This is a genomic window from Ponticaulis sp., from assembly GCF_029210165.1.
In the GTDB taxonomy this organism is placed as follows: Bacteria; Pseudomonadota; Alphaproteobacteria; order Caulobacterales; family Hyphomonadaceae; genus Ponticaulis.
On the sequence record NZ_JARGNT010000002.1, the window covers coordinates 178,812 to 236,482 of the forward strand.

At 53.3% G+C, this 57,671-nt stretch carries 53 protein-coding genes and 1 tRNA gene (2 of these 54 cut by a window edge); 29 read left to right on the forward strand and 25 right to left on the reverse strand.

What is annotated here, in order from left to right; translation table 11 throughout:
- Positions 1-247 carry the 3' portion of a transcription-repair coupling factor gene (gene mfd / locus P1U45_RS12865; protein ID WP_301059427.1) on the forward strand. It extends 3,191 nt beyond the left edge of the window, so only the last 247 of its 3,438 coding nucleotides appear in the window; its start codon lies beyond the left edge, outside the window; the stop codon is at positions 245-247.
- On the opposite strand, the gene P1U45_RS12870 is transcribed toward mfd, so the two are convergent.
- Positions 229-1,467 (reverse strand): hypothetical protein, encoded by a 1,239-nt coding sequence (locus P1U45_RS12870; protein ID WP_301059428.1) that lies wholly within the window; start codon positions 1,465-1,467, stop codon positions 229-231. The two genes, mfd and P1U45_RS12870, sit on opposite strands and share 19 nt — an antisense overlap.
- A 163-nt stretch (positions 1,468-1,630) precedes the next feature.
- On the opposite strand from P1U45_RS12870, the gene P1U45_RS12875 reads away from it, so the two are divergent.
- The 5 genes from P1U45_RS12875 to P1U45_RS12895 all read left to right on the forward strand — a co-directional run bounded on the left by P1U45_RS12875 (position 1,631) and on the right by P1U45_RS12895 (position 5,946).
- Complete coding sequence (locus P1U45_RS12875) at positions 1,631-2,722, forward strand: CaiB/BaiF CoA-transferase family protein (protein WP_301059429.1); 1,092 nt, start codon at positions 1,631-1,633, stop codon at positions 2,720-2,722.
- A 1-nt stretch (position 2,723) separates the two neighbouring features.
- Positions 2,724-3,449: a histidine phosphatase family protein gene (locus P1U45_RS12880; protein WP_293608007.1), complete on the forward strand. Its 726-nt coding sequence runs from the start codon at positions 2,724-2,726 to the stop codon at positions 3,447-3,449.
- Positions 3,450-3,715: 266 nt separating this feature from the next.
- Positions 3,716-4,420, forward strand: coding sequence for a CoA transferase subunit A (locus P1U45_RS12885; RefSeq protein ID WP_301059430.1), 705 nt, complete (start codon positions 3,716-3,718; stop codon positions 4,418-4,420).
- Between the two features lie 3 nt (positions 4,421-4,423).
- Positions 4,424-5,050, forward strand: a complete 627-nt coding sequence (locus P1U45_RS12890) for a 3-oxoacid CoA-transferase subunit B (RefSeq protein WP_301059431.1) — start codon at positions 4,424-4,426, stop codon at positions 5,048-5,050.
- Between the two features lie 128 nt (positions 5,051-5,178).
- Positions 5,179-5,946, forward strand: a complete 768-nt coding sequence (locus P1U45_RS12895; RefSeq protein ID WP_301059432.1) for a TetR/AcrR family transcriptional regulator — start codon at positions 5,179-5,181, stop codon at positions 5,944-5,946.
- On the opposite strand, the gene P1U45_RS12900 is transcribed toward P1U45_RS12895, so the two are convergent.
- Complete coding sequence (locus P1U45_RS12900) at positions 5,943-6,545, reverse strand: TetR/AcrR family transcriptional regulator (RefSeq protein WP_301059433.1); 603 nt, start codon at positions 6,543-6,545, stop codon at positions 5,943-5,945. The genes P1U45_RS12895 and P1U45_RS12900 overlap by 4 nt on opposite strands.
- Positions 6,546-7,139: 594 nt before the next feature.
- Between P1U45_RS12900 and P1U45_RS12905 the strand changes: the two genes are divergently transcribed.
- The 5 genes from P1U45_RS12905 (at position 7,140) to P1U45_RS12925 (ending at position 13,321) form a co-directional block, all read left to right on the forward strand.
- Positions 7,140-8,501 carry a hypothetical protein gene (locus tag P1U45_RS12905; RefSeq protein WP_301059434.1) on the forward strand — a complete coding sequence of 454 codons (1,362 nt, stop codon included), beginning with the start codon at positions 7,140-7,142 and terminating at the stop codon, positions 8,499-8,501.
- A 20-nt stretch (positions 8,502-8,521) separates the two neighbouring features.
- A complete protein-coding gene (locus P1U45_RS12910) occupies positions 8,522-10,216 on the forward strand; it encodes a DUF1592 domain-containing protein (RefSeq protein ID WP_301059435.1) in 1,695 nt (564 codons plus the stop codon).
- Positions 10,213-11,559, forward strand: a complete 1,347-nt coding sequence (locus P1U45_RS12915) for a DUF1552 domain-containing protein (RefSeq protein WP_301059436.1) — start codon at positions 10,213-10,215, stop codon at positions 11,557-11,559. Before P1U45_RS12910 ends, P1U45_RS12915 begins: the two co-directional genes overlap by 4 nt.
- Positions 11,560-11,587: 28 nt before the next feature.
- Positions 11,588-12,094: a cytochrome c gene (locus P1U45_RS12920; protein ID WP_301059437.1), complete on the forward strand. Its 507-nt coding sequence runs from the start codon at positions 11,588-11,590 to the stop codon at positions 12,092-12,094.
- A gap of 93 nt (positions 12,095-12,187) precedes the next feature.
- Positions 12,188-13,321, forward strand: a complete 1,134-nt coding sequence (locus P1U45_RS12925; RefSeq protein WP_301059438.1) for a glutathione S-transferase family protein — start codon at positions 12,188-12,190, stop codon at positions 13,319-13,321.
- 13 nt (positions 13,322-13,334) lie between these two features.
- Here P1U45_RS12925 and P1U45_RS12930 read toward each other — a convergent pair.
- Positions 13,335-13,422 (reverse strand) — tRNA-Ser (locus P1U45_RS12930).
- A 319-nt stretch (positions 13,423-13,741) separates the two neighbouring features.
- On the opposite strand from P1U45_RS12930, the gene P1U45_RS12935 reads away from it, so the two are divergent.
- From P1U45_RS12935 to mazG, 7 genes are all read left to right on the forward strand, one after another.
- On the forward strand, positions 13,742-14,794 hold the full coding sequence (locus P1U45_RS12935; RefSeq protein WP_301059439.1) for a septal ring lytic transglycosylase RlpA family protein: 1,053 nt from the start codon (positions 13,742-13,744) through the stop codon (positions 14,792-14,794).
- Positions 14,795-14,875: 81 nt separating this feature from the next.
- Positions 14,876-16,018 (forward strand): D-alanyl-D-alanine carboxypeptidase family protein, encoded by a 1,143-nt coding sequence (locus tag P1U45_RS12940; protein ID WP_301059440.1) that lies wholly within the window; start codon positions 14,876-14,878, stop codon positions 16,016-16,018.
- Between the two features lie 7 nt (positions 16,019-16,025).
- The gene (tmk, locus tag P1U45_RS12945) at positions 16,026-16,661 is read left to right on the forward strand and encodes a dTMP kinase (protein WP_301059441.1); all 636 of its coding nucleotides are present in this window, start codon (positions 16,026-16,028) and stop codon (positions 16,659-16,661) included.
- 4 nt (positions 16,662-16,665) lie between these two features.
- Complete coding sequence (locus tag P1U45_RS12950; RefSeq protein ID WP_301059442.1) at positions 16,666-17,631, forward strand: hypothetical protein; 966 nt, start codon at positions 16,666-16,668, stop codon at positions 17,629-17,631.
- Positions 17,631-18,422: a TatD family hydrolase gene (locus P1U45_RS12955; RefSeq protein WP_301059443.1), complete on the forward strand. Its 792-nt coding sequence runs from the start codon at positions 17,631-17,633 to the stop codon at positions 18,420-18,422. Before P1U45_RS12950 ends, P1U45_RS12955 begins: the two co-directional genes overlap by 1 nt.
- A complete protein-coding gene (locus P1U45_RS12960; protein ID WP_301059444.1) occupies positions 18,422-19,249 on the forward strand; it encodes an MBL fold metallo-hydrolase in 828 nt (275 codons plus the stop codon). The genes P1U45_RS12955 and P1U45_RS12960 overlap by 1 nt, the downstream gene beginning before the upstream one ends.
- A gap of 21 nt (positions 19,250-19,270) precedes the next feature.
- Positions 19,271-20,068, forward strand: coding sequence for a nucleoside triphosphate pyrophosphohydrolase (gene mazG / locus P1U45_RS12965; protein WP_301059445.1), 798 nt, complete (start codon positions 19,271-19,273; stop codon positions 20,066-20,068).
- Between the two features lie 13 nt (positions 20,069-20,081).
- Here the strand turns inward: mazG and hflX are convergent, their stop codons facing one another.
- The 9 genes from hflX to P1U45_RS13010 form a co-directional block, all read right to left on the reverse strand.
- Entirely contained in the window at positions 20,082-21,362 is a 1,281-nt protein-coding gene (gene hflX, locus P1U45_RS12970; protein WP_366145008.1) for a GTPase HflX, read from the reverse strand.
- Between the two features lie 44 nt (positions 21,363-21,406).
- On the reverse strand, positions 21,407-21,664 hold the full coding sequence (gene hfq / locus P1U45_RS12975; RefSeq protein WP_022695443.1) for an RNA chaperone Hfq: 258 nt from the start codon (positions 21,662-21,664) through the stop codon (positions 21,407-21,409).
- Positions 21,665-21,814: 150 nt separating this feature from the next.
- Positions 21,815-23,221, reverse strand: a complete 1,407-nt coding sequence (locus P1U45_RS12980; RefSeq protein ID WP_301059447.1) for a potassium transporter TrkG — start codon at positions 23,219-23,221, stop codon at positions 21,815-21,817.
- Positions 23,222-23,239: 18 nt separating this feature from the next.
- Positions 23,240-24,619 (reverse strand): Trk system potassium transporter TrkA, encoded by a 1,380-nt coding sequence (gene trkA, locus P1U45_RS12985; RefSeq protein WP_301059448.1) that lies wholly within the window; start codon positions 24,617-24,619, stop codon positions 23,240-23,242.
- Between the two features lie 9 nt (positions 24,620-24,628).
- Positions 24,629-26,011, reverse strand: coding sequence for a sigma-54 dependent transcriptional regulator (locus P1U45_RS12990; protein ID WP_301059449.1), 1,383 nt, complete (start codon positions 26,009-26,011; stop codon positions 24,629-24,631).
- Positions 26,011-28,236 carry a PAS domain-containing sensor histidine kinase gene (locus P1U45_RS12995; RefSeq protein ID WP_301059450.1) on the reverse strand — a complete coding sequence of 742 codons (2,226 nt, stop codon included), beginning with the start codon at positions 28,234-28,236 and terminating at the stop codon, positions 26,011-26,013. Before P1U45_RS12995 ends, P1U45_RS12990 begins: the two co-directional genes overlap by 1 nt.
- Before the next feature lie 61 nt (positions 28,237-28,297).
- Positions 28,298-29,722, reverse strand: a complete 1,425-nt coding sequence (locus tag P1U45_RS13000; RefSeq protein WP_293618165.1) for a sigma 54-interacting transcriptional regulator — start codon at positions 29,720-29,722, stop codon at positions 28,298-28,300.
- Positions 29,723-29,728: 6 nt separating this feature from the next.
- Positions 29,729-30,802, reverse strand: a complete 1,074-nt coding sequence (locus tag P1U45_RS13005; RefSeq protein ID WP_293608028.1) for an ATP-binding protein — start codon at positions 30,800-30,802, stop codon at positions 29,729-29,731.
- Positions 30,799-31,917 (reverse strand): tRNA-dihydrouridine synthase family protein, encoded by a 1,119-nt coding sequence (locus P1U45_RS13010; protein WP_366145000.1) that lies wholly within the window; start codon positions 31,915-31,917, stop codon positions 30,799-30,801. The genes P1U45_RS13005 and P1U45_RS13010 overlap by 4 nt, the downstream gene beginning before the upstream one ends.
- Here P1U45_RS13010 and P1U45_RS13015 point away from each other — a divergent pair.
- Together P1U45_RS13015 and P1U45_RS13020 are read left to right on the forward strand one after the other, a co-directional pair.
- Entirely contained in the window at positions 31,853-33,076 is a 1,224-nt protein-coding gene (locus tag P1U45_RS13015) for a bifunctional 2-C-methyl-D-erythritol 4-phosphate cytidylyltransferase/2-C-methyl-D-erythritol 2,4-cyclodiphosphate synthase (RefSeq protein WP_301059451.1), read from the forward strand. The two genes, P1U45_RS13010 and P1U45_RS13015, sit on opposite strands and share 65 nt — an antisense overlap.
- Positions 33,077-33,117: 41 nt before the next feature.
- Positions 33,118-33,615, forward strand: coding sequence for a CinA family protein (locus P1U45_RS13020; RefSeq protein WP_301059452.1), 498 nt, complete (start codon positions 33,118-33,120; stop codon positions 33,613-33,615).
- Here P1U45_RS13020 and P1U45_RS13025 read toward each other — a convergent pair.
- A complete protein-coding gene (locus tag P1U45_RS13025) occupies positions 33,604-34,062 on the reverse strand; it encodes a type II toxin-antitoxin system RatA family toxin (protein WP_301059453.1) in 459 nt (152 codons plus the stop codon). The genes P1U45_RS13020 and P1U45_RS13025 overlap by 12 nt on opposite strands.
- Positions 34,063-34,073: 11 nt before the next feature.
- Entirely contained in the window at positions 34,074-35,054 is a 981-nt protein-coding gene (lipA, locus tag P1U45_RS13030) for a lipoyl synthase (RefSeq protein ID WP_301059454.1), read from the reverse strand.
- 153 nt (positions 35,055-35,207) lie between these two features.
- On the opposite strand from lipA, the gene P1U45_RS13035 reads away from it, so the two are divergent.
- Positions 35,208-36,788: an AMP-binding protein gene (locus tag P1U45_RS13035; RefSeq protein ID WP_301059455.1), complete on the forward strand. Its 1,581-nt coding sequence runs from the start codon at positions 35,208-35,210 to the stop codon at positions 36,786-36,788.
- Here P1U45_RS13035 and lpdA read toward each other — a convergent pair whose 3' ends face one another.
- The 10 genes from lpdA to tpiA all read right to left on the reverse strand — a co-directional run bounded on the left by lpdA (position 36,789) and on the right by tpiA (position 46,973).
- Positions 36,789-38,201, reverse strand: coding sequence for a dihydrolipoyl dehydrogenase (gene lpdA, locus P1U45_RS13040; protein ID WP_301059456.1), 1,413 nt, complete (start codon positions 38,199-38,201; stop codon positions 36,789-36,791). It abuts the gene before it with no gap.
- Positions 38,202-38,222: 21 nt separating this feature from the next.
- Entirely contained in the window at positions 38,223-39,542 is a 1,320-nt protein-coding gene (locus tag P1U45_RS13045; protein WP_301059457.1) for a pyruvate dehydrogenase complex dihydrolipoamide acetyltransferase, read from the reverse strand.
- 9 nt (positions 39,543-39,551) lie between these two features.
- Positions 39,552-40,949 (reverse strand): pyruvate dehydrogenase complex E1 component subunit beta, encoded by a 1,398-nt coding sequence (locus tag P1U45_RS13050; protein WP_301059458.1) that lies wholly within the window; start codon positions 40,947-40,949, stop codon positions 39,552-39,554.
- Complete coding sequence (pdhA, locus tag P1U45_RS13055) at positions 40,949-41,947, reverse strand: pyruvate dehydrogenase (acetyl-transferring) E1 component subunit alpha (RefSeq protein WP_301059459.1); 999 nt, start codon at positions 41,945-41,947, stop codon at positions 40,949-40,951. Before pdhA ends, P1U45_RS13050 begins: the two co-directional genes overlap by 1 nt.
- A gap of 41 nt (positions 41,948-41,988) precedes the next feature.
- Positions 41,989-42,321, reverse strand: coding sequence for a septum formation initiator family protein (locus tag P1U45_RS13060; protein ID WP_301059460.1), 333 nt, complete (start codon positions 42,319-42,321; stop codon positions 41,989-41,991).
- Between the two features lie 59 nt (positions 42,322-42,380).
- On the reverse strand, positions 42,381-43,655 hold the full coding sequence (gene eno, locus P1U45_RS13065) for a phosphopyruvate hydratase (protein WP_301059461.1): 1,275 nt from the start codon (positions 43,653-43,655) through the stop codon (positions 42,381-42,383).
- A 39-nt stretch (positions 43,656-43,694) separates the two neighbouring features.
- A complete protein-coding gene (gene rpmF, locus P1U45_RS13070; protein WP_022695462.1) occupies positions 43,695-43,877 on the reverse strand; it encodes a 50S ribosomal protein L32 in 183 nt (60 codons plus the stop codon).
- Positions 43,878-44,010: 133 nt separating this feature from the next.
- Positions 44,011-45,642, reverse strand: a complete 1,632-nt coding sequence (locus P1U45_RS13075; RefSeq protein WP_293618140.1) for a CTP synthase — start codon at positions 45,640-45,642, stop codon at positions 44,011-44,013.
- A 59-nt stretch (positions 45,643-45,701) separates the two neighbouring features.
- Positions 45,702-46,133, reverse strand: a complete 432-nt coding sequence (secG, locus tag P1U45_RS13080) for a preprotein translocase subunit SecG (RefSeq protein WP_301059462.1) — start codon at positions 46,131-46,133, stop codon at positions 45,702-45,704.
- 84 nt (positions 46,134-46,217) lie between these two features.
- A complete protein-coding gene (tpiA, locus tag P1U45_RS13085; protein WP_366145001.1) occupies positions 46,218-46,973 on the reverse strand; it encodes a triose-phosphate isomerase in 756 nt (251 codons plus the stop codon).
- Positions 46,974-47,058: 85 nt separating this feature from the next.
- Between tpiA and P1U45_RS13090 the strand changes: the two genes are divergently transcribed.
- The 6 genes from P1U45_RS13090 to lexA are packed head-to-tail and all read left to right on the forward strand — an operon-like array spanning position 47,059 to position 53,577.
- Positions 47,059-48,957, forward strand: a complete 1,899-nt coding sequence (locus tag P1U45_RS13090) for a peptidylprolyl isomerase (protein WP_301059464.1) — start codon at positions 47,059-47,061, stop codon at positions 48,955-48,957.
- Between the two features lie 13 nt (positions 48,958-48,970).
- A complete protein-coding gene (trpE, locus tag P1U45_RS13095; protein WP_301059465.1) occupies positions 48,971-50,410 on the forward strand; it encodes an anthranilate synthase component I in 1,440 nt (479 codons plus the stop codon).
- Positions 50,407-50,982, forward strand: a complete 576-nt coding sequence (locus P1U45_RS13100) for an aminodeoxychorismate/anthranilate synthase component II (RefSeq protein WP_301059466.1) — start codon at positions 50,407-50,409, stop codon at positions 50,980-50,982. Before trpE ends, P1U45_RS13100 begins: the two co-directional genes overlap by 4 nt.
- A gap of 31 nt (positions 50,983-51,013) precedes the next feature.
- Positions 51,014-52,039, forward strand: coding sequence for an anthranilate phosphoribosyltransferase (gene trpD, locus P1U45_RS13105; protein WP_301059467.1), 1,026 nt, complete (start codon positions 51,014-51,016; stop codon positions 52,037-52,039).
- Complete coding sequence (locus P1U45_RS13110) at positions 52,036-52,836, forward strand: indole-3-glycerol phosphate synthase TrpC (protein ID WP_301059468.1); 801 nt, start codon at positions 52,036-52,038, stop codon at positions 52,834-52,836. The genes trpD and P1U45_RS13110 overlap by 4 nt, the downstream gene beginning before the upstream one ends.
- Positions 52,837-52,893: 57 nt before the next feature.
- Positions 52,894-53,577, forward strand: coding sequence for a transcriptional repressor LexA (gene lexA, locus P1U45_RS13115; protein ID WP_301059469.1), 684 nt, complete (start codon positions 52,894-52,896; stop codon positions 53,575-53,577).
- Positions 53,578-53,582: 5 nt separating this feature from the next.
- Here lexA and P1U45_RS13120 read toward each other — a convergent pair whose 3' ends face one another.
- Complete coding sequence (locus P1U45_RS13120) at positions 53,583-55,559, reverse strand: ComEC/Rec2 family competence protein (protein ID WP_301059470.1); 1,977 nt, start codon at positions 55,557-55,559, stop codon at positions 53,583-53,585.
- 91 nt (positions 55,560-55,650) lie between these two features.
- On the opposite strand from P1U45_RS13120, the gene gltX reads away from it, so the two are divergent.
- Together gltX and gltA are read left to right on the forward strand one after the other, a co-directional pair.
- Positions 55,651-57,126: a glutamate--tRNA ligase gene (gltX, locus tag P1U45_RS13125; protein ID WP_301059471.1), complete on the forward strand. Its 1,476-nt coding sequence runs from the start codon at positions 55,651-55,653 to the stop codon at positions 57,124-57,126.
- 14 nt (positions 57,127-57,140) lie between these two features.
- Positions 57,141-57,671, forward strand: partial view of a citrate synthase gene (gltA, locus tag P1U45_RS13130; protein WP_022695474.1) — the start only. Its footprint extends 774 nt past the window's final position; only the first 531 of its 1,305 coding nucleotides appear in the window; the start codon lies at positions 57,141-57,143; the stop codon falls past the right edge of the window.

Here is a 57,671-nt window from a genome sequence, read left to right on the forward strand (position 1 = left end):
CAAAGCGGCTTGTAAAACGCTGGGGATTGCGAAACTCGATGCAGGACCGAAAGGCGCAGTCTTCGCATTCCGTGACAAGTCGCCGGTGGAGCCCGGCAAGTTAGTGGCTTTGGTCCAAAAGCGGCCGAACCAACTCAAGCTGCGACCAGACTTTAAACTGGTTCTAAGCGCGAGCTGGAATAACGCCACACAAAAAGCGCGAGGCGTTCGACAACTTCTTGGCCAGCTTCAGGCGACGTTGGACTGAGCCCCTCTGCGAGAAGACTCAGGGCGATCCATCAAGCGTTTCATGAAATGCGCAGCCGATTGATTCGGCTGTAGCTCGTTCAAATCGAATCGAAAGCTGAAATACTCTCCGGTTTTCGAAGGCGTCATTTCCAGTACACGACGCGCGCGTTCAAGAGCGCTTTCGGCCTCGACGACAGATGCACCCGGCATCGTAATAACGAAATCCGCCCAATCGGCACGTGTGACAAAGTCCTGCTGCCTTACAACCGAATGAAGTAGCGCAGAGAATGGACTTAGCCCTGTCGCAGAGAGCGCGTCGCCTGAGTCGAGATTGAATGGCTGAACAACGGCGCCGGTGATAGGTTGGGACAGCCGCTGAGCCTGAGCCGCCTGTTCGAGAATGTGAAGTTCTGCGAATTCGCGGCTGAAACAATTAGAGTAAGTGTCGCGAGCTGGCGCGAGACAGTCAGGTGCGTGAACGGGTGCGGAAATGATGCTGTTCTCAACAAAACGCGTCATAGAGGCGGTTGCGGTCGCAAAGTCCGCACCAACGCGAACAAGCGCAGACAGCGCATCGAGACTGTCTGGGAGCACTTCGCCGGTATCGGCAATGCCGATTACGGGCATGGATTTCAGATCCGCGCGACCATGAACGTGATCTAACAGCTCGTACGGATAGAATGCATTCCGAATGTGAACAACAAAAGCAGCTGGGTTGTGTGTTCGTAGCGCTTCGAACGCTGTCCGTTCAGAGAGCACAGCTTCAACGGCATAACCTTTTTCGGTCATGGCCCGCTTGAATTTCAAATAAAGAGCGCTCGGCTCCCCATAGAACAGAATCGTTTTGCCTCTGATCGATGTGAAGCCGTTCGGGTTCACGAAACCGGCACCCATCTTATCGAGCGTATTGCGTCGCAGTTCTGCTTCACGAAGCACCTGCTGCTGGCGCTGGTGGATGCGAAACTGCTGAACAAACGATGTTACAGAAGGAGAAAGTGCGAAACCTTCAGGGCTGTTCACTGATGTTTCGAATGGTGACGCGAGTAGGGCGCAGAACTGGTTATCAGGTGCAACGAACGCCGCTGTGTCCACCTCGGCCGAGAAGCCGTCAATCAGCACGCCTGCCAGAGACGCTGGATCAGCTCCGCGGGCTGCCGCAGCTATTCCGAACCGTGCGAGCTCATCTTTGAGATAATCTCTACGGCTGTCATCTGCGATTAAAGCGATTTGAGTGAACATTCGTGGCACCGTCAGACCTGATTATGTTGTCTTCCTGTTTGACGGTTTAGGGTTAACGGCAGGTTATGCCAGTTGCTCGCCCGCTTGCCGCAAGGGGAGGGGTTTTCATTTGCGCGAAAGCTGCCGAAACTCTCTCTCAGATAACAATGTGAGGGAGAGAAAGATGGCTAATGGGCCTCTCAACGGTTTGAAGATTGTCGAGTTTGCAGGGATTGGGCCCGGCCCGTTCTGCGGGATGCTGCTTTCCGATTTGGGCGCGGACGTGGTGCGCGTTGATCGTCCGGGACCGCCAAGTGGCTCTAAGAATGACGTTACGGGTCGCGGCAGGCGCTCGATTACGCTGGACCTTAAATCCCCTGAGGGTATCGAGACGGCACTTAAACTCGTCGAGAAAGCCGACGCGATCATTGAAGGCTATCGTCCCGGCGTTATGGAGAAGATGGGCCTCGGCCCCGATGTGGCGCTCGCACGAAATGCGAAGCTTGTTTATGGGCGCATGACGGGATGGGGGCAGTTTGGCTCTCTGTCTAAGGCTGCGGGTCATGATCTGAACTATATTGCGCTGACAGGCGCTCTGGGCGCTATGGGGCATGCCGACAGACCGCCTGCGCCACCGCTCAATCTTGTCGGCGACTATGGCGGCGGCGCGCTTTATCTGGCTTTCGGCATTTGTGCAGCTCTGCTTCATGCAGAAAAGACTGGTGAGGGTCAGGTAATTGATGCGGCAATGACCGATGGCGCAGCCTCGCTCAGCGCCATGTTCTACGGGATGAAGGCGTCCGGAATTTGGTCGTCAGACCGTAGCGACAATCTACTTGATGGCGGAGCTCACTTTTACGACACCTATGAATGCTCCTGTGGAGGATATGTGTCTATTGGCTCAATCGAGCCTCAGTTCTATGCGCTACTTCTGGAAAAAGCTGACATTAAGGATGAGCAGTTCGCGAAGCAGATGAGTAAGTCCGACTGGCCTGAACTGAAACAGAAGCTTGCTGCCATCATTAAACAGAAGAAGCGCGATGAGTGGTGCGACATCATGGAAGGCACCGACGTCTGCTTTGCGCCTGTATTGAGTATGGACGAGGCCCCATCGCATCCTCACAATGCGGAACGCGAAACATTCGTTTCTGTTGAAGGTGTTGTGCAGCCTGCACCAGCCCCGCGCTTTTCTAAAACGCCCGGAGCGATCCAGGCGCCGCCGCCGAAGCGCGGGGAACATTCTGAAGAAGTGTTGAAGGAATGGGGTATCAGCTAAGATGACATATCTTGAGGGGACAACAGGGCGGCGGCGCATATATCTGATGCGCCACGGCCATGTTGATTATTTATCCGAAGAAGTCGTGCAATCCAAAAACCCTCGGCTCGCGCGGCTGACCCCTCAAGGACAAGAAGAAGCTAATGCCGCCGGTCAGGCATTGGCGGCAATCCCGTTTGATATATTGATTTGTTCGGGGCTGCGACGAAGTCGGGAAACGGCGACGTTTGTTCAGGACTGGCAAGCCGGTACTCCGCCGGAGCTCGAGGATGATCAGCGGTTCGAGGAGTTGAACAGCGGGACTTTCATAGAGTTTGAGAGCCGCGAACAGCTTGCGGCGACTATGACGTTTCAGTTTGAAAATGCAGATAAACCCGGCGCAACATTTCTGGACGGCGGTGAGAAATTCACTGACGGACGTGAACGTGCAATTGCTGGGCTGTTGGCGCTGATAGATCGTCCCGGCTGGAGCAACGCGCTCATAGTGGGGCACGAGGGTATTAATCGAGTGATCTTGAGCTGGTTTTGTAATGCGGGGCTGAATGCTTCGGTCAGTTTCGAGCAGGACACTGGTTGCATTAATATACTGGATGTCGATCTCGTTCCGGACGGTTCAGGTCACGCGATTGAGCGAAAACTCGTCAAGGCGGTAAATCTCACGCCGCTCAATTACGAAAAGCACGGGATGAACCTTCGAAGCCTGGAAGCTATATTCCATCGGGATTGAATATCTGTTCAGGTACCTTTTCTGCTTCTCTGTTTTATGAACAGATGGCAACAGGAATGTTCTGATAGCGTTCAGATGGGATCGGATAGTTTGAACTCACTGAGCGATAGAGCCGTTTAGCTTTCTCGCTTTTGTGTCCTTCTTGCTAACTGGCCGATGGTTTCCATCGGCCATTCTTTTATTCAACAAGTGTTGAAATTTTTCAGATCCTTGAATACAGATGCGGTTATCGGGGCGAGGAAACCCGCAATGTCGAGGAAAGAATCATGAAGAAAACCTATTCCGACGCAGCCGCTGCTTTAGACGGCCTGCTGTTCGATGGGATGACTATTATGTCCGGCGGATTTGGTCTGTGCGGCATTCCAGAACTTCTTATCGAGGCCATCCGGGAGTCCGGCGTGAAGGACCTGACCATCATTTCCAACAATGCTGGGGTGGACGGATTTGGCCTTGGGCTTCTTCTTGAAAATCGTCAGGTGAAGAAGATGATTTCCTCCTATGTGGGCGAGAACAAAGAGTTTGAGCGCCAGTATCTGAATGGCGAGCTCGAGCTTGAGTTTAATCCTCAAGGCACGCTTGCGGAGCGGTGTCGCGCCGGCGGCGCAGGTATCCCCGGTTTCTATACGAAAACCGGCGTTGGTACTGTGATTGCTGACGGTAAAGAGCACAAAGAATTCAACGGCGAAACCTACATCCTAGAGACTGGCCTTGTATCCGATTTGTCGATCATCAAAGCCTTCAAGGGCGATGCGCAGGGAAATCTCGTCTACAATGCGACGGCGCTGAACTTCAATCATGATATGGCAACAGCCGGTCGTGTGACTATTGCTGAGGTTGAACAGATGGTTCCAGTCGGAGAACTGGATCCGAATGGCATCCACACGCCGGGTATTTTCGTTCAACGCATCATTCAGGGCGCTCATGAGAAGCGAATTGAAAAAGTTACAACACGCAAGCGCGAGGAGGCCTGAGCTATGCCTTGGACAAGAGATCAGATGGCTGAGCGCGCTGCTCAGGAGCTTGAAGATGGTTTCTATGTGAACCTCGGAATTGGTATCCCGACACTCGTATCGAATTACATCCCGGACGGTGTTGATGTGACGCTGCAGTCGGAAAACGGTATGCTTGGCATGGGCCCGTTCCCGTATGAGGGCAAGGAAGACCCGGATCTTATCAACGCCGGTAAGCAGACGATCACGACACTGGATCGTTCGAGCTTCTTTTCGTCATCGACCAGCTTTTCGATGATCCGTGGTGGACACATCAATCTCGCCATTCTGGGCGCGATGGAAGTTGCTGAAAATGGTGATCTGGCGAACTGGATGATCCCCGGGAAGCTCGTGAAAGGCATGGGCGGCGCGATGGATCTCGTTGCTGGCGTCAAGCGTATCGTCGTTGTGATGGATCACACCAACAAAGCGGGCGAAACCAAGCTGCTCACAGCGTGTACTCTGCCTCTCACGGGTCAAGGTGTGGTCGACCGCATCATTACAGACCTGGGTGTTTTTGACGTCGTTGAAGGCGGACTGAAACTTGTTGAGCTCGCGCCTGAAGTCACTGAAGATGAAGTGCGTAGCAAAACGCAAGCGACTCTCGTTTAGGTTACTTGCCTGAATTTAATCTTCTGGCGAATTGATTATTCGTCAGAGAGTTGGGTATAGCAGCTATTATGAGTGCGCCGCATAAAATTAAAAAGCGGGAGCTGTTGGAGCTTGTCTGGAGCAAGCCGATGACAGCTCTTGCATCTGACTTCGGATTATCTCCGAACGGTCTCGCAAAAATATGCGACCGCGTAGATATTGAAAGGCCGCCCAAAGGCTTTTGGGCGAACGGCGTATCTCCCGATATTGAAGTTTTAGTTGGCGCGCTGGATGATCCCGATGAGCTAATTAGCATTGGTGGCCGCGTGAGTTCTTCGCGGCGCTCACGTACGCGTCTACCGTTAGAGCAGCGTAAACGCCAGGTTCTGGAAGAGGCCCGGAAAATCGCGACAACCGAAGGTGTTCACGAAGTTTCGCTGCGGCAGATTGCAAGAAACCTCGGCATCAGTGAGGCACAGGCCCACAACTGCTATTCGACCCGCGAAGACATTCTGGTCGAGCTTGCTTACGAAGAATATCAGGCTTTCGAGCGCGTACGGAAACGGATCATTCCGCGTGGTACGACGCGCATTACCAAGATCGTCATGTCATCTGTGTCATATCTTCGAGAGGCCGCGCGTCGAGGGCCGCTGCTTCAACAGATTTCAGCTGACTCCAAGCTACGCAAAGCAATTGATGAGCGGGCAAAAGCGGAGCGAGGCGAAGCGCTTGCGCGGCATGTGAATGTCATTGTGGCAAATACCAAACTTTCGGAACAGCAGGCCATCATCAAAACCAAAATGATGTCTGCCTTTGTGCGAAAAGCAGGTCATCTTGTGGCGCAGAACCGTATTTCGCTCGAGCAGGCGGAAATCCTTTGCGTGCCGGTCATCACCGATTCCGCTCTCAGCGATTAGCCCGCAGGATAGACGGCGTCGTGATACGTCATGGACTCGATGGCGCGCTTAAAGCTGTCTTCTAGTGTTTCCCTGCATATTTCTGCTTCGATCTGACCGTTCCAGGCGAGTAGGGCCGCCTCATCAGGCAGTGATTTCAGCATGACGATGCTTGAGACGGCTTCGCGCGCTGACACTTTAAAAATACTTTTCGCCGACCGCGCCAATGTATGAAGGCAATTTATACAGGCGGTCTGAAACGCTTCACTCACCCGCCCGCTCAGAAATGAATCGTTCGGCGCCAAGGCGAGAGTGGGCCCGTCTTCGAGCATTGCGTCAAAATAGGCGAGGGCACTTTGCAATAGCGCTTCCTGAGCAGAATGAGAATTCCGAGCCAGCTCGGTTACGCTCTCGATCACTGGTACGTGTAGCTGCAGAACGCCGTTCATGAGATCATGTTGTGTCGGAAAGTGTGAGTAGATCAAAGACCGACTGACGCCTGCAATCTCCGCGACATCAGCCAGAGATATTGGCATTACGCCGCCTTTGAGAAATACCGCGTTCGCAGCCTCAACAATGCGTTGGCTGCTTGATTGTGAATGATCGGGCATTCCGTCCATTACGCGTCTTTCCGATAGATTAGCTACTGAGAGTTTCTACCGTTTTGAACGTTGGAAGACAAACAACTATCGGAAAATAGCTGTGATGGTCTCTGGAGTAGTGAGTATTTCAAACATGAAGTCCATTCCTGGGAGCGCACAACCATTTAATCTGGCCTCTCCGATGCGTTCAGTAATCCGCAATTAGTGCGATTGTCATTGACGAGCAAATGCGTTCAAGTTACTCCTACTGGCGGAGGAAACGTAGAATCGATGACGAACGTGATAAAAACAAACCCGACGCGTCGAGCCTTTCTAAAAAGTTCTCTCGCATTGTCCGCCGGCGGCGCAATGCTTGCGGCTTGTGGAAATCGCGCGACTAGCGGACTGCAATGCGCGACATCTGACACGCTATCGAGAAGCGAAATGCTCTCCCGGGAGGGCAGGGATTACGCTGAGGTTTCTCGAGTAGGCGGCCGAAATTGTCTGAACTGTGAGTTTTACAACGGGCTCGAAGCCGAATGCGGATCGTGTCAGATCGACAATCTTCCAGCGAATCCAGCCGGACACTGCGTGTCCTGGACCGAGAAACAAGCTTAGTTTGGGAGGCAAATTATGAACGGTATGTTCCGAACCCTTATTTGCGGAAGTGTGTCGGCGCTATGCCTCATTGGCGCTGCGGATGCGCAGGAAACACGACAGGCAGAATCCAGAACGCTTGCTGATATCGCAGAACCGGCGCGGCTGGCTGTAAGCGACCCGACGACGATTGGTCTAGCCTTCACATACTTCTGGTACGACGTCCACGAGACGCCCGCCGACTGTCCGGATGGCTGGGCGATGGCGCTCCGGGATGTCGCTATCATGCACCTTCCTGAAGAGCGTCAGGAGTTTTTGCTAAGGCCTGAGAACCGATCAACGTATTACCGGATGGGGTATGCGTTGTCCGCTCAGCGGATGGCAGAACAGGGCGGAGAGTCTATCTGTAACATCCCCACATCCTACGACGATCCTCCAATGCGTGTGGTTCAAAGCGGCACAGCTTACGGGCGGGATCTTGATGGGCTTGTTTCTGACGGAAGCGATGCTCAGACTTGCGGTACTGTAGATTTTACAAGTCCTGACGGAACGCCCGGCGTCGACAATGAACTTTACCGGGTAATGGGCTGCATCGATAGTTTCCGCAGGGACCCTGAGTTTGCCGGCGGCGCGATGGAAGATTACCACATCGGCTCTTATCGGGATGGCGAGACAACCACGGTGATGGAGATCCGTGGCGTTGATGACAGGCGGAACGACGATGAAGTCGAAATTGGTATTTATGCCAGCTTCGAGCCTACGATGTTCGATAGTGAGAAGAATGGTCTTCCGCACGCCAGCATCACGATCACGGATAACAGAATCTGGCATAGCCTTGGTGCCGGGCGCATCGTAGATGGTGAGTTGATCACTAATCCGTTCACGCTCCGGACGCGCCTTGGCTGGTCTGGTCGTCCTGCCGAATATTTGATCTACGACACGATTATTCACCTCACGCTTAATGAAGACGGATCAGCGGAAGGCGATCTCGTGGGCTATTTCGACCTGGAGCATGCCTATTGGAATAACTTCCATGATGCTGCTGGCGCCTTACAGGTCGCAAATGGATACACATGTCCGGCTGTTTGGGCTGCGCTGCAAAAGCACGCAGACGGTCGATACGACGAGGCATCGGGCCGATGTACCGCCATCTCCACTGCCATGCGTATAGAGGCTGTTCCGGCGTTCGTTATCCATCCACCTGAAGATCAGCTCGTCGACTACGTTATCGACACAACGGAATACTACGGCATTCCTGTTGAGCAGATTATGGTGGAAGGGGCCGGTATAAGGGCTCGGGAAGTACGGAGTCTCGGCCAGAGCGATGAAGAAGACATGATGGAAGCGCTAATGGAGGAGCTTGATAGCTCCGACGCCAGCGATTCCGAAACATACTAATAAGACGACAGGGCGAGGAAATGGCCGGAATTAAAAGTATCGCGCTTCCCATCGTCGGACTTGGCGTCATCGCTGCGGCGGTGCTTGCTATACCGGACGCAAGAAGTCTGATTTTGGGCGGGAATAGCTTTGAAGGCGAGATGCCGCCCCCGCAAATGCGTCGCCTTACGGAGGCGCAATACCGAAACACTATTGCTGACGTGTTTTCTGATGAAATCACGGTGGTTGGGCGCTTTGAGCCGGAAATCCGCATAGACGGCCTCGGTGCGATCGGTGCATCGCAGGCTTCGATCAGCGCCAGCGGATACGAACAGTATTACGGTATTGCAGGTTCTATCGCAGACCAGGTGATCTCAGCCGATAACTGGGCGGATTACATGCCGTGCTCTCCTTCCGAATCTGCGGAATTTGATCGGGAATGCGCATCTCAAATTATCGAGCAGTATGGAGAGGCTCTCTTCAGGCGTGATCTTTCATCAGAGGATGTTGAGGTCTGGGCAGATGCGATGCATGCATCAATGGCTCAGGTTGGCTCCTTTGAGAATGCTGCAGGGCTTGTCATTGAAGGCATGCTGTCATCTCCGCAATTCCTTTTCATCATCGACGGGTTAGAAGATGACGGACGCGGCGATGTCAGGCTCACAAATCATTCCATAGCAGCGCGCCTGAGCTATTTTCTGTGGAATTCCGCTCCTGACGAAGAGCTGTTACGAGCGGCACGGGCTGGAGAGCTTCATTCTCGCGAAGGTCTGGAGACTCAGGTCGAGCGCATGATCGCCTCGGAGAATCTTAGACTGGGATCGCGCGCCTTCTACGATGATTTTCTGGACCTTTCCCGATTTTCATCTCTCGAAAAAGACAGGCTGATTTATCCGGCTTTCAATCAGGCGGTTGCTGACGATGCTCATGAACAGCTGATGATGTTTCTGGATCATCATTTGATCGACAATGAAGCACCTTACCCTTCGATCTTCACGGCGAAAGAAACGTTTCTAACCCGTTCTTTGGGGATGATTTACGCCGTTCCCGTTGTCCCGTCGGAAGGATGGGAGCTGGTTCGCTTTCCTGAAGATGACATCCGTGGCGGGCTCCTGTCCCACGCCGGTTTCACGGCACTTCATTCTCATCCTGGCCGGTCTTCCGCGACATTGCGAGGTATCGCCGTTAGACAGTCTTTGCTCTGTCAGACGGTAGCGCCAGCGCCAGCAGCGGTGAATTTTACAGTCGTTCAGGACGTCGATAATCCGGAGTTCAGAACCGCAAGGGCGCGTCTGACCCAGCACCGCACCGATGCGGCCTGCGCAAGTTGTCACCGCTTTATCGATCCGATCGGGCTCTCATTAGAGAATTTTGATGGCGCCGGCATGTACCGCATTCGCGAGCATGGTGAGATGATCGACACCAGTGGCGAAGTTGATGGCATCGCCTACGACGATCTGCCGGCTTTAGAGAACATTCTGGCGAACCATGAGGCTGCAACATCCTGCGTTGTTGAACGCCTTCAATACTATGCCACCGGACGATCGAACACTGAAATAGACAGCTATTGGAATGTCGAACTCATGAGAGGGTTTGAGCGGTCCGATTATAATTTCCGTGAGCTCATGGCGACGATCGCGCGTAGTGAAGAATTTTATGCGGTTTCGCTGCCGGAAGCGGAAGGAGGCGAAGACCTCCAACAAGCAAACATACCTACACAGGAGAGGAATTCATGAGCGGCATTGAACGTAAAAGCCTTTCGCGCAGGTCTCTCCTGCGGGGTATGTTTCAGGGAACGGCGATTGGCGTAGGGCTGCCATGGCTTGAGTGCCTGATTCCGTCCGCTCTGGCTGAAGGCGCAGCGGTCCATCCTTTGCGGTTTGGTACGTGGTTTTGGGGGCTGGGGGTAACGCCGGGCCGCTGGACCCCGACTGTTGGAGAGGATGGTCAGCTTAATCTGTTGCCGGAGTCTGCGCCGCTTGAATCGGTAAAGCATCACCTGAACTTCATGACGGGCTTTGACGCTATTTTGGATGGTCGCCCAAACCATGTCCATTTCAGTGGCACATTCGCTCTACGATCCGGAATTGCGTGTCAGAAGATCGGACAGGTCGAGGGGCCGACTTTTGAAAACGATATCGCAGACCGTATGAGCGCGTCGAAGCGCTTCAAGACAATCGATTTTGCGGCGACGGGTAACCCTCGTGATGCATATAGTTTCCGCTCTGCGCAGGTGCGCAATACTCCTGAAGCAACTCCGCTTCAGCTTTACAACCGGATATTTGGCGGCGGTTTTCAGCGTCCAGGCGAAGGTGAGTTTGAGCCTGACCCGCGAACGCTTAGCCGCTTGAGCGTACTCTCGGTCGTTGGTGAACAAAGGCGTTCATTAGAAGCGCAACTCGGTCGGGAAGACCGCCAGCGACTTGATCAGTATTTTACGTCGGTTCGTGAGGTTGAGCAGCAACTCGAACTGCAAACTCAGGAACCTGTAATTCCTGAAGCTTGCACCATTCCAGAGAGCCCTGCGCAGACAGAAGGCAATTACGATCTTGCCAATGTTCACGCGAACCATGCGGTGATGTCACGGCTGCTCGCACTTGCGCTGGCGTGTGACCAGACGCGCAACTTCAATGCGCTTTTCTCAAATTCAGCGTCGAGCCTCCACAGGAGCGGTGAGGCCAGCAGTCACCACCTGTTTACCCATGAGGAGTTCACTGACTCCGACCTTGGCTATCAGGTAGAGACAAGTCAGTTTGTGATCGAGAATATGAAAGGCTTTGCGACCTTCGTAGAGACACTTGCATCTATCCCTGAAGGTGATGGTACGCTTCTCGATAACACACTTGTTCTTGCGCACTCGGATACCTCATGGGCGAAAATCCATGCAGTTCAAAACATACCAATGATGACTGCGGGTAGCTTTGGCGGTCGTATCAAGACGGGTCAGAATATCGTGGCAAATGGAGACCCGATCACGCGGGTTGGTCTCACGATGCAACAGATCACCGGATTGCCGGTAGAGCGCTATGGGACGCGCTCTATGGAGACCACCAGCTCCGTCACGCAGCTGTACGCTTAGACAGATACTTCCAGACAGGAGAGTCAGTTTGAAATTCGACTTAATCAAGTCAGCGGCCGGAAGAGGTATTCTTCCGGCCTTAGCTTTAGTGCTCGCATCATGTGGGGGAGGCAGTGAACCGCCGCGCGTGCTTTCGGAAGAAGAGCAAGCGATAAAGGATCAGATCGAAGCCCGCCGCGCGAACTTTCATGATCTTGGGGCTGCTTTCAAAGCAGTAGGTGACGAGCTAAGGGCAGGGCGTCCAACAAGCCCGACTTCGATTTTCTCTATTCAAGCCATTCGTAGCTATGCGCCCCAGATGGCGAGCTGGTTTCCCGAGGGTAGCGGACCTGAGGCAGGCTTTGAGACCGACTCTCTAAGTGCCGTTTGGGAGGATGAGGATGCATTCGCGCAATCGCTTCAGGACTTCCAGGCTTCCGTAGCGGACTTTTCTGCCGCCGCTGTTGCTAATGATGGCGACGCTATCAGAGCGCAGTTCAGGGTGGTTGGTGAAAGCTGTGAAAGCTGTCACGAGCGTTTCAGAGCCGAAGAATAGGGCCATCTTAGAAAAGTTTATCTCCTGCGACCTCGCCGACTCATCGCGGCGGGGTTATTCCTTTCAGGCAAAGAGAGCAGGGAGATAACGCACATGACGGATAAAACTTTTGAGGGCGCGCGGTTATTCGGTCTGCCTCACTCTTATTACACGGTCATCGCCCGCTCCTATCTCAGAATGAACCAGTTTGGCGTGTCGGAGGTTAGCTCTCGTCATCCGGATTTCGCCGCGAAAATTTATCCGCAAATCAAACGCGGCATTATTCCCGTGTTGGAACTGCCAGATGGCACAGTCATCCAGGATAGCCTCGACATCATTGAGGCCGGTGAAGCGCTGTCGCCCCGATTCCCGGCGTTACCCGAAGACGCTGCGATGAAGAGCCTCGCTTATCTCTTCTTTTTATATGGCAGTCAGGCACTGCTAAAAGCTGCGATGCATTACCGATGGACGTTCTATCCGGATCAAAAAGAGTTTCTTGACCATGCGTTCGGATTGGATTCTGACGACCTGTCCAGCGCTAAGGTGATGGATAAAATGCGCAGCTATCTGCCTATCCTTGGAGTGACAGAGCAATCAATTCCTCACATCGAAGCATCGTTCATAGCGCTTCTGAAAAAGCTGGATGCCCATTTCAGTATCTACCCGTTTATCCTGGGACAGGCGCCGACACTCGCAGACTATGGAATGCTTGGGCCGCTATTCGCCCACCTTGGGCGTGATCCCGTCCCTGAGGCCATCATGAAGCGAGAAGCGCCCAATGTGTACAGATGGACTGAGCGCATGAATGCTGGCGCCTACGATGTGCCGGAATACGTTCAGGGAGCTCCCGACGTATCTTTGGAGAACATGCCGGAAACCCTCCACGCTTTGATTGAGCTCATCGGACGCGATTACAGCGATGAGGTTTCCGACCGTTTCGACTTTATGCGACAGTGGCTTCTGGAAAATAACCCCGACGATGGCGAGCAGGTGTCTGCCAAGCCATCTCAGCGCGCTATAGGCGTGACCGAGGTTCGATACGGCGACGGTCAGGTTCAGGTCGCTGTTCAACCTTACATACTCTATATTCAGCGCCGCTTGCGGTTATCAGTGAATAGCGCCTCAGAAGCATCCAGGGGCCTGATTACTGATTTACTGAACCGGCATTCGCTGGCGATCCTTTTGGAGCCACAGCTTCCGTGCACAGTAGGCCGGAAAGACAATATCGAAATCTGGGAAAAGGTCTGACCACCGGGAAGGGTGGCGGATGAGGAGGGATTCGAACCCCCGGAACCTCTCGGTTCAACGGTTTTCAAGACCGCCGCAATCGACCACTCTGCCACTCATCCAGTCAGGTGTGCCGAAATGAAATAATTTTTGTCGTTTGGCAAGTGGCGAAAAGAGACAAAAAAAAATTTCATGCGTTTTCGGCTTTACCTTAACACGAAATTCACCTCAGATTCATCGGCGTTCAGGTAACTCGAATAGTTAATTCGGTTCGAAAATGGTGCTTTATCGAGAAAAGCGTAAATAAAACCGCGCTTTTGGGTTAACTCTTTGAGAAATTTCGGTCCGTACGGTCAAAATCGGCCAGGAGAAAAATAAAACCGGCCAGCTCCTTGCAACAGGCGAGGGGTGTTTAAAATCGAGACCAAGGGAAGACCAGATATGTCCCTGACCAAAAAAAACGCCCTTAGCAGGGCTGTAGCCGTCGCATTAATGATGGGCACTGCGCTTACTAGTCAGGCTGGCGCTGCCGATCGCAATTCTGCGCCTATCCGTTACGGACACGACAGCGCGACGCAACGTAGTCAGCCACAAGCTTCAGGACAACAATTCGCATCTGCGCGGCATCACGCGCGCCGATCAGTTCGCTCTGACGTTTTTGCGTACCCAGATGAGCCGCTTCCTGGCTCTCTCCGAACGGAACCGGCGCTCCAGCGTACCGCACAGTTTGATGCTGTGACGCAAGCAGGCCTTCCATATGTCGATCCAGTTGACTATGCGAGCTATGTGAAGGTCGGAAACCCTTACACTATCAACGGCATCACATATGTGCCGGAAGAAAATCCGTTTTACGACAATATCGGCATGGCGTCCTGGTATGGCCCGGGCTTCCACGGGCGCCTGACCGCGAACGGCGAAACGTACGATATGTATGATTTCACCGCAGCGCACCCGACCCTGCCACTACCTAGTTATGTTGAGGTTACGAACACGCAGACGAATGAAACCGTGATCGTTCGTGTGAATGATCGCGGACCGTTTGCACGGGGTCGTGAAATCGATCTGTCTCATGCCGCTGCTGAACGTATCAGCCTGATTGAGCCAGGCAGCGGTGAAGTTCGTGTACGGTATCTCGGCCCGGCGCCTCGCGCAGACCATGCGCCGCCAATCCAGCAACCTGATCCATATGAAACCGAGCTGTTCGATGTGGCCTACCACTCAGAACAAGCTCCGATTATGCCAGCTACAGTTATGGAGACCGTTCCATCACACTATGTGCAGCTGAGCTCGTTTCGTGATCGCTCGAACGCAGAAGCATTCCGCACGGAAGTGTCCCAGCTCAATTCCGACGTGAATGTGGTCTTCGCTACTGTGAATGGTTCACGCTATTATCGCGTTGTTCTCGGCCCTTATGCGACTGAAGATGCGGCTCGCAATAACCAGCAGACAATGGCGCGTCTCGGGCATGAAGGTATTCTGATCGAAAATCCGTGAAGAACGTCCGGCTTTCCTTGATTTAGACACCATTCAACGGCACTCCTTTCAGGGGTGCCGTTTTCATGTGAAAGTAATGGAATGAAACAAATTTTTTCTGTGATTCTATCTCTCTGCGCAGGTATGTGCGTTGCGCTTCCCGCTGCCGCTTTTGAAACTACGGCCGCGCAGGCAATCATCGTCGATCACGAGACTGGCGTAGTTCTGTATTCGCATAATGCTGACGAGCCGATGGTCCCTGCGTCTATGACGAAGATCATGACCGCTTACATGGTGTTTGAACGCTTGGCTGACGGACGCCTGCAGCCGGATGATACCTTCACCGTCAGTGAGCGCGCATGGCGAGAAGGCGGATGGGCGTCTGGTGGCTCGACCATGGGATTGGCGATCGGTGAGGAGGTCAGCGTTATGGACCTCCTTCACGGTATTATCGTGCAGTCTGGTAACGACGCATGTATCGTCGTTGCTGAAGGCATTGCAGGGTCCGAAGAAGCTTTCGCACAACTCATGACAGCCCGAGCTCAGGAACTCGGGCTCGATAGCGCTGAATTCCACAATGCTACTGGCCTCTATTCTGAAGGTCACGAAATCAGTGCCCACGATCTGGCGACGCTAGCTCAGCTCACTATCGAGAATTTCCCGGATTATTACGAAATTTATTCCGTTCCGGCGTTTGAATGGGGAGGCATTCGTCAGCCGAACCGCAATCCCTTGCTTTCGCGCTTCCAGGGTGCGGACGGTATGAAAACCGGCCATCTGTCCGCTTCAGGCTACGGCCTTGTAGGCTCTGCAATTGAGAATGGCGTTCGCCGGAATATTGTCATCAATGGTCTGGAAAGCGAAACGGAGCGCGCGCGTGAAGCAGAGCGGATCATGAGATCGGCCTTTCGCGAGTTCTCCATCGCCACACCGTATTCGGCTGGAGATGCGCTCGCTGACGTGCCTGTCTGGCTGGGTACGGACCCAACTGTGTCTGCAGTGCTCACAGAAGATGTGACAATTGCATTTGCGAGTGCAGAGCGAAACAATCTCAGAGCTGAAGTTGTGTGGAACGAGACAGTGACTGCCCCTGTCGCCGAAGGCGATATTGTCGGCCGACTTGAGGTCTCCAATGGTGACACGCTTATTGGTGAATACCCGGTAGCCGCAGCTACAGGCGTCTCAAGGGCGGGATTGCTCTCTCGGGCAATTGAAGGTTTGTCCCAGAAGATTCTTCCGCAATAGGTGGCGGGTGACAAAGAACCTTTTCATATCGTTTGAAGGCGGTGAAGGCGTGGGCAAGACGACCTTGCTCACGGGCTTGGCTACTCGCTTGGAAGGCCGCGACGCAGACGTTGTCTGCACCCGTGAGCCAGGTGGAACGCCCATCGCAGAAGCATTACGTAATGTTTTGCTTGATCCGACATTCAATGAAGAGGACGCCTCGCCGACTACGGAAGCACTCATTCTGGCTGCGGCACGTCGAAACCATGTGGAGCAAAAAATTGAACCTGCTCTGAAGCATGGAAGCTGGGTTTTGTGTGACCGCTACATCGACTCCACGCGCGCCTATCAGGGTAGCCGGATCAGCGCTTCGGATCTCGAAAAGATAGAAGCGCTCGCGACCGGCGGCTTGCTGCCTGATCTTACAATTCTTCTTGATGCAGACCCGTCTGATTTGCTTGAACGGCGCCAACAACGCGGGCAAAACACCGATCGCTTCGAGCGACGGTCGATTGATTACCACAGAACAGTGCGAAAGCGGTTTCTCGACATCGCGGCGGCTGAACCTCGACGGATCGTTGTGCTAAACGCGCTGCAGACGCCCGATGAACTGATTGACGCTGCAGACGAAATCATCACATCGACCGTGACAAAGGCCGGATAAAGCGATGATGGAAAAGCTTCTCGGACACGATATCGCTGTTTCAGCCTTCCTCGAACGTTTTAACAGCAGTCGGTTTCCTCACGCGTGGCTTTTTGAAGGTCCGGTTGGGGTCGGAAAGGCTCATGCCGCTCATATGTTGGCTTCTGTCGTTCTGGGTGCAGACTATCAACTTGGGGACGGAACGCTGACTGTCGATGACGGGGATGAGATCGCGCATAAGATTTCGACTGGAGCTCACCCCGACTTCCGACAGGTGCAACGAGCACCTGATAATAACGGAAAACTACCTCAAGCCATTTCTGTCGACGTTATCCGAGACATGAACGGTTTTTTCGAGCTGAGAGCGGCTCAGGGAGGCTACAGGGTCGCTATTGTAGACTCTGTGGACGAGCTCAATTCCAATAGCGCCAATGCCTTGTTGAAGACGCTCGAAGAGCCTCCGGAGAAATGTCTTCTTATCCTCATCCATCACGGGTCAGCCAGTTTGTTGCCGACGATCAGGTCTCGGTGCGTGAAGTTGAATTTCAGTCGTTTGAGAGATGCCGGTCTCAGAGCTTGCCTGGACGGAGAGGATATCAACGAAGAGCTGCTTATTCTGTGTGAGGGCTCACCTGGACGCCTACGAGAAATGACGGCTCTTGATGGCGGAGTTGAGTTGCTACGTGACTTGAAAACTGCCTTGGCAGATTGGCCTGGCATCTCAGCTCATCGAATGCCGTCAGTCATGGCAAAGATCAGTAAATCTGAATTGCACCTGGAACTCGCGTCGAGTTTTCTAGCAAAGAAATTCTCGGACATGGCTCAAAGCGAGTCGTCTGGCGATTCCAGATCGTTATATGCGTCCTACTGGTCCAGACTTTACAATGTTCGAACCAAAGCGCGGCGACTAAATCTCGATCTGGCGGAACAATCATCGCAGCTTTTAGGTTTGTTGCGTGACTTGTCTAATGAAATGAGAGCTACGGCCTGATGCTGTTTGATACCCACGTAAACCTGCATGGTGAAGTCTATGACGAAGACCGCGATGACGTCCTGAAGCGCGCACGGGACGCTGGGGTAACGCGGTTTCTTTCAATCTGTGACAAACCCGAAAACATCGACGCCATCGCTGAGATCACACAGCAGAACTTGGACATGTGGCGTTCTGTCGGCTGCCATCCGCACTATGCGAAAGATCACCAATGGCTTACGTCAGATTGGCTCGTAGAGCGCGCGGTGGATCCGAAAGTCGTCGCGATCGGAGAAGCGGGTATGGATCAGCATTACGGATATAGCGACGTCGATGATCAGAAGAAGGTCTTCAGCGCGCAGATTGAAGCTGCTCAGGAAACCGGGCTGCCGGTTATCGTTCACACGCGCGAGGCGGACGAGGAAACCGGCGATTTGCTGGAACAACACTTCAAGCGAAAGCCATTCGGTATTCTCATGCATTGTTATACCAGTGGCGAGAAACTGGCGCGGCGCGCAATGGGGCTCGGGGCATACTTTTCTGTTTCCGGAATTATGACGTTCAAAAACGCGCATGACGTTCGCCACGTCGCTTCGCTGTTTCCGGAAGACCGGATCATTCTCGAGACCGACTGTCCGTATCTGGCGCCTGTACCAATGCGTGGTCGCCGCAATGAGCCTGCGTATCTGGAACATATCTGTAGATATGTGGGAGACTTCAAAGGATGGAGCTTCGAGGAAACGGCTAAGAGAACATCGCAAAATGCGCTGCGTTTGTTCTCAAGAATATCCGAGAGCGAGGAAGTGGCCTGATGGAGCTAAAATATACGCTCCTCGGTACAGGATCGTCTGGCGGCGTTCCTCGAATTGGGAACGATTGGGGCGTCTGTGATCCGGGTAATCCACGCAACAGACGCTCGCGCTGTAGCGCGCACATAGAAATTAAAAACAGTGTGGGCGAGGTCGTGTCGCTGCTCATCGACACGTCTCCTGAGATGCGCGAGCAGCTTCTTCGAAACGATATTGGAACCGTCGACGCCGTGCTCTACACCCACGCACACGCGGATCAGGCGCATGGCATCGATGACCTTCGCGTGCTCGTATATGAGCAGCGCAAGCGGATGCCAATCTATGCCGATGATTTCACAATGACGGACCTGACCGAACGGTTCAGTTATTGCTTTCGTCAGCCTGAGCAGTCTTCTTATCCGCCAATACTCGACGCAAAGCCGGTGATTGAAGCCTATCGCCCGTTCGTCGTCGAAGAGGGTGTTTTTCCAGTCCACGTCATGCCTGTGGATCAGGAACACGGCTCTATAAGGAGTCTGGGATTCAGGATTGGCAATTTCGCATACTGTAACGACGTGGCGAAACTTCCGGACGCATCACTCGAAAGACTGCACGGCCTGGATGTCATCATTCTAGACGCATTGCGTTACGCCAAGCATCCGTCTCATGCCAATTTGGACCAAGCCATGAAGTGGGTTGAGACATTACAGCCAAAACGCGCCGTTTTGACTAATCTTCATATCGACATGGACTATGAAACGGTGATGACAGAAACGCCCGCCAATGTGGACGTCGGTTATGATGGTTACGCAGGCCTTGTTTCCCATAATATTGATTATGCGTATTTTTAGTTTTGACTATCGGAGCGCTCTATGACGAAGCAAATAGATCGACTGCGCGGCATTATGAAAGCCTTGCGTACACCGGTTAAGGGCTGTCCGTGGGATCTGGAGCAAGATTTTAAAACCATAGCGCCCTACACGATTGAAGAAGCCTACGAGGTTGCTGATGCGATTGAACGAGAGGACTATGCCGAACTGAAGAGTGAACTCGGAGATTTGTTGTTCCAGATCGTGTTCCACTCTCAGATGGCGAACGAGAAAGGCTATTTCGATTTCGATGATGTAGCTGAAACGATTTCTGACAAAATGGAAGTGCGCCACCCGCATGTGTTCGGCGATGAAGAGCATCGCGATGCAGATGCGCAAACGGTCGCTTGGGAAGAACAGAAGGCCAAGGAACGAGATGAAAGCGGTTCAGAGGATAAACCCGTTGGAGCGCTCAGCGGCGTAGCGCGTACGCTTCCAGCTATGATCCGTGCTCAGAAGCTTCAGAAACGTGCAGCTCGTGTCGGGTTCGACTGGCCTGATGTGGAAGCTGTATTGTCTAAAGTGGACGAGGAACTGACGGAAGTGAAGGACGCAACCTCTTCAGGCGATCTACGACACATAGAAGAAGAGCTGGGTGACTTAATGTTTGTGCTCGTGAATGTGTGCCGCAAATCGGGGTTTGAGGCAGAAGACGTTCTTAAAAAGGCAAACGCAAAGTTTGAAGGACGTTTTGAGGCCATGGAGTCAGCAACGCGAGCTGAAGGAATTGGCTTTGAGACCTTATCGCTAACAGACCAGGAAGCGCTGTGGCAGCGCGTTAAAGGTGAAGAGCAGCAGTAAGCATGAGACCCCGCTAGGCTTTGCTTATAATAACGTCCGGAAACCTGGAATTCAGCTGTCCAAAAGCCCGCGTATCCAATCGCACGGTTGCCGTTGTCTGCATGGTGTCAGCATCATCTTCGATATCAAAAACTTCAGTATTTCGGTACAGCCAACCACGAACCTCGCCCGAATTTGTGTCGAACCCTATCACATAATCCTGCGCATGTCTATAGATAATTGATTTTATTGAGGATTTAAGTGATTCAAGACCTATTCCAGTTGTCGCGGAGATGAAGACCCTCTCCCTCCCCGTCAACGGGTCCTCGCCTCTTGCTTCCAGGCTTTCGCGTTCAGCCTCATCAAGACGGTCAATCTTGTTCCAGACGTCGAGTATAGGTGGAAGCGTGGTGCCAACCATCTCTTCAAGACTGTCCAAAATCTCAATGACGTCTTCTGATTGCTGGTAGACATCCGGTGATGACGCATCGTGCACATGTAGGATGATATCAGCTTCGACGGCCTCCTCGAGCGTGCCTTTAAAGGACTCAATCAAACTTGTCGGCAGGTCTGTTATGAACCCGACAGTGTCCACAAGGGCTGCTTTATGGTTGGAATCCAATTCGATTGCCCTGATCGTCGGATCAAGCGTTGCGAAAGGCATATCCTTCGCGAAAACGTTCGCTGATGAAAGCGTGTTGAACAGAGTTGATTTTCCCGCGTTCGTGTAGCCCACCAAAGCGATTACAGGCAGGTCGCGGGACTTGCGATCTGACCGCTGCACATTTCTCGTTCGTTCTACTTCCGACAATTGCTTTTTGAGGCGCAGCAAAGCGCCGTCAATCATTCTGCGGTCGGATTCAATCTGTGTTTCGCCGGGACCGGCTATGAACCCTCGTCCACCTCGTTGGCGTTCCAGGTGGGTCCAGGTTCGAACAAGACGTGATCTCTCATAGGCCAGACGTGCAGTCTCTACCTGCAGACGGCCCGCCTTTGTACGGGCACGCAAACCAAAAATCTCAAGAATCAGCCCCGTGCGATCAATTACTTTGCACGACAGGTAGCGTTCGAGGTTACGCTGCTGGATTGGCGTTAGATCGCCGTCGACGACGAACAGCTCACATCCGCTCGCCTCAAGCTCTTGTCGGATATTCTCGAGAATTCCCGACGAGAAAAGGTGCGAAGGACTTGGGTTCCGAATGTGCACTGTTTTCACAAACGCACAGTTGCTCCCGAGGGCCTCTACGAGCCCCCGAGTTTCTTCCTCACGCAGCGTTTGGCGCACAACTGCCCTGCCCTCTATCAGAGGGATCACGGCGGCTGAAACAACCGGTTCTGAATTAGCGTCTGTTGACGAAATCAACCGTGTCCGTCGTCCATGTCATCAGCTTCGAAAAGCTGAACTGGTTGCATTGGCATGATCGTAGAGATCGCATGCTTATAAACCAGTTGCGGTGGACGGCCGTCGCCACGCAGGAGCACACAAAAGTTGTCAAACCAAGTGACAACGCCCTGCAGTTTTACGCCATTCACAAGGAAGATTGTGAGTGGAGTACGCGATTTGCGGACGGCATTTAGGAATGTGTCTTGAAGATTTTGTTTTTTGTCCGACGACATCCTGGAGTCTTTCTTATTTTCAATTTGGATCTAGGCTCTGATTACTGCGCTAACTTTTTTATCGATAAATCGCAACGGGTTCTGTTGTCGCAAACGCGAAATACTGTGCGCTGCATAATAAAAAACTGAAAATCGACCATCAAATCCTGATTAGCGGTCGCTAAAAAACAAAGACGCAAGCAAAAGAAGCTCTAATCGACCCAATACCATAAAGATGGATAGAATCAGCTCGGAAAAAGTACGCGACCATGAATTATCGATCCACTCGAGTGTCAAAAGCGCTGCCGAGTTCGTGATGCTACCGAGCGAAGACACGATGGCCTGCTCAAAGGTCGCCCCATTGAGGGCAAGAATGGCGGCGAGGACAATGGAGAGCATCGCGAAACCGACAAGATAAGCCCAGACGGTGAGAACAAATCTGGCTGGTATCTGCGATTCGTTTGCCTGAGCGCGCGTCACTGCATGTGGTTGTGCCAGCTTAGAAAATTCGTTCCCCGCCTGACTTAGTAGAACAAGCATCCGGTAAATTTTCATGCCCCCGGTCGCTGAGATTGCAGCCCCACCCATAAAACCGAAGAATAAAAGAACGGGCACCGGAATATCGAGAAGATGTCCCGGTGAAATGAACAGGCCGGATGTCGACATGATGGAAACAGCAACACCGATTGCGGTTGAAAGATGGTGCTGACCATTGAACAGATAAACGATAAGTGCCGACAGGATTACCGCAATCGTAGCCAATGTTATGGTCTCTGCATCAAAGAGGAGTTCAAGAGGCTTACGCGGTGAGTTGAACACCAGCACAGCATTCAACATTCCGATGAAAATCGTTACGATCAGTACTGTCGCACCAAAGCCAGACATAGAGTCAACGGCTTCGTCGAATCCGAAAACGCGTCCTGATGTTACAGCACTGACCGACAAGCCAAATGCTTCCCTGATGGAATAGCCGTCCGCCAACAAGAGCGCTCCGGAGATTGTCGATAGTAGCAACACCAGAGCACCCACGGCCCAGAAAATTCGAAACAACCCCTGATGAGCTATTCCGGGTAACGAGATTGCTGTCGTCTTTGCATCAAGGCCGGGCACCGACGTGCCAACCATTCTAACGACCATGACCATTCCGCCAATGGACAGGATTGCGCCAGTAAGGTGAAGAATTCCCCTCCACGCAAACAGGCTGGCAAGCAGGCTGAACTCGTCAGGTAGCAAGGTTGTGCCTGTAGTCGTCGCACTGGAAACCGACTCAAACAAAGCGACCACCAAACGATCGCCAGCCGCGTTCACAAACGGGATCGCGCCAATAAATGCGAGGGATATCCATGCAGCTATCAAGAAGCCAATAACATCCCGCGGCCTGGCATCTGACGTGCGGTGCCCCTTCGAAGCAATCCGGAATACAGCGCTGCCCACTATGAGAATGGTCAAAACGAGGATGAACAAAGACGCCTGAACATAATGGTCATTCCCGAACGCCCAAAGTGCGCAAAGCGTCGTGGGTACAGCGAGAGCTGCGAAAAACCCGCTAAGCGCGCGTATCAGGATGATCCAGTTCACAGATCGGCGATCCTTCTACTATCCGAGGAAATATGCAGAGCTTGCGCGGAAAAGCTTCTCTACCTTTTTGACGCGATCTTTCTCATAGAAAAGGACTACACGGTCACCAACTTTGACCTTCAACCCCTTCTTCGGCATCAATAACTCTCCATCACGGAGCAATCCGCCGGCGACAACACCTTCAGGCAGTGTGTCTCTGGTGAGATCGCTTTCCAGAAGCAAGGAATGCTCTAGCACTTCGCCTTCGGCAAGCTCGCCTCGCCCGCCGGCAATTGAGAAGAGCGACAGGATACGCCCACGACGCAAGCGCAGTAGAATTTGAGAGACGGTTACGGCACGCGGATCAACCATTACATCGACGTCGAGGGGGCGATGGATCATTGCAAGCTCGGGGGCATTCACCAGCGAGATGGTCTTTTTGGCGCCAAGACGCTTAGACATCGCAGATGCGAGTAGGTTGACCTTGTCATCGTTCGTCAAGCTTATCACGGCATCCGCTTTATCAATTCCAGCTTCCTGAAGGATCTCCGGGTTGAGACCATCTCCGTGAATGATGATGGAGCGGCTCAACTGCGCTGCTGCACGTTCCGCATTTTTAAGGTCGCTTTCGATGAGGCGAACTTTTCGGCCTTTTCTTTTTTCAAGCTGTTCGGCGACATACATGCCGATATTGCCGCTACCGAGTATAATGACCCTCTGGTCTCCGCCGGGGTTAATGCCCAGAAGCTCGGTGAGTCTGTCTGTCTGTTGGGTTTCAATGGCTAGATAGACTTTGTCGCCCTCTATCAACTGGTCAGAAGGCCGGATTGCGAACAAATGGTCGTTCCGCAGGACAGCGAGGATCTGGATATTCAATCCGGGGAACAACTCATCCAACTGGGACAGTGTTGTTCGCGCGAGCGGCATGTCCTTATGGACATCAAGGCCGACGACACGAATTTTATTGTTTGAAAAAGGAACGGAGAAGAAGGCGCCTGGCGTCTCAAGCCGCTGGATAACCGAATCAGCAACGGCTTTCTCCGGCGAAATCACGACGTCGATCGCCAGACCATCGCGACCAAACAGATCGCCGGATCGTTTACTGAAATACGCACGGGACCGAATACGCGCAATTTTCGTCTGCACCTGAAAGAGCACGTGAGCGACCTGACAGGTCACCATATTCACTTCGTCGGAATAGGTGACCGCGACCAGCATGTCAGCGTCATCGGCTCCTGCTGCGCGCAGAACCTGAGGGTGTGCCGCATGCCCGGTAAAACCCTGAACTTCGAGCTCGGACGTGATAGACTGGATGAGAGCCGGATCTTCATCGATCACAGCAACACTGTGCCCATCCAGCGAAAGACGGCGCGCAATCCCCTGCCCCACGCGGCCGGCACCACAGATGATAATTTTCATGTCCCGAACCTAGTCTCGCGTAGAGTTTGATGGATCGACACCGAGAGACTTGAGTTTCCGGTGTAACGCAGACCGTTCCATTCCGATGAACGCAGCCGTCCGCGAGATATTCCCGCCAAAACGCGTAATCTGCAAGGAAAGGTATTCTTTCTCGAATTGCTCACGTGCGTCCCGCAGCGTCATACCGATCACTTCGAGTGATGTTTTTGGTTTTGCTTCGCGCCCGTAATCTGTCTCATCGTTCGGCAGCTCGTGTGGCTGGACCGATCCGCGATTCTCGCCAGAAAGGATGAGTACGCGCTCAACAATGTTTTTCAGCTGGCGCACATTTCCCGGCCATGGCGCAGACTGAAGAACAGCCAATGCTTCATCACTGAACATTCGTGGACTGAGGCCAAGGGAGCTTCGGGAGCGCATGACGAAATGGCGGACCAGATCAGGAATATCTTCCCTGCGGTCCGCAAGGGACGGCACAGAAAGTGGTACAACATTCACACGGAAAAACAGGTCCTCTCGGAAATCGCCGCGTTCAATCCTTTGCTTCAGATCGGATGTGGTCGAGCTGATCAGCCGGACGTCTACAGTGACATCTGCTTTACCGCCTACCCGTTTGAAACGTTGCTCGGTCAGTACGCGCAGTATCTTGTTTTGCGTGCCAAGCGGCATCTCGCCGATCTCGTCAAGAAACAGAGTGCCACGATGAGCCTGTTCGAACAGCCCTACAGCCTGGACCTTCCCGTCCACGCCTTCGCGGCCAAACAGTTCTACTTCCATTTGGTCTGGTGTGATGGAGGCAGCATTAACGGCGATAAATGGCCTCGAGGACCGTTTCGAGTTTTCGTGGATGACCTTTGCGGCCAGTTCCTTGCCGGACCCCGGTGGGCCAGAAATCAGGATTCTGGAATTCGTAGGCGCAACCTTTTCGATCGACTGACGAAGCTGGGTCGCTGCGGCAGAATTCCCCAATAGCTCGTCGCCGACAGACTCGTGCACTTTAAGCGCAGTATTTTCGCGTTTCAGCGCTGCTGTTTCCAGAGCACGCTCTACGATGACCAGAAGTCTGTCTGATTTGAACGGCTTTTCGAGAAAGTCATACGCGCCGCGCCGAATGGCAGTGACAGCAGTTTCGATCGACCCGTGACCACTAATCACGATTACAGGCATAATCTCATCGATAGACTTCAGGTATTGAAGCATCTCAAGACCGTCCATACCGCTACCCTGAAGCCAGACATCCAGGACAACTAGGTCCGGCTTGCGCTCAGAGATTGCCGCTAACGCACCTTCAGCGGTTGAAGCCGTGCGGACGATATACCCTTCATCCTCAAGCACACCTCCGACGAGGTCGCGGATATCAGGTTCATCATCAACAACTAGAACTTCTGCAGACATTACACACGCTCCTCCGAAAGAGCCCAGCTAGATACAGTTTCTTCAGACGGACCCGAGATCGGCAGCTGAACAGCCACTCGAGCTCCACATTTTTGATCTTTACGGTCAAGCAGCGTCAAATGCCCGCCGTGATCCAACACAATCCGGTTCACGATAGCGAGACCGAGGCCGACTCCCTGCTCCCGCGTCGTAAAATACGGTTCGAGGAACTGGCTCCGATTTTCGCGCGGAAAGCCCGGTCCAGAATCTTCGATTTCAACCGTGACCGTATCGTTGGTCGCTTCTACGCTCACGATAATCTCTGGCTTGTCGTCTTCGATGGTATCAATTTCTTCGAAACGACGCCGGACTGCTTCGCCAGCATTCTTGATCAAGTTCGTCAGAACTTGGCCCAGTAGACGATCATCGCCCGCCATTTCCACGTTCCGCAGGTCCGAGTTCAGGCTGATATTGATTTCTGGAAGCGTTAGTCTGTTGCCAAAAATGGAACTGCGCACGATTTCCATAAGATCGAATTCCCGAACTTCGGGTTTTGGCATCCTCGCAAAGGAAGAAAATTCTTCAACCATCCGGCCAATATCAGTCACCTGACGGAGAATTGTGTCGGTACATTTGTCGAAGACTGTATCGTCTTTATCAATCAGCTTGCGATATCGGCGCCTAAGTCGCTCGGTCGATAGCTGGATTGGCGTGAGCGGGTTTCTGATTTCATGCGCGATCCTACGCGCCACATCTCTCCAGGCCGTTTGCCTTTGAGCGTTGATGAGACGGGTATTGTCATCAAAGGTAATGATGCAGCCCGGTTCTTCGCCTGCTTCCGGAGAGATCCTCAGGACGAAGTGCGTCTGAGAGCCTCCTTCATCGATGACGATTGTCTTCTCACGTCGTGAATTCTCTGCGAGAGCATCAGCCGCGAGTTGAGCGAACTCTGGAAGCACTTCGAACAAACAGACTTCTTCGTCGCTATCAAACTGAGGAAACATGCTCCTAGCTGACCGGTTGGAGAGGGTCACACGTAGGTTCTCGTCGGTGCGAACAACACCGGCCGATACACCTTCCAGAACTGTTTCAATGAATCGAGAGCGCTCGATCGCATCCCTATGAGCCAAATCGATAGTGTCCCGTTGCTCAAGCAGCTGCTCGGTCATTGCGTTGAAGGATGCAGTGAGGTCTGCCACTTCGTTATCGCTTGTTGGCATCGGAACCTGAGCCTTGAGATATCCTCGTCGCACATCGTCAGCTGCGTCAGCAAGGCGAAGGATCGGGCTGGAAATCTCCGCTGCTGAACGAACACCGAATCTGAGGAAGAATAACAGGATCAGCACCGTGATCTGAATAAAACCAAGCAGGAAGATGACCTGTAGTCTGCGGCTTCGGTCTTCTGCAAGGCGATAGTCGCTGACGGTCTGCTCTGCCTGAACAAGGCTTTGCAGCATTTGCGGCGCGATGGGACGTGCCGTGTAGAGATATGTTTCGTCGAACGCCTGAAGTTTGTAGAGCGCCCAAAACTGGGACGTCGAGTTATCCAAACGGACAGCGACGTCGCCGGCTTGAGCCGTTGCGAACATATCTGCGCGAGGTGGCTGAAATGCCCGTCGGCTCTGCGCATCCGTTGCCAGAACAATATCGCCCGTCTCGTTCAGTAGAAACGCACCCGGAAACTCACGGAAGCTAGCCTGCTGAACAAGAAACTCAGTGAAAATCTCAGGCTCGGTCTCAAAGCCGACGACTGCCGCGTTCAGGTCGAGCCCCATAATTCCGACATCAAGCCTGATATCGTCGGCGATTGACTGGAGATTTGATCGCGCGACATCCGCACTGGTTTCTACGATGCTTTGAATTCGTTCGGAGAACCAGTTTTCGATACCTCGATTGAGGGAAGTTCCCAGAAACAACGCGACGAGAATCGCCGGCATGACCGCAGCGAATCCAAAAGACATGGCAAATTGCCGGGCCAGCTTCCCGCTGCCCTGTGCGCGAGTGGATGTCTCGCTTTGTTGAGACAGGGCGTAAAAGTCACGAATGACGTAAAACGCCAAAGCTCCGATTAGAATGAAATTTACAATCTGGAGCCCGATCATGGATGCCGAAGCAGGCCTGATCGGACCAAAACCGGAGAAAGAAACCAACGTTACGATAACGGCGATAAAGCTCGCCAGCAGGAACACAAACTGCGTCCATCGACCAAAGAAACGGAATACTGACTGATCAAGAATACGCAGCAATGGCAATCTTCCGTTGCGTTACCACCGGGCAACACTGTTTCACAATTGCCACACTAACTGATCACTCAGGAGATGCAATCTCCAAGGTGTTGATTTTACTACGAAGCGTATTCCGATTCATACCGAGCAATTGAGCGGCCCGAACCTTGTTTCCACCAGTGACATTAAGCGCCAGCTCGATCAAAGGGCGTTCGACCATAGAAACAACGTCATGATAAATCGTGCCCTCGCCTTCACTAAATGCCCGCAGGTCTGGTTCAACGTGCTCTCGGAGAAGGTCGCGGAGTTTCTGTTCGAAGCTCGCACCATTTTCCTTGGGAAGCCGACGCTCGGACACGAGCGATGCCTGAACAAGGTCCTCGCTGATGATCGGCTCTGATGAAAGGGCGATCATGCGCATCACAACATTCTGCAGCTCACGCACATTGCCTGGCCAGTCATGGAGCGACAGCCGTTTGAGCGCTTTCGCATCTATCGTCTTTTGACCAAGGCCGTCCATTTCCGCGCGTTTGAGAAAACGTTTTGCCAGCTCAGGAATATCATCCTTACGTGCACGCAGCGGCGGGATTGCAATCGTGACTACATTCAGTCGATAGAACAAATCGTTCCGGAATGATCCTTCTTCGATCAACGACCGCAAATCGCGAGACGTGGCAGCAATGACCCGGGTCGTAGACACATCTACCTTATTAGAGCCAACCGGCGAAAACTCGCCATTCTGAAGGAAACGAAGCAACTGCGTCTGCGCATCCAGAGGCATATCGCCGACTTCATCGAGGAAGAGCGTGCCACCGTCGCTTTGCGCGACCTTACCCGGAATAACCTGACCGTCAGAACCGACAACGCCGAAAAGCTCGGCTTCAATCCGATCGCGCTCAACAGCGGCCATATTCACCGGTACAAATGGCTTGGTTTCGCGATTACCGAGGTCGTGAATGGCGCGCGCAATCGTTTCCTTACCAGTTCCCGACTCGCCCTCGATCAGGATTGTAAGTGCCGTGTTCTTCACCCGCGACATAGTGCGGAAGACTTCCTGCATCGCAGCGGACCGGCCAATCACAGCTTCGGTCAGACGCGGGTCTGATACTCGGACCGGTCGATCCAGCTTTTTCTGACCTTCGCGAGATTGAAGCGCTCGTTTGGTCATCTGAGCAAGCTCGTCGATATCAAACGGCTTTGGCAGATAATCGAATGCGCCGTGCTCAGTGGCAGACATTGCTGTCATGAGCGTGCTTTGTCCGCTGATTACGATAATCGGTAGCTCCGGGCGTTCAGCGCGGATTTCCGGCATAATATCGAAAATGCATTCATCGCCCATATAGACGTCAGTGATCAGAAGATCCCCGTCACCATTTCGAACCCACCGCATGAGAGCAGTTGGATTGGTTGTCGACCGCACGGCATAACCCTCAGCAATCAGGGTTTGGCTGGCGATAAGACGGATACCGGCATCGTCGTCGGCTAGAAGTACTGTTGCCTGACTCATTATATTTTATCCTGCAGGTTCTCTTTGAAGTGGGAGAATAAGATCGAACTGCGTCCGTCCTGGACGACTGGTGAAAGACAAGCGCCCCCCGTGTGCGTGCGCAATGTCCTGACATACGGACAGGCCAATGCCCGTTCCGGATGATTTCGTTGAAAAGAACGGCTTGAAGACCTGTTCCTGATTTCCGCCCGGAATACCGGGGCCGTTGTCCCTCACTCTGATGAGAAGAGCTGCAGAGTATCGGCGCTCATTTCCAGGGCGCGGAAGCTTAATGCCTGCCTGATAGGCCGTCGAAACCTTAACTTCGGAGTATTCCTGACCGCTGACAGCCTCGGCCGCATTTTTCACGATATTGAGAATACATTCGTGCAAATGGTCTCGGTCGGCAGATATCTCTGGCAGCGAAGGGTCGAACGCCTTCTTAAAGGTCACTGCAGGGGACGCCACGGATTGCATCGCGATGATCTCATCCAGAACTTCGTGGATGTTTATGCTCGTAAAGCGCGGTGCGTTATAGAGCTCGAACGCCGTAAACCTGTCGATCAGCCGCCCGATACGTTGCGCTTCCGAACGTATCAGCGCAAGGAGCTCGGATTGATCAGAACGACAAGAGCGTTCCATCAACTGAGCTGCGCCAGATATGCCGCCCAGAGGGTTTTTGATTTCGTGTCCGAGCATTCGCGCAAAAGTCGCAAGACCTGACGGGTCCTGAGCTTTACGTTTGGAGCGCGGCAACAACGCAATGTTGATGCGCGCTGTCGTCGTATCGATACTCATCCGGACATCGAACTTCTTTGGCTCGGAAAACGGACCACTCACAGTTATACCCGAAGCCGAGACATCGCTGGTGTCGTTGATCAGCCGATCGACAAGTTCGAAAATCTCGCAGTCGTGAAAAAGGATTTCAGACAGACGGCGTCCAACCAGTTTGTCGAGGCCACCACCCAGAAGGCTCTGCGTCTGTAGGTTCGCGCAAAGTATCCGCTGACTGTCGTCGATCTGGAACAGCGCCAGTGGCGCGTCGAGCGCGAGGCTGCTCAGATTCTCAAGGGCGGATGGATCGGCAGGATAATCAATCATGCTGCAACTAGTCCTTCAGCCATAAAGCCGTTGAGTGTGGAAATGAGCTCGTCCGGTGACTGTGATGTCAGAACGCTTTTTCGCATCTCTGCGGAGAATGAAACACCGAAATCGGTTCGCCAGCCTTCAATGGCTTCTGCAATGTGCTTTCGAACAACCTTCATGCCGACACGTTGCCCGTAGAGTTCAACGGAGTCTCTGGCTTGTTCGGCCAGGCTTTCGATTTGAACGTCAAAACCCGGGGTAATGTATTCCCGACCATTCAGGTTGGCCTGGAGTTGCGCAATAAACCAGGGGCGCCCAGTCGCAGCGCGCCCGACCATGACGCCCGCGGCGCTGGACAGCTTCAATGCGTCCTTAGCGCTATCAAGACAGACAATGTCGCCGTTTGCGATTACTGGGAGATCTACAGCGTCTACCACAGGCTTGATTGCAGCCCAGTCGGCTTCGCCGTCATAAAAGTCCTGCCTTGTACGTCCATGTACCGCAATAAGTTGGACGCCGACGTCTTGAGCTCTGAGCGCAAGCTCAACTGCGGTCATTTCATCGCGATCCCACCCGAGACGCATTTTCAGAGTAACGGGAAGCCCCTGCGCACCCTCTATGACGGCCTCAATAAGAGTCTGAGCATGTGCAGGGTCACGCATGAGCGCAGAGCCGGACAGGCCGCCTGTGACACGACGTGACGGACACCCCATATTGATATCGATGATATCAGCCCCTGCACGCCGAGCGCGTTCCGCGCCATAACGTAAGGCTTCCGCTTCACGTCCGACCAGCTGCACGGTATGAATGCCCGGGTAATGACCGACAACGATACGATTTTGGCTGTCCTGATTACCGTTGCGCAAATCGTCACCTGCGACCATTTCTGTAATGGTCGTTTCGGCGCCGAATTTCATGACCTGTTTTCGGAACGGAGCATCAGTCACCCCTGACATCGGGGCCAGAAAGACTGGTGTCTCATTTCGCGAAAATGCGTATGGTCCCATTTTCACCCCTATCTGCGCACTGCACAAACTTTGCGCACCTAAACACAGCGTATACCGAATGCAAACCGGATTTGAAACAGATTGCCCAAAAACTGAGCATGTTAAGGAGGGTTTCTGTGGCATTATTGTCGCAGCCGGCTCCGGGTCTCGATTTAAAGGCGAGCTACCAAAGCAGTTGTACAATTTAAACGGGATTCCTGTATTCCTGCATTCCGTGAACGCCATGGTGCAGCACCCTCAGTGCATTCAATGCATTCTGGTGATCGACGAGTCGTTCCGTGAGCAGTTTGAAGCACATCTATCAAACGTGCCGGAGGATCTCCGCGATAAGATAAAAATGGTCGAAGGCGGAAGCGAACGCGCCATCTCAGTATGCAATGGAATTCGGCTAATCGACCAAGAACAAGCTAGCAGCATTCTTATCCATGATGCAGCCCGGCCCGGACTGACCGCGGAGGTAATTGATTCCCTGCTCACAGCGCTGGAGACTCATGATGGCGCGGCGCCTGCCCTCCCCGTTTCAGACAGCTTAAAGCGAATGGAGGGTGATTCCGTAAGCTCCGTGGCCCGAGACAACCTCTATCGGATACAGACCCCCCAGGCGTTCCAGAAGGCGCGCCTTCTGGACATGTATATAGGTGACGTTAGCGCGGCGACCGATGACTTTACGCTAGCCGAGGCAAAAGGCCTGTCTCTCACTTTGGTCAGTGGATCTGACGCGCTCGGAAAAATCACCTATCAGGAAGATCTAATAGTCATGGAAAAGCTCTTGTCCGGAACACAACCCGTTTATCGAACTGGTCTCGGTTATGACGTCCATGCATTCGAAAACGGTGATGGCGTCATTCTTTGTGGCACGTTCATTCCACATAGCGGAAAGCTGAAAGGGCATTCTGACGCTGATGTTGCCTGGCACGCGCTGACCGATGCCATCCTTGGCGCCCTTGCCGATGGCGATATTGGTGATCACTTTCCGCCGTCTGATCCTCAGTGGAAAGGTGCACCTTCCTCAGTGTTTCTTGAGTTTGCAGCAAATCGCGTGCGTGAGCGAGGTGGCGAGATAACCAATGTCGACGTCACGCTCATCTGTGAAGCGCCAAAAGTTAAACCGCACCGTGATGTTATGCGAAAGAAAACCGCGGAAATTCTCGGAATTCCAGTCTCGGACGTTGCTGTGAAGGCCACCACAACGGAACGCCTCGGCTTCACGGGCCGCGAAGAGGGCATCGCTGCCCAGGCAATTTGTTCGATCCGCCTTCCTTCGCACTCGACAGCTGACTGAAACTCAGCAAGGCTTTACACTCAGAACCAAGGGAGTCGTCCGTGTTTACAGATCGTGTGCTCAACCTAGCCCGCCTTGTCCTCGATGATGCCCAACAACGGCGCCTGAAAATCGTCGCAGCAGAGAGCTGTACCGGCGGTCTTTTGTCAGCAGCGCTTATTGAGATTCCAGGGTCTTCCGCCGTGTTCGAACGTGGATTCATTACCTACTCGAATAAAGCCAAGGAAGAAGTGCTGGGTGTGCCCGGAGATATCATCGCTGATTACGGCGCAGTGAGCGAGGTTGTCGCGCGATCCATGGCCGAAGGCGCTCTGGAGGAAAGCCGGGCGAATGTGGCGATCTCAATTACCGGCGTTGCAGGCCCGGGTGGCGGAACGCGCATGAAGCCAGTCGGAACAGTACATTTTGCGCTAGCTCGCGAGAACGCACCGATCAGACACCGTCAGGAAAATTTTGGAGATATCGGACGCTCGGAGATTCGTATCGCGAGCGTCGAGATCGCACTTGAGATGCTGCTTGAAAGCGTCTCAGGACGCTGAAGAACGTCCATAACGACGATCCGCTTCACTCACAAACGCAGCCATAATTCGGTTCATCGCGAGTTCGAAATTCGCGCTCGCGAGCGCCCGCAAGATGAGGTTCTTGAATTCGAAATCGACGAAAAACTCGACATCGGTCGCGTCGCCGCGTGGAATAAACTTCCATGAATTGTTCAGGTGCTTCAGCGGCCCGCGTACGAGAGACACTTCGACTGTGCGTGCTTCCGCATCCGACATAACCTTGGTTGCAAAGGTCTCCGAAAATCCTCGGAATCCCACCTGAGCCGTTCCGATACGCTCCATAGTTGTGCCAGTCGAGCTCACCGGCTTCACCGCCATGGATAAAATCCATTTGATGAAATCCGGATAGGTCTCGATCCCGGACACAAGCTCGAACAGATTATCGGCCGTATGGTCGATCCTGATGGTACGTCTGACGCGTGTCATGAAGTCTGAACTTACGCGTCCGTGTTTTTCAGTTGAGCCTGGCGCGCGGCACGCAGCTGCTGGAAGTCATCGCCCGCGTGATAACTTGAACGTGTCAGCGGAGACGCGGAGACCATCAGGAAGCCCTTTGCGCGCGCAATTGTTTCAAGCGCTTTGAATTCGTCTGGCGTTACGAACCTGTCTACAGCAGCGTGCTTACGTGTAGGCTGCAGGTACTGGCCAATCGTGATGAAGTCGACGCCGGCAGAACGCATATCATCCATGACCTGCATGATTTCTTCTTTGGTCTCGCCTAGGCCGACCATAAGACCGGACTTTGTGAACTGTTCAGGGTCACGCTCTTTCACGCGCTCCAGAAGGCGTAGGGAATGGTAATAACGAGCACCTGGACGAATCGACAGGTAAAGGCGAGGCACGGTTTCAAGGTTATGATTGAAAACGTCCGGCTTTGAATCGATTGCGATATTTGCGGCATCACCTTTACGCAGGAAATCTGGCGTCAGGATCTCGATAGTCGCTTGCGGAGCGGCCTCACGAATTGCGCGCACCGTCTGCGCGATATGTTCAGCGCCACCATCGGCAAGGTCGTCTCGGTCTACAGATGTAATAACGACGTGCTTGAGTTCCATTGAGGCAACGGCTTCGCCAACCCGGCGCGGCTCATCCACATCCAGCGCCGCGGGAAGTCCCGTGCGAACGTTGCAGAAGCTGCAGGCCCGTGTACACGTATCGCCCATAATCATCATTGTCGCGTGCTTCTGTTCCCAGCACTCGCCAATATTCGGGCAACCCGCCTCTTCACACACCGTAACGAGGTTTTTCTCTTTTACGATCGAGCGTGTCTCGGTGTACCCGGAGCTGACAGGCGCTTTCACACGGATCCAGTCCGGCTTACGCAGAAGCGGTGTATCGGGGCGATTACGTTTTTCCGGGTGACGGAAGTCGGCGGACTTGGCCGTCGAAAGGTCACGCGTATCTATGAGTTTGGCCATAGGCTTCAAATGAGCCTTTTCTCCCCATTCATCAAGTGGAAACTGACGACTGTTCTGCGCGTTTATGCATAACACTCATGCACTCAGTGACTTTCACGACTAGTGACATAATGTTACACGGTGCGTCACAAAAATATTACACGGAGAACTCGGATGGCGGCGACCACCTATGAGTTTCGCCCTGGGAGGGCAAAAACAGACCTATTTTCAGCGCTTCTGAAGGCAAAATCTCAGTTTGGCAGTAAGCGCGAGATTCTCGTAGATGGTGACGGCCGAACCCTCACCTACAAAGAGATTGTGCAAGCATCTTTTGCTCTCGGCAATGCGCTCAAAAAGCTGACAGACAAAGGCGAGCATGTCGGTCTGATGCTGCCGACTGGCGCCGGTGCCGTGATCGGCTTTTACGCGCTTGAAGCGTATGGTCGCGTACCCGCAATGTTCAACTTCACGGCGGGCAGTCGAAACCTCAAAGCTGCTGGTAAAGCGGCGCAGGTTACAAAAGTGATCACGGCTCACAAGTTCGTCGAACTCGGAAACCTTGAACCACTTATCGAGCAATTGTCGGAAGACTTCGAAATCATCTATCTCGAGGATGTTCGTGAAGGCCTATCGCTGGGCGACAAGATCGCCGGCGGACTCGGACCGATCTTTCCATCACTCTTTAAAGCTTCGCCGAGCTATAAGAGTACGGGCGTTGTGCTGTTTACCTCGGGTACTGAGGGCGACCCAAAAGGCGTTGTCCTCTCTCACGAAAATGTACTTTCGAATGTCGAGCAGGTCCGCGCACATATCGATCTTTATCCCGAGACCGACATCCTCTTTAATCCGCTTCCAACATTTCATTGTTTTGGCCTGACTGTTGGCGCGGTGTTGCCGTTGATTGCAGGTATCAAGAGCATCTTCCACCCTACTCCGCTCCAGCCAAGGGAAATCGCCCACCGTATTCGTGACACCGGTTCCACTATTCTTCTGGCGACTGACACATTCATCTCACAATATGCGCGCGCGGGTGACCAGGGCGATCTTGCAACCCTTCGCCTGTCGGTATGCGGCGCTGAACGTGTGCGCGATGAGACCCGCCAGATGGTGCGGAAGAAATACAATATCGAAATTCTGGAAGGCTATGGCGCAACCGAAGCCTCGCCGGTTGTTGCGGCGAATTCCGTTGGTGGCAACGTTCCTGGCACAGTCGGTCAGTTGATGCCGGGCATGGAGCACAAGCTTGAGCCTGTTCCGGGAATTGAAGCAGGCGGCCGATTATTCGTTCGCGGCCCTAACGTGATGAAAGGCTATCTGCGTTCGTCAGCTCCAGGTATATTGGAGCCCCCCGTCGATGGTTGGCACGACACCGGTGATATCGTCACGGTTGACGACCAGGGCTTCATTCGTATCCGTGGGCGTGTGAAACGTTTCGCGAAGGTGGGAGGCGAAATGGTGTCTCTGGCGGTTGTCGAAAACTGCGCCTCCGCTATCTGGCCAGACAATATGCACGCCGCTGCGACCATCCCTGACCCACGAAAAGGCGAACAGGTTGTGCTCCTGTCCGACGCGGAAGCCGTAAACCGCCCTGACCTTCTGGCATGGGCGCAAAATCACGGCGTTTCAGAGCTCGCCGTTCCGCGCAAAGTTTTCCATGTCGAAGAAATTCCAGTGCTGGGCACTGGTAAAGTGGATTACGGCAGTGTCAGCAAGAAAGCGCTCGAACTGGCGGGGGTTACCCCGCCAGAAGCGTGATTACATGTGTACGACACGACCATAGGCATCCAGCACGCTCTCATGCATCATCTCTGAGAGTGTCGGGTGCGGGAAGACAGTTTCCATAAGCTCTGCCTCAGTGAGCTCGCCTTGGCGCGCCACGACATAGCCCTGAATAAGCTCTGTCACTTCTGCACCAATCATGTGAGCACCGAGCAGTTCGCCTGTTTTCTCGTCGAACACGGTTTTGATGAGACCTTCCGGTTCACCAAGCGCGATCGCCTTGCCGTTGCCGATGAACGGGAACTTGCCCACTTTTACTTTGTGGCCCGCTTCCTTTGCCTTGGCCTCTGTCAGGCCAACGGAAGCAATCTGCGGGTGGCAATACGTGCATCCCGGAATGTTCCAGGCCTCAAAGGCGTGAGGGTTCTTACCTGCAATTTTTTCGACGCAGACAATCCCCTCATGGCTAGCTTTGTGTGCCAGCCAGGGCGGACCTGTCAGGTCGCCGATTGCGTGGAGACCTTTGATATTGGTTTGTCCAAAGCCATTCACCTCAACATGAGTTCGGTCAACTTTTACACCGAGCTCTTCGAGACCCAATCCTTCGACATTTCCGACAATCCCGATTGCGAGCACGATACGGTCGTATGACTCGCTCGTCGTCTTTCCGTCTTTGCCCTTAATGGTCGCGGTAATCTGATCCTTACCTGATTTGACGCCTTCGACGCTCGCGCCAGTAACGACATTCATCCCCTGTTTCTGAAATGATTTCAGCGCCATTGAGGAGATCTCTTCATCCTCAACAGGAAGGATTCGGTCCATCATCTCAACGACAGTGACCTCAGCACCAAGCGCATTGTAAAAGCTGGCAAACTCGATGCCGATAGCGCCAGAACCAATCACAAGAAGCTTTTTAGGCATGGTGTCAGGCACCATGGCTTCTTTGGCGGTCCAGATAAATTTTCCATCCGGCTCGAGGCCAGCTGGAGGAATCGTACGCGCACGAGCGCCAGTCGCCAGAAGAACGTTTTTAGGCTCGTAGGTCGTTTCTTTGCCGTCTTTGCCTGTCACAATCACTTTAGGTGCAGCCCCGCCTTTGGCGACGCGACCTTCACCTTCAATAACCGTGATCTTATTCTTCTTCATCAGGTGCTTCACGCCGCCCGAGAGCTGACCCGCAATCTGACGAGACCGTTTGACCACCGCATCAAGATCAAAGCTGACATTGTCGGCTTTCAGCCCGTAAGCCGACGCATTCTGCATCTGGTGATAAACTTCAGCAGTGCGGAGCAGAGCTTTGGTCGGAATACAGCCCCAGTTGAGGCAAACACCCCCCAAGGCATCCCGTTCGACGATGGCCGTCTTAAGACCTAGCTGAGACGCACGGATCGCCGCCACATATCCGCCAGGGCCGGAACCGACGATGATCAGATCATATTTTTCTGACATTTGGTTGTCCTCTCAGCCGGTTTACAGAAGCATCGCTTCAGGCGTCTCAACGAAACGCTTGAAGGCTTGCAGCCATTTTGCGCCCTCAGCGCCACCTATAACGCGGTGATCGCATGTGAGGGTTACGCTCATCACGGTTCGTGCAACAATGCTTCCGTCATCAGCAACAACTGCGCGTTTCTCACCGGCACCAACAGACATGATCATGCCCTCTGGTGGATTGATGATGGAACCGAACGATTTGATGCCGAACATGCCCAGATTGGAGATGGAGAAGGTTCCACCTGTATATTCCTGCGGCTTGAGCTTCCGGTCGCGGGCGCGCGTCGCCAGATCTTTCATCTCCTCAGAAATCTCGCGAAGTCCTTTGGATTGAGCGTCTCGGATGACAGGCGTGATCAAGCCACCATCAATCGCTACAGCAACTGAGATGTTAGCTGACTTGTGATAAGCGATCCCGTTATCTGTGTAACTCGTATTGCAGTCAGGTTCTGCCATGAGAGCGAGTGCAGAGGCTTTGATCAGCATGTCATTCACTGAGACCTTTACGCCTTCAGGCGCAGCCGCATTGATAGCCGACCGAGACGACAGAAGCTTATCCAGTTGGATATCCACTTCCAGAGGGAAGTGCGGCACCTGCATAAAGCTCTCGGTCAGACGCTTGGCCACCGTTTTCCGCATACCGTCGAGCGGAACGAGCTCGTAGCTATCCAGCGCATAAATACGGTCATCAAGTACTTGAGGCAGAATGAGTCCATCTGGCTTAACCGGTGAAGCTGCCGCTTGCGGCTTCGCAGGCGCTCCGGCCTCAGCCGCTTCAACGTCTTTTCGAATGATACGCCCATGAGGTCCGGACCCTTTTACAGATCCAAGGTCCACACCCTTTTGAGCCGCAATTCGGCGCGCAAGGGGGCTCGCTTTGATACGATCGCCATCCTTTTGCGTGGTCGCCAGAGCCTTTGGCTTCTCAGGCTCTACTGACGTTTCTTTTTCTGGCTCTGGCTTAGGCTCCGGTTTGGCGCCTGCCTTTTCTGCTTCAGCCTCCTGTTTTGGAGGCTTAGCATCGCCGCTAGGAGCAGATACGTCGGACGCGTCTTCTCCGTCTTCAGCAAGCATGGCGATAACGGAGTTCACCTTAACGCCTTCCGAGCCTTCCTCTACGAGGATTTTGGCCACCGTACCCTCATCAATGGCTTCCACTTCCATGGTCGCCTTGTCGGTTTCGATTTCGGCGATCACATCCCCGGAAGAAACAGTATCACCTTCTTTGACAAGCCATTTTGCCAGTTTGCCTTCTTCCATCGTCGGAGAGAGCGCTGGCATGGTAATTTCAATAGCCATGACGACCTCCTATATGCCTTCGCAAACCGCTTTAGCGGCTTTGACGATGTCTTCAGTTCCCGGGAGTGAAAGCGCTTCGAGATTCGCAGCGTATGGCAACGGAACGTCGGCTTGGTGCACGCGCGCTGGCGGCGCATCAAGATAATCGAACGCCTCATCAATAACGGTTGCTACGATTTCAGCGCCAACGCCCATATAGCGCCAGCCTTCTTCGCAGCAGACCAGACGGTTCGTTTTCTTCACGCTTTCTACGACGGTATCGGTGTCGAGCGGTCGAAGCGAGCGCAGATCGATCACTTCAGCGCTTATACCCGCTTCAGCGAGCTGCTCTGCCGCTTCAAGAGCGAACCCAACCATACGAGAATGTGCGACGAGCGTTACGTCTGTGCCTTCGCGGCGGACCTTCGCCTTGCCGATTGGGAGGACCCAATCTTCAACATCGGGGACATCGAACGTCTCACCGTAGAGAAGTTCGTGCTCAAGGAAGACGACTGGATTCGGATCACGGATGGCGGCCTTGAGGAGGCCTTTCGCATCAGCGGCATCATACGGCGCAACAACTTTCAGGCCAGGTACATGTGCATACCAGGCTGAGTAGTCCTGGCTGTGCTGCGCACCAACGCGAGACGCAGCGCCGTTTGGGCCACGGAATACAATCGAGCAGCCCATCTGGCCACCCGACATATAAAGCGTCTTCGCAGCAGAGTTGATGATTTGGTCAATCGCCTGCATTGCGAAGTTGAACGTCATGAACTCAACGATCGGCTTCAACTTACCGAACGCGGCGCCGACTCCAAGACCGGCAAAACCGTGCTCGGTGATTGGCGTATCCACCACGCGCTTGTCACCGAACTCGTCTAGCAGACCGCGCGTCACTTTGTAGGCACCTTGGTACTGAGCGACTTCCTCGCCCATTACGAACACAGATTCGTCGCGGCGCATTTCTTCAGCCATCGCATCGCGAAGCGCGTCGCGGATGGTGGTTTCCTTGAAGGTTGTGCCTTCCGGAACCTCCGGGTCATTAGACGGTTTGAAGTCAGGCTTAGGACCTGCCGCGCCTTCGGCAACATCGTCCTCGACTTCAGGTGCTGCCTCAGCGTCTTCATCGCCACTTATTGTTTCGGCAGGCTGGCTGGATGGCGCTTCTACAGAAGCTGCGTCTTCACCTTCTTCCGCAAGCATAGCGATTACGCTATTCACTTTGACGTTTTCTGTGCCGGCTTCGACAAGAATTTTGGCTATCGTACCTTCGTCAACGGCTTCGACTTCCATGGTCGCTTTGTCGGTTTCAATTTCAGCGATCACATCGCCGGAAGAGACGGTGTCACCTTCTTTGACGAGCCATTTGGAGAGCGTGCCTTCTTCCATCGTCGGAGACAGCGCTGGCATCATGATTTCAACAGACATTACACGCCCTCCGCTTCGACAAGCACATCGGTCCAAAGTTCCTTCGGATCCGGTAGTGGGCTCTCTTGTGCAAAATCAACAGACTTAGCGACAACGGCTTTGATGTCTTTGTCGATTGCCTTCAGATCATCCTCAGAGGCTTCGCCGGCCTCAATCAGCTGCTTCTTAAGGCCTTCAATTGGGTCATGGTGAGAACGAATATCGTCTACTTCTTCCCGCTTACGGTATTTCGCAGGGTCGGACATGGAGTGACCACGGTAGCGATAGGTTTTCATCTCGAGAATCATTGGACCCTTACCTGAACGAGCGTGCTCAACGGCTCTCATGCCGGCTTCCCGGACTTTCATGACGTCCATGCCGTCTACTTCCATGCCTTCGATCTCAAACGAGATGCCGCGCTTGAAGAGCTCAGTCTCGGACGCATGGCGCTCAACGCTCGTTCCCATCGCGTACATATTGTTCTCGATTACGTATACGACCGGCAGCTTCCAGAGTGAGGCCATGTTGAACGCCTCATACACCTGGCCCTGGTTCGTTGCGCCATCACCAAAATAGGTCAGACACACACGGTCGGTTTCTTTGTATTTATTGGAAAATGCGAGACCGGTGCCGATTGGGACCTGTGCGCCAACAATGCCGTGGCCACCAAAGAAGTTTTTCTCGCGGGAGAACATATGCATGGAACCGCCCTTGCCGCGGGAATAGCCTCCCTCGCGACCGGTCAGCTCGGCCATCACACCATCAGGATCCATGCCGCATGCCAGCATATGGCCGTGATCGCGGTATCCGGTAACAACCTGATCGCCGTCACCTATACAGTCCTGCATGCCGACAACTACGGCTTCTTGTCCAATGTATAGATGGCAGAAACCTGCGATTAGGCCTCGACCATAAAGTTGACCGGCTTTTTCCTCGAAACGCCGGATCAAAAGCATGTCTTTGTAGAATTTAAGTTTTTGGTCAGTCGTAATTTTCGCTTTGCGGGGTGACTTACTCAAATCTGTGCTCCCTATTTGGGGAGAACATAACAATTCGCCGCTCAATTGCTAAGACTGAAAAGGTCTTCGTTTTCGGGTTGCAGGGATGTTAATTCGGGAGGCTCGAGAATTATTTCATTCGGATAGACGAAATGAAACTTCTGACGAGCCAGTTCCTCAATCAGATCGTCATCCAAAGAATCCGAGTAAAGCCTTTGAATTTGCGAAGATAATTCGTCGCGATGCGATATCAGAGAGGCGCGCTGCTGCTCTAACCCACGGACATCATCCTGCATGCGACTCCATTGGGAAAGTCCCTGCTGTCCCGCTATTGCATGATAGCCGAGATAGCTAATTCCACCAAGCAGAACCAGGCTGACGACCGGAAATTTCATGGAAAGGAGCCTCTTCGCGAACAACTTCATGAATGTCGCGAAGAGGCGTTATGATTCCGTTAAGCCTTCAGCGTACGACGACCCGCGTATAGGCCCTGCTCGTCGAGATCTTCCTCGATACGAATCAGCTGGTTGTATTTCGCGAGACGGTCAGAACGCGCAAGCGATCCTGTTTTGATCTGACCGCAATTCGTCGCAACCGCAAGGTCCGCAATCGTTGTATCTTCGGTTTCACCGGAACGGTGAGACATGACAGCAGAATAAGAATTGCGCTGAGCAAGGCTGACAGCATCAAGGGTCTCGGTCAGCGTACCGATCTGGTTCACTTTGACCAGGATCGAGTTCGCTGCACCCTTTTCGAGGCCCATCGCTAGGCGCTTAGGGTTGGTCACGAATAGATCATCACCGACCAGCTGACATTTGTCGCCGATTGCCTGCGTAAGCATTTTCCAGCCTTCCCAGTCATCTTCCGCCATACCGTCTTCGATAGACACGATCGGATACTTCGAAACAAGATTCTCAAGGTAGCGGGCCATCTCCTGAGAGCCGAGGTTCTTGCCCTCGCCCGCCAGAGAATAAATGCCGTCTTTGAAGAATTCTGTAGAAGCGACGTCCAAAGCGAGAACGCAATCATCGCCTGGAGTATATCCAGCCGCCTCAATCGCTTTCATGATGTAAGCAATGGCATCTTCAGTTGACGAAAGATTTGGGGCAAAGCCGCCCTCGTCTCCAACGTTTGTGTTGTGGCCGTCAGCCTGAAGCTTGGCTTTAAGTGTGTGGAAGACTTCGGCACCCATGCGGATCGATTCTGCCATGCTGCTCGCACCAACCGGCATGATCATGAATTCCTGAACATCGATCGGGTTGTCTGCATGCTCGCCGCCATTGATGATGTTCATCATAGGCGTAGGCAGAACACATGCGTTCGCACCACCAACATATCTATAGAGTGGAAGGCCTGACGCTTCAGCGGCCGCGTGTGCGTTTGCGAGAGACACGCCGAGAAGCGCGTTTGCGCCCAGGCGAGATTTATTCTCGGTGCCGTCGAGTTCAATCAGCGTCATATCGAGACGTCGCTGATCTTCTGATTCCATGCCGGAGAGTGCGTAGAAAATTTCGCCGTTCACAGCCTCTAAAGCCTGACGAACGCCCTTGCCGCGATAACGGTCGCCACCGTCGCGCAGCTCGTGTGCTTCGTGTACACCAGTGGAAGCACCGGAAGGAACTGCTGCGCGGCCCATAGAGCCATCTTCTAGAGTTACTTCCACCTCGACAGTCGGATTGCCCCGGCTGTCGAGAATTTCACGAGCGTAGATATCAACGATTTCAGTCATTGCGGTCCCTCTTACTTGACGCTGAGAGACCTAATGCACTTAGTCGTCTTTTGGTTCAAGCACTTGTCGACCACGATACATGCCTGACTTCAGGTCAATGTGGTGTGGGCGACGCAGTTCACCAGAATCCGCATCTTCGATAAATGTGTTGCCTTTGAGACGATCGTGCGCGCGGCGCATGTTACGCTTTGACGGCGTCGTCTTCCGCTTAGGAACTGCCATGTGTCTATTCCTGAGTATTAATCGGGCTGGGCCCGGAAAACCAAAACGCGTCTAATACACCTCATCGCAAAAACATCAACCCGTCTTGAACACGGATCGACATTTTTCCATCGGTTATCAGACAGACTATATATCAGACTAATCGGCTTTGCGTTACTGCAGCGCCGATAAAGCTGGCGAACAGTGGATGCGGTTCGAATGGTCTGGATTTGAGTTCAGGGTGGAACTGAACGCCAACGAACCAAGGGTGATCCTTAAGCTCGACGATTTCTGGAAGCACACCATCTGGCGACAGACCTGAAAAGACCATGCCTGCGTCTTCAAGTGCTTCTTTATATTTGATGTTCACCTCGTAGCGGTGACGGTGACGCTCTTCAATGGTTTCGGTGCCATAGGCCTCAGCAACTTTACTCCCCGGCTTGAGAGTCGCTGGATACGCGCCCAGACGCATGGTTCCGCCCAGATCACCATCTTTCGAACGGGTTTCGCGAACATTGTCGCGCGTCCATTCTTCAATAAAGCCAACGAGAGCGTCTGAAGGTTCGTCATACTCCGTTGTCCCGGCGCCCGAAATGCCAGCCAGTGTACGAGCTGCCTCTATGACTGAGAGCTGCATGCCGTAACAGATGCCGAAGCAAGGGATGTCGCGTTCTCGAGCGAATCGCGCCGCACGCATTTTCCCTGCAGCGCCGCGCTTACCGAAGCCACCCGGCAGAATAATACCGTTCAGACCGTCGAGCACTTCGAGATCAGCATTCTCGTCATCCAGCGGGGTCGAATCGATCAGCTCGATATTGACCTTCACATTGTTCGCAAGACCGCCATGATTGAGTGCTTCCATGACCGACTTATAGGCATCAGGCAGCACGGTATACTTACCAACGAGACCGATACGTACTTCGCCATCCGGTTTGCGCAGAATATCTGAAATCTGCTGCCAGCGTGTCAGGTCCGGCAGAGGAGCGCCCTTCATGCCGAAATGATGCAAAACTTCCGCGTCGAGACCTTCATTGTGGTAGGAAAGCGGCACTTCGTAGATATGAGAGACATCAGGTGCCTCGATAACGCTCTCAGACCGAACATTACAGAAGAGCGCGATCTTGCGCTTCTCGTCTGCAGGAATTGGCCGGTCGCAACGACACAGCAGAACATCCGGCTGGATTCCGATCGAGCGCAGCTCTTTAACGGAGTGCTGCGTCGGCTTTGTTTTCATTTCACCTGCGCTAGGAATGTAAGGTAGCAGCGTCAGGTGTATGAAGATCGCACGCTCATGGCCGAGCTCCTGTCCCAGCTGGCGGATAGCTTCGAAGAACGGCAGCCCTTCAATGTCGCCAACAGTGCCGCCGATCTCACACAGAACGAAATCGACGTCGCCGGCATCGCTCAGAACGAACTCTTTAATCGCGTCCGTTACGTGCGGAATGACCTGAATAGTCGCACCCAGAAAATCGCCGCGGCGCTCCTTTTCAAGAATCGTCTGGTAGATGCGGCCAGTCGTGATGTTATCGCTTTGTCGTGCGGAAACACCTGTAAAGCGCTCATAGTGACCGAGGTCGAGATCAGTCTCGGCGCCATCATCAGTTACGAACACTTCGCCATGTTGATAAGGCGACATCGTGCCTGGATCGACATTCAGATAAGGATCAAGCTTACGCAGGCGAACCCGATAACCACGGGCCTGCAGAAGCGCGCCAAGCGCAGCCGATGCAATACCCTTCCCAAGCGAGGAAACCACGCCGCCAGTAATGAAAATGTAACGCGTCATGGACTCGTAGCTTACAGGATTCGAGAAATGATTCGAGTTAGTTTGAGCTTACGCTCAAATTATTCTGTGGGTTGCTGCTCTTCAATGTCTGAAGGCACCGTCATATCAGATGGAGCTTCTGCATCCAGATCGGAAGGCACTCCCGGCTCTGAACTTTCCGGAATTGCAGGCTCAGTAGACGGAGACAGGTCGAGATCTGAAGGGAATTGATCCTGCTCGCGGTCGGCAGCTTCGAGCGCGTCAGCAAGCGATCCCTGGGATGCGGCAGAACGTGTCGAAATCGTAGTGAGCACAAGGCTGGTCGCAAAAAAGACAGCGGCAAGAATCATCGTCGTGCGTGTCAGCGCTGACGCAGCGCCACGGCCGGACATTAGGCCACCGCCACCGCCGCCACCAATGCCAAGTGCGCCGCCTTCTGAACGTTGAAGCAGCACGACACCGATAAGCCCGATACATGCGATGATATGTACGACTAAAATAACGTTTTCCATAACCGCCTACTTTTCCACGGAACCAAAGCGCGTTCCGATACACCCCTCAAATGGTTTAGCCAAGCCCCTAGCGCAAGCTTGTTGTCAGGCTCCGGCAATAATCCCTAGGAAATCTGCTGCTTTCAGACTCGCGCCGCCCACAAGCGCGCCATTTACTTCAGGGACGCCAAGAATTTCGACGGCGTTCGACGGCTTCACCGAACCGCCATAAAGGAGGCGGACCTTATCGGCGTTTTCGATGCCTATTTCCTGTAGTTTACTACGCAGGAAATTGTGCGCCGTATCGATATCAGAGGTCTCTGGCACGAGGCCCGTTCCGATCGCCCACACAGGTTCATACGCAACGACATATTGATCGCCAGTAACGCCCGGCGGGATAGAATTGGCGATCTGGCCACCCAGAACGCTCAGCGTTTCACCGGCCTCGCGCTGCTCCAATGTCTCACCAATGCATACGATAGGTGTAATTCCAGCGCGCAAAGCGGCTTGAGCCTTGTCACGGACGACCGCGTTCGTCTCGCCGTGATCAGTGCGTCTTTCAGAGTGACCAACAATAACGAAGGCACCACCCATGTCGGAGATCATTTCCGCGCTGATTTCCCCAGTGTGCGCACCTGATACCTTTGCATGGCAATCCTGACCGCCTACTGAAACGCCATTTCCGTCAAATACAGAAACCATACGATCAATTAATGTAGCCGGAGGGCAGATGAGAACGTCTGCGCTGTAATTGCCTTGTGAAAGGCCTTCCACTAGTGATTCTGCTTCGGTCAGAGACGATTTCAGACCGTTCATCTTCCAGTTTCCGGCAATCAAAGGCTTGAGCATAGCGTATTCCATCTTGAATGAGAGACCAATCCCGCCTAGCAAGCCAGATCGACACGTGCAAGAAAGCAAATAAAGCGATTGGCCGCAGGACTACTTCATGCTCACTCTTTTCCGGAACCTTCTACGTTCAAAAGTTGCCCTCGTGCTCATCGGCCTGTTGATCATTGCGATGGCATCCTTCGGCATCAATGACATTTTCACGCCGAACCTTGGTTCAAGCCTCGCAGCAGTCGGAAATCGTACTGTTGAATCCTCCGATCTCGATCGCGAGGCTGAGTTCTTGCTTAACCGCATCAATCAGAATGGCGGCAACAGCACGCAGCAAGACCTCGCTCAATCCGGTCAACTTCAGGGACTAGTTTTCCAGCTCGCGAACCGGAACATTCAGGCGGAATATTTGGAGCGGAATGGTATTCGAGCGTCAGATCAGGCGGTCATTGATGTTATTCGGCAGAACGACATTTTCCGAAGCGCGATTCACGGCGGCTTTGACCGAACCAGCTACATCAATTTCCTGAACGAACGCGGCCAGACGGAAACTGAATTCACACAATGGCTGCAGGACGACCTGACTTTTCTCGCTATGAGCGATGGTCTCGCGAGCAACGTCCAAGCGCCACAAGGTCTGACTGAGCTGCTCGCAGTATTTTCCGAAGAACGTCGACGGATCGCTTACATCGTAATGCAGGCCGGAGACTTGCCAGAAGCCGTCGAACCACCATCCGAAGAAGAGCTGCGCGAATTTTATGATGCTCAGACCAGCATGATGCTGCAACCGGAGCGTCGCGGATTTTCCGTTATCGCCGTTCGCCCTGAAGATTTCATCCATCAGGTAACGATCAGTGACGAAGAACTGGAAAATCAGTACCTCGCGCAACAGTCACGCTTCACCAGCCCGGGCACCCGAACATACGAACAGTTTGCGTTCGCAGACGAAACGACCGCGCGCCAGGCGCTCGGTCGCCTTCTTGGTGGCGAAGATCCTCAAGCAATTGTCGCGACCTTTAACGGTCGCCAGCTTCCGACTGAAACCAACCTGCGTTCGGCTATCTCCAGCATTGATCTGGCCGCTGCAGTCTTCGACACGCCTGTCGATGTATGGAATGGCCCAATTCAGGCTGCAAATGGCCAATGGGTCATCGTACGCGCTACTGAAGATATTCCAGGCGAAACTACCCCGCTCGAAGACGTGGCAGATACACTTCGCGCAGAGATCACTGAGTACAAATCATCGCGTCTTTATGCCGACTCTTTCGACTTAATCGATGATGCTGTTGGATCAGGTGGTACCATTCACGAGATCGCAGAGATGATCTCATCGCCGGTCTACACATTTCCGCCGGTCGATGAGCGCGGATTTACGCGTCAGGGCCGCCGTGTCGGCGCCCTTCTCGAGATAGAAGGCGCTCTGGAGCTCGGCTTCCAGCTTTATCCAGATGAAATGAGCTTCCGCGAAGACGGTGGTGACACGCAATACATCATTCGCCTGGACGAGACGGTCGCGTCCTACCTTCCTGAATTTGAAGAGATGCGAGACGAGCTCTATGATGTGGTTTTCGCCCAGAAACGTCAGGCCGCAGTCACTGAATACGCTGAAGCAATGATGGAGCGCATTAATGGCGGGTCCTTTTTGAACGCAGAAGCTCAGCAGCTGGATCTTGAAGTTGATCGTCCGCCAATGGCCATTGCACGCTCATCTGGACCACAAATCGGCTTCCCTCCAGAAGTGATGGCGCGAATTTTCGGGAGCGAACTGGATCAGGCGTTTTCTATTCCACTTCAGCGGGGTTATTTCATCGGCGTTGTTGAAGCCATTGAAGTTCCTCAAGGCGATCAAAGAACAGCAGCATCTGCCCCAATCAGGTCCAATCTCAATCAGATGATCGCGGGAGAATTCGAACAAGCCGTCTTCGACGTGGCGCGCGAGAATGTGAATGCCCAGATCAACGATGCTGCGATCACGACCTATCTCGAACAATACCAACCGGTGCAGTAGTTAGAAGTTTATAATGGCCGATCATCTCATTGTACGCCGACGTATCGCGGATACGGAAACGCCGATTTCCGCGATACTCAAACTCGGTGCAGAAGAACCTGGCCACTTTCTGTTTGAATCCATTCAGGGTGGTCATCAGCTCGGACGATATTCTTTTATTGGTGTAAAACCTGATCTCTGGTGGCGTGTTCAGGACGGCGTTGCTCAGACCAGCCGATCTTCTGACTTTTCAGAAATCATAGCATCTTCTGATGATCCATTGGTCGACCTTGATCGATTTACCGAAGCGGCTCGGGCCAAGTCCGAAGAAGATTTGCCTCCTATGGCGGCCGGCGCCTTTGGTTATCTTGGCTACGATATGGTCCGTTACTATGAGCCAGTGGGCGAGAAACCTGAACAGGTCCTTCCGGTACCGGAGGCTGTGCTGGTTCGTCCACGAGTCGTGCTGATTTTTGATCACCTGTATCAGGAGCTTATTCTGGTAGCTTCCGTACGCACATCATCCGATGGTGCAGATGCAGAGGCAAAAGCGGTTGAAGCTCTTGATGAAGTTGAAGCAGCCCTGGACGGTCCCGGCTCTCCAACGCCGCGCGGTCAAAGCGAACGGGTGCTAGAATTTAAGTCCAACTTTTCCGAAACGACCTATGCTGATGCGGTTGAGAAGGCGCGCGACTACATCAAAGCAGGGGATATTTTTCAGGTCGTTCCTAGTCAGCGCTTCACCTGCAACTATCCTTACTCATCCCTCGCCTATTATCGCTCGCTTAGATCGCTGAACCCATCAGCATTCATGTTCCATATGCGACTTGGCGATGCCCAGCTCGTTGGTAGCAGTCCAGAAATCCTAGTTCGCGTTCGCGACGGCCGTATGTCCGTTCGACCGATTGCTGGCACAAGGCCAAGATCTAACGATAAGGCTGAAAACCTGCGTCGTCAGGAAAGCTTGTTGAATGACGCTAAAGAGTGCGCTGAGCATCTAATGCTGCTCGACCTCGGTCGAAACGACGTCGGGCGTGTTTGTCAGTATGGCAGCGTTGAAGTCACTGAGTCCTTCGTGGTCGAACACTATAGTCATGTCATGCACATCGTATCGCAGGTTGAAGGCAATCTTCGCGACGACAAAACGCTGAAAGATGCGTTAATGGCAGGCTTCCCTGCAGGCACAGTTTCTGGCGCACCGAAGATTCGCGCCATGCAGATCATCGATGAGCTCGAAGGAAACTCACGCGGCGTCTACGGCGGAGCGGTCGGCTATTTCGGATGGAAGGGTGATCTCGACACCTGCATCGCCTTGCGTACCGCAGTGATTGAAAACGACCGCCTGCACATTCAGGCAGGTGGCGGCGTCGTGCTCGATAGCGATCCAGAATACGAATATCAGGAAACAATGCATAAATCTCAGGCCCTGAAACGGGCTGCAGAGATGGCAGCGCGGTTCGAGGGCAATCAATGATCCTCCTTATCGATAACTACGACAGCTTCACCTACAATCTGGCGCATTACCTCGCTGACGTTGGTGGAGAAGCGCACGTCATTCGAAATGATGAAATGACCGTGGAAGCGGCGTTAGCGCTCAAGCCCGAAGCCGTTGTACTGTCACCGGGCCCATGCACGCCAAACGAAGCCGGAATATGCGTCGATTTTGTTAAACGCGCGCCAGACTCCTTGCCCATTCTAGGCGTTTGCCTCGGTCACCAGTCCATTGGTCAGGCTATGGGGGGTGATGTAGTCACCGCGATGGAAATTCGGCACGGCAAGATCAGCACGATCAAGCAAAAAGGCGGCGCTCTGTTTGCAGGGCTCCCCGAGACGTTTGACGTTGTTCGGTATCACTCCCTGGCGGTCGCTCCTCCAAGCCTTCCAGATTGCCTGATCGCAGATGCTTTTACCGACGACGGTGAGATCATGGCGATGCACCATGAATCACGTCCTGTTTTTGGCGTGCAGTTTCACCCGGAGAGCATCAAAACCGAACACGGCCATGAGATGCTTGCAAACTTTCTGAAGGTGGCGAAGAGCGCATAGAGCCACGCCAGACTGAACCTAGGGAACAACCATGTCGGACGTCATTTCTACTGCGATCAAGGCTATTGCGCGCAAAGAAACCCTCAGCGTTGAAATCCTTGAAGGCGCATTTGCTGAAATTCTTAACGGAGAAGTTCCTCCGGATCGCATCGGGGCATTCCTGATGGGTCTGGCTGTTCGCGGCGAGACGAGCACAGAACTCCTTGCCGGAGCGCGGATCATGCGGCGCACAGCAAAACGGATTAAGTTGGACGGTGTCGTTCTTGATACCTGTGGCACTGGCGGCCTTGGCTGGACCAGCCTCAACACGTCGACAGCCAGCGCCATTGTGACCGCAGCTTGCGGCGTGACTGTAGCTAAGCACGGAAACCGATCCGTACCGCCAAAGACCGGCTCCGCTGACGTGCTCGAGGCGTTAGGTGTAGGCCTAGACATCTCTGAGGAGCAATTCCTCGACGCAATCAAAACTGCCGGAATTGGCTTCCTCTTCGCCAGATCGCACCACTCCGCGATGCGCCATGTTGCTCCTGTACGTGCCAGCCTTGGCATTCGCACAGTGTTCAACCAGCTAGGCCCACTCTCGAACCCAGCGGGAGCGAGTCACCAGATCTTGGGTGTCTATGATCCACACTGGCTGCGCCCTATGGCCGAAACACTTCAAGCACTGAAAATCGAGCGCGCCTGGGTGGTGCACGGCAAGATGAACGATGGTCTGACAATTGATGAGCTGTCGATTGCCGGTGAAACCCTTGTTGTAGACGTTACCGAGAATGGTCTGGATGAAATCGTGATCCACCCTTCCGACGCGGGACTTCCAGTGAGTCCGCTGTCTACACTCCAAGGCGGAACCCCGGATCAGAATGCAAAAGCCATTACTGATCTTTTCTCAGATAAGGCTTCCCCATTTCGGGATGCAGTGGTCTTAAACGCCGCTGCCGGCCTCCATCTCACAGGCAAAGCGACTACGCTACGAGACGGTGCGGAAATGGCGTCAGACGCCATCGCGTCCGGCGCAGCACGAGAAACTCTCAACAAGCTGAAGGCAGCAACGTCATGACGACCGCGCTAGATCGAATTAACGCATACAAACGAGATGAAGTGAAAGCGCTGCGCGCGGAACGCACCGAAGAGTCCTTTCTCCGCGACATTAAAACGCTCCCTGCTCCGCGTGGCTTTCTTTCAAGCATGAATGCAACGGTAGCTGCCGGGCGAAACGCGCTCATTTGTGAGATTAAACGAAAGAGCCCTTCTGCCGGTGACATTCTCATGGGCGCCGACCCGGCAGCAGTTGCACGAGACTATGAGAATGGTGGCGCAACCTGTCTCTCAGTTCTAACGGATGGCCCGAGTTTCGGCGGCAGTCTTTCGGACCTGAAACTGGTTCGAGACGCTGTTTCGATGCCAATCCTTAGAAAAGACTTCATGCTGGATCCGATCCAGATACTGGAAGCGCGAGCCCATGAAGCTGATTGCATTCTGATCATCATGGCATCGTTTGATAACGCTCTCGCTTCGGAGCTCCTCCATACAGCGAAGGAAGTTGGGCTTGATGCTCTTGTAGAAGTTCACGATGAAGCAGAACTTGAGCGGGCTCATGCGATCGGTGCCGATTTTATCGGCGTGAATAATCGCAACCTCAAAGAAATGACGACCGATCTTGGCGTCTCGGAACGGCTCGCGTCAGGCGCCGATGCCAATAATCACATGGTGTCCGAAAGCGGTGTGAAGACGGTAGGAGACATCGAGCGGCTCCGCATGAGCGGATATAGACGTTTTCTTATCGGTGAAAGCCTCATGAAAGAAACAGAACGCGAACTCGCTGTAAAAAAGCTTGTTTATACTACAGAGAATTGACGAACAAAACGAACGGATGTAGAACAAAACACGACTCTAATCAGATCGGAACTTAAAATGCTTACGGTCAAACAGCGCGAATTGTTGCTCTTTATCCATCATCGTATCCAGGAAACTGGTGTTTCTCCTTCTTTCGACGAAATGAAAGAGGCTTTGGACCTCGCGTCCAAGTCTGGCATTCACCGTCTGATTACCGCGCTCGAAGAACGCGGCTTTCTTAGACGCCTCGCTAATCGAGCCCGCGCACTCGAAGTAATCAAACTTCCTGATTCAGCTGCGTCCGGCGGAACACAAAGCCGACCAAAAGGACCGTTCAAGCCAAGCATAGTTTCGAATGAATTCGAAACTGAAGTACCGGCGAACGACACTGTGCCACTTCTTGGTCGTATCGCGGCCGGCGTTCCGATTGAAGCCATTCAGCATGAGGTCGACCGAGTCGTGCCACCACAGGGCATCGAAGGTCGCGATCACTTTGCGCTCGAAGTAAAAGGTGACTCGATGATTGAAGCCGGAATTCTGGATGGCGATATCGTCATTTGCAATCCGGGCGAAACCGCCGTGTCCGGCGACATCGTTGTTGCGTTGATCGACGAGGAAGAAGCAACACTGAAGCGCTTCCGCAAAAAAGGCGGCTCTATTGCACTGGAAGCTGCCAACCCAAAATACGAGACCCGTATATTCGGTCCTGACCGGGTGCGCGTTCAGGGTAAACTCGTCGCTCTGATCAGAAAGTACAATTGAACCGGTTAGTGGCAGTCCGGGTATTGGTTGCTCCACGGTCGACATCTGTATCGATCTGACCAACGAATTTCGTATCCTTCGCCAGTATCAAAGATATGAGCGACCCTTGGGTCGCTCTTTTCTATTTGAATAGAATTGCCATCAGCGCTCGTGAGTTGAATGGCATTTTCAGTTTGATCGACGCGCACTGAGCCGTCCAGAACGTCACAGCCCTGAGTGCAAACGTGTTCGCTAACGTCCGCAAAGCGTAACGGCCGTAGGCCCCGGCCCCCAATATCAAGTTCGATCCAGTCTGATTGTTCGCGAACGAAAATATGTCCGGCACCGTCATAGATCATCGTCGGCTTGGGGGACATCAGCCACATAACTACCGCTATTCCGGAAAATGCGATCATGACAGCGATACGATTGCTTCGAACGATCGTCCAGCACGCTAAAGCTCCAACCATTGCGAGGAATACCTCGACGGGCATTTGCCCTGGCACGAAGCGTCGCCAACCGTTCCAATCCTGCGTAAAATGAACTGCAAGATCTAACACCCATCCCAATGCATGTGTGAGAGCCTCGAGTCCCATATCACCTAAACCAAACGGCAGTAGAACGACGCTAATGGCAGCGATAGGAACGCATACCAGCGTGATTATCGGCATAATCAGAATGTTGGCGAAGAAGCCTAAGGGTGCAGCCCGTCCAAAATGGTATAGCGCGAACGGCATTGTTGCTAACCCGGCTATCCAGCTTGTTCGAACCAGACCATCCAGAAATGGCAATACCGATTTGTGAAGGACACCCTGACGCGCTGTTTTATGTTTATCGAAATTCCTATAGCCGGCGAGTAGTGCGCCAGTCGCGGCAAAGCTCATCTGAAAGCCAGGCGTCAGAACAGACCACGGAGCCAGAAGCAGCACCGACATCATCGCGATGGCCAATGCCTGAAACGATAATAAGGGTCGGTCGAATAGGGAATATACCAAGACCGACATCACCATGATGTATGCACGCTGGGTCGCCACACTGGCACCGGAAAACAACAGGTACGCCGTAATAGCGACTAACGAGCCTATGCCAGCGACCTTCTGCAGCGGAATACGCAACGCAATCGCGGGAAAAAGTGCCAACATGCGGAAGATACCGAAATAAAATACCCCCGCAGCCAGCCCCATATGCAGCCCTGATATCGCCAGCAAATGCGCCAGACCTGACGCCCTCAGAGTCTCCTCGTCTTCCTCGGAAAGATAACTTCTATTACCCGTCAGTAAGGCTGCGGCCAGCCCTGCACCATCACCGGACATGGACGCAATATGAGCGGCAAGCTGTCTTCGCTCAGCGTTCACCCAAAGCGCAAAGCCGTTCACAGAACTATCAGCTTGCGAAAGCCTTCCAGGCTCGCATCGCCCAAAAACATATCCAACGCCCCCCAGCCCATCAAAGAACGCGTTGCGTTCAAAATCATAATCTCCTGCAAGCATCGGGGATGGTGGCGGCTGAAGAGATGCAAAGCATCGGACAAAACGCCCTGGCATGAGCGCCTCGTCAGGACGCTGTGATAACCGGACAGTTTCGGGCATATTTTCGGGAAGGATATCTGATATTGCGTGAACATTTATCGAGATACGAATTCTTTCCGAATGACCGGAGATTTCAGTAACCCAGCCCTCGACCATGACACGCTCAAAAGGTGCAGGAATTCCCCTATATGGCATTGTGTACGTACGAAAAGCGCTGTAGCAAAAGCCGAAAATAGCGAAGGCCATGAGAATAAGCGCAAACTCTGGCAAAGCCCGCAGTGACGACGCCACGCGCATCGCCATCAAACCTCCGGCAACTAAGGCGGTTAAGGCGCACGCATACGCGAACCAGCCGGGTTCTTGATCGCCTGCAAAGTAGGCAGCACAACCCGCTGCAAACGCGACAGGCACCCAGAGCATGCGCTGGAAATAGCCTTGGCTTGTTTCGCTTTTGAGAAGCAGCAGCTTCTTCACAGCCCGTTGGCCGTCCAGGCTCACATTACGAACCAGCCGCCTGCGTCCGGACGACGTTAGCGTGCTCCGAACAGGATTTACGAGGCGTTTAATGACTGTAATCACCCGCTTTGCTCCCTCACCAACGGGATTTTTGCATATTGGCGGCGCAAGAACAGCCCTTTTCAATTGGTTGTTTGCACGTCACCATGGCGGGAAGTTCCTTCTTCGTATTGAAGACACCGATCACAAACGCTCTACTCAGGAAGCAATTGACGCTATTCTCGCGGGAATGAAGTGGCTCGGGCTTGAATCCGACGAACCGCCGGTCTTCCAGAGCCAACGAGCAGATCGCCACGTAGAGATCGCTCAGCAATTGCTCGCAAACGGAAAAGCTTTCAAGTGCTACGTAACGCCGGAAGAATTAGCCGAACGACGAGAAAAAGCTCAGGGCCTGCTCGCTCAGGTTAAAGCGGGCGAAGGATCGCCAGAAGCTATTGAAGCCTTGAAAGCCGAAGCCAACGCCTTGATGGCTGCTTTTCGATCTCCGTATAGGGAGGGAAAAGACGCGCCATCTGACGATGCGCCTTATGTTGTACGATTGCGCGCGCCAGACGACGGGAAGATTGCGCTTTCTGATGACGTCCAGGGTGACGTCAGCATCAACGCAAAAGAGATTGATGATCTCATTCTTTTGCGAGCTGATGGTACGCCAACCTATATGCTTGCTGTTGTCGTAGATGACCACGACATGGGGGTCACTCAGGTTATTCGCGGCGACGATCACCTGACGAACACATTGCGCCAGATTCCGATTTTCGAAGGTATGGGCTGGGCGCTGCCGAAATATGCCCACATACCTCTGATCCATGGCCCTGATGGCGCCAAGCTTTCGAAGCGACACGGTGCACTTGGTGTCGAAGCATACAAGGATCTGGGATATATTCCGGACGGTCTTAAGAACTACCTCCTCCGACTTGGCTGGAGTCACGGAGACGACGAGTTTATTCCGACTGAAAAGGCCGTGGAATGGTTCGATCTATCCGGCATCAACAAAGGTGCGTCCCGGATGGACTTCGAGAAGCTGGCCTTCATCAACGGGGAACACCTTCACCGTCTAGATGATGCCGCCGCACTTGATCTACTCCTCGAGAACGCTCAAAAGGAGCAAACGCTTAGCGATGCCGCGAAATCACGCATCGAAGCGGCAATTGCTGTCCTGAAAATGCGCGGACAGACAATTCCTGAAATAACTTCGGCTTCTCAGTTCCTTATAGTCGAAAGGCCAATTGACATTAACTCAAAGGCTAGGAAAAAGCTTAAGCCGCAAGCTTTAGAAATCTTAGGAGACCTTCGAAACGCATTAAACGACGAAGAAACCTGGACAAGTGATCAGCTTGAAACCTTGATTCAGCAGTTCTGCGACACACGTGAACTGTCTCTTGGACAAGTTGGTCCCCAACTCAGAACAGCACTTACCGGAGGCCTGCCGGCGCCGGATCTGCACCTGATACTCTTCTGGCTTGGAAAAGCCGAAAGTATTGGGCGGATAGATGATGTTCTGGAATTGATGAATACAAATATCTGAAAGAGGGCATATTGATGGAAAACAAGACGAAACCTAGCGGATCGGCCACACTCAATGTGGGAGATAAAACTCTCGAATTGCCTGTGCTGTCCGGATCCGTTGGACCAGATGTCATTGATGTGAAATCACTCTATGCCCAGACAGGCATGTTCACGCTTGACCCTGGTTTCACGTCTACAGCCAGCTGTGAATCCCAGATCACTTATATTGACGGTGACAACGGCGTTCTTCTGTATCGCGGTTACCCGATCGACCAACTTGCAGACAATTCAAGCTTCCTTGAAACCTGCTACCTTCTCCTGAACGGTGAACTCCCGAGCAAGGCTGAGCTCGACGATTACACTCACACGATCACGCATCACACCATGCTGCACACGCAGCTTGATCGCTTCTTTGAAGGCTATCGCCGCGACGCTCACCCAATGGCTGTTATGGTGGGTACAGTTGGCGCTCTATCTGCCTTCTACCACGACTCCACTGACATCAACGATCCGATGCAGCGCATGATCGCGACACACCGCTTGATCGCGAAAATGCCAACGATT

Bases quoted from the DNA above. Each gene is read 5' to 3' on its own strand.
- P1U45_RS12870 (WP_301059428.1), bottom strand. From the start codon at position 1,467: ATGTTCACTCAAATCGCTTTAATCGCAGATGACAGCCGTAGAGATTAT.
- P1U45_RS12875 (WP_301059429.1), top strand. From the start codon at position 1,631: ATGGCTAATGGGCCTCTCAACGGTTTGAAGATTGTCGAGTTTGCAGGG.
- P1U45_RS12880 (WP_293608007.1), top strand. From the start codon at position 2,724: ATGACATATCTTGAGGGGACAACAGGGCGGCGGCGCATATATCTGATG.
- P1U45_RS12885 (WP_301059430.1), top strand. From the start codon at position 3,716: ATGAAGAAAACCTATTCCGACGCAGCCGCTGCTTTAGACGGCCTGCTG.
- P1U45_RS12890 (WP_301059431.1), top strand. From the start codon at position 4,424: ATGCCTTGGACAAGAGATCAGATGGCTGAGCGCGCTGCTCAGGAGCTT.
- P1U45_RS12895 (WP_301059432.1), top strand. From the start codon at position 5,179: ATGACAGCTCTTGCATCTGACTTCGGATTATCTCCGAACGGTCTCGCA.
- P1U45_RS12900 (WP_301059433.1), bottom strand. From the start codon at position 6,545: ATGGACGGAATGCCCGATCATTCACAATCAAGCAGCCAACGCATTGTT.
- P1U45_RS12905 (WP_301059434.1), top strand. From the start codon at position 7,140: ATGAACGGTATGTTCCGAACCCTTATTTGCGGAAGTGTGTCGGCGCTA.
- P1U45_RS12910 (WP_301059435.1), top strand. From the start codon at position 8,522: ATGGCCGGAATTAAAAGTATCGCGCTTCCCATCGTCGGACTTGGCGTC.
- P1U45_RS12915 (WP_301059436.1), top strand. From the start codon at position 10,213: ATGAGCGGCATTGAACGTAAAAGCCTTTCGCGCAGGTCTCTCCTGCGG.
- P1U45_RS12925 (WP_301059438.1), top strand. From the start codon at position 12,188: ATGACGGATAAAACTTTTGAGGGCGCGCGGTTATTCGGTCTGCCTCAC.
- P1U45_RS12935 (WP_301059439.1), top strand. From the start codon at position 13,742: ATGTCCCTGACCAAAAAAAACGCCCTTAGCAGGGCTGTAGCCGTCGCA.
- P1U45_RS12940 (WP_301059440.1), top strand. From the start codon at position 14,876: ATGAAACAAATTTTTTCTGTGATTCTATCTCTCTGCGCAGGTATGTGC.
- P1U45_RS12950 (WP_301059442.1), top strand. From the start codon at position 16,666: ATGATGGAAAAGCTTCTCGGACACGATATCGCTGTTTCAGCCTTCCTC.
- P1U45_RS12955 (WP_301059443.1), top strand. From the start codon at position 17,631: ATGCTGTTTGATACCCACGTAAACCTGCATGGTGAAGTCTATGACGAA.
- P1U45_RS12960 (WP_301059444.1), top strand. From the start codon at position 18,422: ATGGAGCTAAAATATACGCTCCTCGGTACAGGATCGTCTGGCGGCGTT.
- mazG (WP_301059445.1), top strand. From the start codon at position 19,271: ATGACGAAGCAAATAGATCGACTGCGCGGCATTATGAAAGCCTTGCGT.
- hfq (WP_022695443.1), bottom strand. From the start codon at position 21,664: ATGTCGTCGGACAAAAAACAAAATCTTCAAGACACATTCCTAAATGCC.
- trkA (WP_301059448.1), bottom strand. From the start codon at position 24,619: ATGAAAATTATCATCTGTGGTGCCGGCCGCGTGGGGCAGGGGATTGCG.
- P1U45_RS12990 (WP_301059449.1), bottom strand. From the start codon at position 26,011: ATGTCTGCAGAAGTTCTAGTTGTTGATGATGAACCTGATATCCGCGAC.
- P1U45_RS13000 (WP_293618165.1), bottom strand. From the start codon at position 29,722: ATGAGTCAGGCAACAGTACTTCTAGCCGACGACGATGCCGGTATCCGT.
- P1U45_RS13005 (WP_293608028.1), bottom strand. From the start codon at position 30,802: ATGATTGATTATCCTGCCGATCCATCCGCCCTTGAGAATCTGAGCAGC.
- P1U45_RS13015 (WP_301059451.1), top strand. From the start codon at position 31,853: ATGCAAACCGGATTTGAAACAGATTGCCCAAAAACTGAGCATGTTAAG.
- P1U45_RS13010 (WP_366145000.1), bottom strand. From the start codon at position 31,917: ATGCCACAGAAACCCTCCTTAACATGCTCAGTTTTTGGGCAATCTGTT.
- P1U45_RS13025 (WP_301059453.1), bottom strand. From the start codon at position 34,062: ATGACACGCGTCAGACGTACCATCAGGATCGACCATACGGCCGATAAT.
- lipA (WP_301059454.1), bottom strand. From the start codon at position 35,054: ATGGCCAAACTCATAGATACGCGTGACCTTTCGACGGCCAAGTCCGCC.
- P1U45_RS13035 (WP_301059455.1), top strand. From the start codon at position 35,208: ATGGCGGCGACCACCTATGAGTTTCGCCCTGGGAGGGCAAAAACAGAC.
- lpdA (WP_301059456.1), bottom strand. From the start codon at position 38,201: ATGTCAGAAAAATATGATCTGATCATCGTCGGTTCCGGCCCTGGCGGA.
- P1U45_RS13045 (WP_301059457.1), bottom strand. From the start codon at position 39,542: ATGGCTATTGAAATTACCATGCCAGCGCTCTCTCCGACGATGGAAGAA.
- P1U45_RS13050 (WP_301059458.1), bottom strand. From the start codon at position 40,949: ATGTCTGTTGAAATCATGATGCCAGCGCTGTCTCCGACGATGGAAGAA.
- P1U45_RS13060 (WP_301059460.1), bottom strand. From the start codon at position 42,321: ATGAAATTTCCGGTCGTCAGCCTGGTTCTGCTTGGTGGAATTAGCTAT.
- eno (WP_301059461.1), bottom strand. From the start codon at position 43,655: ATGACTGAAATCGTTGATATCTACGCTCGTGAAATTCTCGACAGCCGG.
- rpmF (WP_022695462.1), bottom strand. From the start codon at position 43,877: ATGGCAGTTCCTAAGCGGAAGACGACGCCGTCAAAGCGTAACATGCGC.
- P1U45_RS13075 (WP_293618140.1), bottom strand. From the start codon at position 45,642: ATGACGCGTTACATTTTCATTACTGGCGGCGTGGTTTCCTCGCTTGGG.
- secG (WP_301059462.1), bottom strand. From the start codon at position 46,133: ATGGAAAACGTTATTTTAGTCGTACATATCATCGCATGTATCGGGCTT.
- tpiA (WP_366145001.1), bottom strand. From the start codon at position 46,973: ATGGAATACGCTATGCTCAAGCCTTTGATTGCCGGAAACTGGAAGATG.
- P1U45_RS13090 (WP_301059464.1), top strand. From the start codon at position 47,059: ATGCTCACTCTTTTCCGGAACCTTCTACGTTCAAAAGTTGCCCTCGTG.
- trpE (WP_301059465.1), top strand. From the start codon at position 48,971: ATGGCCGATCATCTCATTGTACGCCGACGTATCGCGGATACGGAAACG.
- P1U45_RS13100 (WP_301059466.1), top strand. From the start codon at position 50,407: ATGATCCTCCTTATCGATAACTACGACAGCTTCACCTACAATCTGGCG.
- trpD (WP_301059467.1), top strand. From the start codon at position 51,014: ATGTCGGACGTCATTTCTACTGCGATCAAGGCTATTGCGCGCAAAGAA.
- P1U45_RS13110 (WP_301059468.1), top strand. From the start codon at position 52,036: ATGACGACCGCGCTAGATCGAATTAACGCATACAAACGAGATGAAGTG.
- lexA (WP_301059469.1), top strand. From the start codon at position 52,894: ATGCTTACGGTCAAACAGCGCGAATTGTTGCTCTTTATCCATCATCGT.
- gltX (WP_301059471.1), top strand. From the start codon at position 55,651: ATGACTGTAATCACCCGCTTTGCTCCCTCACCAACGGGATTTTTGCAT.